The organism is Segniliparus sp., from assembly GCF_051660745.1.
Taxonomy (GTDB): Bacteria; Actinomycetota; Actinomycetes; order Mycobacteriales; family Mycobacteriaceae; genus Segniliparus.
This window is the reverse complement of sequence record NZ_JBOFQF010000035.1, coordinates 1-55530: the sequence shown is the minus strand read 5'-3', so window position 1 is coordinate 55530 and position 55530 is coordinate 1. Positions and strand designations below refer to the sequence as shown.

Annotated in this window: 54 protein-coding genes, 5 tRNA genes and 1 pseudogene (1 of these 60 only partly in view); 39 read left to right on the top strand and 21 right to left on the bottom strand. The window is 68.1% G+C overall.

What is annotated here, in order from left to right; all coding sequences use genetic code 11:
• The 3 genes in view from ACRC20_RS11840 to ACRC20_RS11830 are tightly spaced (each overlapping or abutting the next) and all read right to left on the bottom strand, a layout consistent with a single transcriptional unit that may run on beyond the window.
• On the bottom strand, positions 1-481 hold the 5' end (the start) of the coding sequence (locus tag ACRC20_RS11840) for an ABC transporter permease (RefSeq protein WP_438686574.1). Its footprint begins 1139 nt before the window's first position; only the first 481 of its 1620 coding nucleotides appear in the window; the start codon lies at positions 479-481; its stop codon lies beyond the left edge, outside the window.
• Positions 478-1458, bottom strand: a complete 981-nt coding sequence (locus ACRC20_RS11835) for an ABC transporter ATP-binding protein (protein WP_438686573.1) — start codon at positions 1456-1458, stop codon at positions 478-480. Before ACRC20_RS11835 ends, ACRC20_RS11840 begins: the two co-directional genes overlap by 4 nt.
• Positions 1442-2173 carry a TetR family transcriptional regulator gene (locus ACRC20_RS11830; RefSeq protein WP_438686572.1) on the bottom strand — a complete coding sequence of 244 codons (732 nt, stop codon included), beginning with the start codon at positions 2171-2173 and terminating at the stop codon, positions 1442-1444. The genes ACRC20_RS11835 and ACRC20_RS11830 overlap by 17 nt, the downstream gene beginning before the upstream one ends.
• Positions 2174-2265: 92 nt before the next feature.
• Between ACRC20_RS11830 and ACRC20_RS11825 the strand changes: the two genes are divergently transcribed.
• On the top strand, positions 2266-5331 hold the full coding sequence (locus tag ACRC20_RS11825) for a bifunctional [glutamine synthetase] adenylyltransferase/[glutamine synthetase]-adenylyl-L-tyrosine phosphorylase (RefSeq protein WP_438686571.1): 3066 nt from the start codon (positions 2266-2268) through the stop codon (positions 5329-5331).
• Here ACRC20_RS11825 and ACRC20_RS11820 read toward each other — a convergent pair.
• The 3 genes from ACRC20_RS11820 to ACRC20_RS11810 form a co-directional block, all read right to left on the bottom strand.
• Positions 5328-5903: a TetR family transcriptional regulator gene (locus ACRC20_RS11820; protein WP_438686570.1), complete on the bottom strand. Its 576-nt coding sequence runs from the start codon at positions 5901-5903 to the stop codon at positions 5328-5330. The genes ACRC20_RS11825 and ACRC20_RS11820 overlap by 4 nt on opposite strands.
• A gap of 81 nt (positions 5904-5984) precedes the next feature.
• Positions 5985-6962 carry an alpha/beta hydrolase gene (locus ACRC20_RS11815; RefSeq protein ID WP_438686569.1) on the bottom strand — a complete coding sequence of 326 codons (978 nt, stop codon included), beginning with the start codon at positions 6960-6962 and terminating at the stop codon, positions 5985-5987.
• A gap of 159 nt (positions 6963-7121) precedes the next feature.
• Complete coding sequence (locus ACRC20_RS11810; RefSeq protein ID WP_438686568.1) at positions 7122-7880, bottom strand: SDR family oxidoreductase; 759 nt, start codon at positions 7878-7880, stop codon at positions 7122-7124.
• 85 nt (positions 7881-7965) lie between these two features.
• Between ACRC20_RS11810 and ACRC20_RS11805 the strand changes: the two genes are divergently transcribed.
• From ACRC20_RS11805 to ACRC20_RS11795, 3 genes are read left to right on the top strand one after another with little or no spacing between them, the layout of a single operon-like run.
• Complete coding sequence (locus ACRC20_RS11805) at positions 7966-9180, top strand: acyl-CoA dehydrogenase family protein (RefSeq protein WP_438686567.1); 1215 nt, start codon at positions 7966-7968, stop codon at positions 9178-9180.
• A complete protein-coding gene (locus tag ACRC20_RS11800; RefSeq protein WP_438686566.1) occupies positions 9177-10232 on the top strand; it encodes a phosphotransferase family protein in 1056 nt (351 codons plus the stop codon). Before ACRC20_RS11805 ends, ACRC20_RS11800 begins: the two co-directional genes overlap by 4 nt.
• A gap of 20 nt (positions 10233-10252) precedes the next feature.
• Complete coding sequence (locus ACRC20_RS11795) at positions 10253-10915, top strand: histidine phosphatase family protein (protein ID WP_438686565.1); 663 nt, start codon at positions 10253-10255, stop codon at positions 10913-10915.
• A 19-nt stretch (positions 10916-10934) separates the two neighbouring features.
• Here the strand turns inward: ACRC20_RS11795 and ACRC20_RS11790 are convergent, their stop codons facing one another.
• From ACRC20_RS11790 to ACRC20_RS11780, 3 genes are all read right to left on the bottom strand, one after another.
• A complete protein-coding gene (locus ACRC20_RS11790) occupies positions 10935-11849 on the bottom strand; it encodes a 1,4-dihydroxy-2-naphthoyl-CoA synthase (protein ID WP_438686564.1) in 915 nt (304 codons plus the stop codon).
• A 2-nt stretch (positions 11850-11851) separates the two neighbouring features.
• The gene (locus ACRC20_RS11785) at positions 11852-12355 is read right to left on the bottom strand and encodes a hypothetical protein (protein ID WP_438686563.1); all 504 of its coding nucleotides are present in this window, start codon (positions 12353-12355) and stop codon (positions 11852-11854) included.
• An 89-nt stretch (positions 12356-12444) separates the two neighbouring features.
• Positions 12445-12831 carry a DUF2599 domain-containing protein gene (locus ACRC20_RS11780; protein WP_438686562.1) on the bottom strand — a complete coding sequence of 129 codons (387 nt, stop codon included), beginning with the start codon at positions 12829-12831 and terminating at the stop codon, positions 12445-12447.
• Positions 12832-13237: 406 nt separating this feature from the next.
• Here ACRC20_RS11780 and ACRC20_RS11775 point away from each other — a divergent pair, with 406 nt between their 5' ends.
• The 5 genes from ACRC20_RS11775 to ACRC20_RS11755 all read left to right on the top strand — a co-directional run bounded on the left by ACRC20_RS11775 (position 13238) and on the right by ACRC20_RS11755 (position 16128).
• Complete coding sequence (locus ACRC20_RS11775; RefSeq protein ID WP_438686695.1) at positions 13238-13591, top strand: LGFP repeat-containing protein; 354 nt, start codon at positions 13238-13240, stop codon at positions 13589-13591.
• 243 nt (positions 13592-13834) lie between these two features.
• On the top strand, positions 13835-14206 hold the full coding sequence (locus tag ACRC20_RS11770; protein ID WP_438686561.1) for a YidH family protein: 372 nt from the start codon (positions 13835-13837) through the stop codon (positions 14204-14206).
• Entirely contained in the window at positions 14203-14508 is a 306-nt protein-coding gene (locus ACRC20_RS11765; RefSeq protein ID WP_438686560.1) for a DUF202 domain-containing protein, read from the top strand. Before ACRC20_RS11770 ends, ACRC20_RS11765 begins: the two co-directional genes overlap by 4 nt.
• 160 nt (positions 14509-14668) lie before the next feature.
• Entirely contained in the window at positions 14669-15712 is a 1044-nt protein-coding gene (locus ACRC20_RS11760; protein ID WP_438686559.1) for an FAD/NAD(P)-binding protein, read from the top strand.
• Positions 15713-15822: 110 nt separating this feature from the next.
• On the top strand, positions 15823-16128 hold the full coding sequence (locus ACRC20_RS11755) for a hypothetical protein (RefSeq protein WP_438686558.1): 306 nt from the start codon (positions 15823-15825) through the stop codon (positions 16126-16128).
• Positions 16129-16195: 67 nt separating this feature from the next.
• On the opposite strand, the gene ACRC20_RS11750 is transcribed toward ACRC20_RS11755, so the two are convergent.
• Positions 16196-16269: transfer RNA gene (locus ACRC20_RS11750), tRNA-Ile, on the bottom strand.
• 231 nt (positions 16270-16500) lie between these two features.
• Here ACRC20_RS11750 and ACRC20_RS11745 point away from each other — a divergent pair.
• Positions 16501-17388, top strand: coding sequence for a hypothetical protein (locus ACRC20_RS11745; RefSeq protein WP_438686557.1), 888 nt, complete (start codon positions 16501-16503; stop codon positions 17386-17388).
• Positions 17389-17408: 20 nt separating this feature from the next.
• Here ACRC20_RS11745 and ACRC20_RS11740 read toward each other — a convergent pair whose 3' ends face one another.
• Positions 17409-18266: a metallophosphoesterase family protein gene (locus ACRC20_RS11740; protein WP_438686556.1), complete on the bottom strand. Its 858-nt coding sequence runs from the start codon at positions 18264-18266 to the stop codon at positions 17409-17411.
• 89 nt (positions 18267-18355) lie between these two features.
• Between ACRC20_RS11740 and ACRC20_RS11735 the strand changes: the two genes are divergently transcribed.
• The 3 genes from ACRC20_RS11735 to ACRC20_RS11725 all read left to right on the top strand — a co-directional run bounded on the left by ACRC20_RS11735 (position 18356) and on the right by ACRC20_RS11725 (position 20428).
• The gene (locus ACRC20_RS11735; protein WP_438686555.1) at positions 18356-18901 is read left to right on the top strand and encodes a hypothetical protein; all 546 of its coding nucleotides are present in this window, start codon (positions 18356-18358) and stop codon (positions 18899-18901) included.
• A 13-nt stretch (positions 18902-18914) separates the two neighbouring features.
• Positions 18915-19745, top strand: coding sequence for a serine hydrolase domain-containing protein (locus ACRC20_RS11730; protein WP_438686554.1), 831 nt, complete (start codon positions 18915-18917; stop codon positions 19743-19745).
• A gap of 149 nt (positions 19746-19894) precedes the next feature.
• Complete coding sequence (locus ACRC20_RS11725) at positions 19895-20428, top strand: DUF3145 domain-containing protein (RefSeq protein WP_438686553.1); 534 nt, start codon at positions 19895-19897, stop codon at positions 20426-20428.
• On the opposite strand, the gene ACRC20_RS11720 is transcribed toward ACRC20_RS11725, so the two are convergent.
• Complete coding sequence (locus tag ACRC20_RS11720) at positions 20377-21027, bottom strand: TetR/AcrR family transcriptional regulator (RefSeq protein ID WP_438686552.1); 651 nt, start codon at positions 21025-21027, stop codon at positions 20377-20379. The two genes, ACRC20_RS11725 and ACRC20_RS11720, sit on opposite strands and share 52 nt — an antisense overlap.
• A gap of 120 nt (positions 21028-21147) precedes the next feature.
• On the opposite strand from ACRC20_RS11720, the gene ACRC20_RS11715 reads away from it, so the two are divergent.
• Complete coding sequence (locus tag ACRC20_RS11715; protein WP_438686551.1) at positions 21148-21579, top strand: nitroreductase family deazaflavin-dependent oxidoreductase; 432 nt, start codon at positions 21148-21150, stop codon at positions 21577-21579.
• A gap of 73 nt (positions 21580-21652) precedes the next feature.
• On the opposite strand, the gene ACRC20_RS11710 is transcribed toward ACRC20_RS11715, so the two are convergent.
• The 5 genes from ACRC20_RS11710 to aceE all read right to left on the bottom strand — a co-directional run bounded on the left by ACRC20_RS11710 (position 21653) and on the right by aceE (position 28531).
• On the bottom strand, positions 21653-22915 hold the full coding sequence (locus ACRC20_RS11710; protein ID WP_438686550.1) for a KasA/KasB family beta-ketoacyl-ACP synthase: 1263 nt from the start codon (positions 22913-22915) through the stop codon (positions 21653-21655).
• A gap of 7 nt (positions 22916-22922) precedes the next feature.
• The gene (gene acpM, locus ACRC20_RS11705; RefSeq protein WP_438686549.1) at positions 22923-23300 is read right to left on the bottom strand and encodes a meromycolate extension acyl carrier protein AcpM; all 378 of its coding nucleotides are present in this window, start codon (positions 23298-23300) and stop codon (positions 22923-22925) included.
• An 87-nt stretch (positions 23301-23387) separates the two neighbouring features.
• Positions 23388-24299, bottom strand: a complete 912-nt coding sequence (locus ACRC20_RS11700) for an ACP S-malonyltransferase (protein WP_438686548.1) — start codon at positions 24297-24299, stop codon at positions 23388-23390.
• A 122-nt stretch (positions 24300-24421) separates the two neighbouring features.
• Entirely contained in the window at positions 24422-25750 is a 1329-nt protein-coding gene (locus ACRC20_RS11695) for a PucR family transcriptional regulator (protein WP_438686547.1), read from the bottom strand.
• A gap of 24 nt (positions 25751-25774) precedes the next feature.
• Positions 25775-28531, bottom strand: coding sequence for a pyruvate dehydrogenase (acetyl-transferring), homodimeric type (gene aceE, locus ACRC20_RS11690; protein ID WP_438686694.1), 2757 nt, complete (start codon positions 28529-28531; stop codon positions 25775-25777).
• A gap of 69 nt (positions 28532-28600) precedes the next feature.
• Between aceE and ACRC20_RS11685 the strand changes: the two genes are divergently transcribed.
• The 3 genes from ACRC20_RS11685 (at position 28601) to ACRC20_RS11675 (ending at position 31488) form a co-directional block, all read left to right on the top strand.
• Positions 28601-29842, top strand: a complete 1242-nt coding sequence (locus tag ACRC20_RS11685; RefSeq protein ID WP_438686546.1) for an AAA family ATPase — start codon at positions 28601-28603, stop codon at positions 29840-29842.
• Entirely contained in the window at positions 29839-30969 is a 1131-nt protein-coding gene (locus tag ACRC20_RS11680; RefSeq protein WP_438686545.1) for a tetratricopeptide repeat protein, read from the top strand. Before ACRC20_RS11685 ends, ACRC20_RS11680 begins: the two co-directional genes overlap by 4 nt.
• Before the next feature lie 93 nt (positions 30970-31062).
• A complete protein-coding gene (locus ACRC20_RS11675) occupies positions 31063-31488 on the top strand; it encodes a DUF3052 domain-containing protein (RefSeq protein WP_438686544.1) in 426 nt (141 codons plus the stop codon).
• A 25-nt stretch (positions 31489-31513) separates the two neighbouring features.
• Here the strand turns inward: ACRC20_RS11675 and ACRC20_RS11670 are convergent, their stop codons facing one another.
• The gene (locus tag ACRC20_RS11670) at positions 31514-32005 is read right to left on the bottom strand and encodes a YajQ family cyclic di-GMP-binding protein (protein WP_438686543.1); all 492 of its coding nucleotides are present in this window, start codon (positions 32003-32005) and stop codon (positions 31514-31516) included.
• Between the two features lie 114 nt (positions 32006-32119).
• Here ACRC20_RS11670 and ACRC20_RS11665 point away from each other — a divergent pair.
• The 12 genes from ACRC20_RS11665 to rplA all read left to right on the top strand — a co-directional run bounded on the left by ACRC20_RS11665 (position 32120) and on the right by rplA (position 37736).
• Positions 32120-32203: transfer RNA gene (locus ACRC20_RS11665), tRNA-Tyr, on the top strand.
• A gap of 54 nt (positions 32204-32257) precedes the next feature.
• A tRNA-Thr gene (locus ACRC20_RS11660) sits at positions 32258-32329 on the top strand.
• Positions 32330-32364: 35 nt separating this feature from the next.
• Positions 32365-32437: transfer RNA gene (locus tag ACRC20_RS11655), tRNA-Met, on the top strand.
• 229 nt (positions 32438-32666) lie between these two features.
• Positions 32667-33206, top strand: a complete 540-nt coding sequence (locus ACRC20_RS11650; protein WP_438686542.1) for an FAS1-like dehydratase domain-containing protein — start codon at positions 32667-32669, stop codon at positions 33204-33206.
• Positions 33187-33612 carry a MaoC/PaaZ C-terminal domain-containing protein gene (locus ACRC20_RS11645; RefSeq protein WP_438686541.1) on the top strand — a complete coding sequence of 142 codons (426 nt, stop codon included), beginning with the start codon at positions 33187-33189 and terminating at the stop codon, positions 33610-33612. The genes ACRC20_RS11650 and ACRC20_RS11645 overlap by 20 nt, the downstream gene beginning before the upstream one ends.
• 140 nt (positions 33613-33752) lie before the next feature.
• Positions 33753-34304, top strand: coding sequence for a (3R)-hydroxyacyl-ACP dehydratase subunit HadA (gene hadA / locus ACRC20_RS11640; protein ID WP_438686540.1), 552 nt, complete (start codon positions 33753-33755; stop codon positions 34302-34304).
• A complete protein-coding gene (locus ACRC20_RS11635) occupies positions 34285-34710 on the top strand; it encodes a MaoC/PaaZ C-terminal domain-containing protein (protein WP_438686539.1) in 426 nt (141 codons plus the stop codon). Before hadA ends, ACRC20_RS11635 begins: the two co-directional genes overlap by 20 nt.
• A gap of 158 nt (positions 34711-34868) precedes the next feature.
• Positions 34869-34941: transfer RNA gene (locus ACRC20_RS11630), tRNA-Trp, on the top strand.
• Between the two features lie 64 nt (positions 34942-35005).
• A complete protein-coding gene (gene secE / locus ACRC20_RS11625) occupies positions 35006-35488 on the top strand; it encodes a preprotein translocase subunit SecE (RefSeq protein WP_438686538.1) in 483 nt (160 codons plus the stop codon).
• A 34-nt stretch (positions 35489-35522) separates the two neighbouring features.
• Positions 35523-36338, top strand: coding sequence for a transcription termination/antitermination protein NusG (nusG, locus tag ACRC20_RS11620; RefSeq protein WP_438686537.1), 816 nt, complete (start codon positions 35523-35525; stop codon positions 36336-36338).
• 77 nt (positions 36339-36415) lie between these two features.
• Entirely contained in the window at positions 36416-36874 is a 459-nt protein-coding gene (rplK, locus tag ACRC20_RS11615) for a 50S ribosomal protein L11 (protein WP_438686536.1), read from the top strand.
• 154 nt (positions 36875-37028) lie between these two features.
• Positions 37029-37736 (top strand): 50S ribosomal protein L1, encoded by a 708-nt coding sequence (rplA, locus tag ACRC20_RS11610; RefSeq protein ID WP_438686535.1) that lies wholly within the window; start codon positions 37029-37031, stop codon positions 37734-37736.
• Positions 37737-38052: 316 nt separating this feature from the next.
• On the opposite strand, the gene ACRC20_RS11605 is transcribed toward rplA, so the two are convergent.
• Positions 38053-39537, bottom strand: coding sequence for an amidase (locus ACRC20_RS11605; RefSeq protein ID WP_438686534.1), 1485 nt, complete (start codon positions 39535-39537; stop codon positions 38053-38055).
• A gap of 34 nt (positions 39538-39571) precedes the next feature.
• Positions 39572-40516, bottom strand: coding sequence for an alpha/beta fold hydrolase (locus ACRC20_RS11600; protein WP_438686533.1), 945 nt, complete (start codon positions 40514-40516; stop codon positions 39572-39574).
• 386 nt (positions 40517-40902) lie between these two features.
• Here ACRC20_RS11600 and rplJ point away from each other — a divergent pair, with 386 nt between their 5' ends.
• The 8 genes from rplJ (at position 40903) to ACRC20_RS11560 (ending at position 53089) form a co-directional block, all read left to right on the top strand.
• On the top strand, positions 40903-41427 hold the full coding sequence (gene rplJ, locus ACRC20_RS11595) for a 50S ribosomal protein L10 (RefSeq protein ID WP_438686532.1): 525 nt from the start codon (positions 40903-40905) through the stop codon (positions 41425-41427).
• A gap of 72 nt (positions 41428-41499) precedes the next feature.
• Positions 41500-41892, top strand: coding sequence for a 50S ribosomal protein L7/L12 (rplL, locus tag ACRC20_RS11590; protein ID WP_438686531.1), 393 nt, complete (start codon positions 41500-41502; stop codon positions 41890-41892).
• Between the two features lie 235 nt (positions 41893-42127).
• Complete coding sequence (locus ACRC20_RS11585; RefSeq protein WP_438686530.1) at positions 42128-43213, top strand: ABC transporter ATP-binding protein; 1086 nt, start codon at positions 42128-42130, stop codon at positions 43211-43213.
• Between the two features lie 480 nt (positions 43214-43693).
• Complete coding sequence (gene rpoB, locus ACRC20_RS11580; protein WP_438686693.1) at positions 43694-47215, top strand: DNA-directed RNA polymerase subunit beta; 3522 nt, start codon at positions 43694-43696, stop codon at positions 47213-47215.
• Positions 47216-47244: 29 nt separating this feature from the next.
• Entirely contained in the window at positions 47245-51222 is a 3978-nt protein-coding gene (locus tag ACRC20_RS11575; RefSeq protein ID WP_438686529.1) for a DNA-directed RNA polymerase subunit beta', read from the top strand.
• A 162-nt stretch (positions 51223-51384) separates the two neighbouring features.
• Positions 51385-51906, top strand: a complete 522-nt coding sequence (locus tag ACRC20_RS11570; protein ID WP_438686528.1) for a hypothetical protein — start codon at positions 51385-51387, stop codon at positions 51904-51906.
• A 65-nt stretch (positions 51907-51971) separates the two neighbouring features.
• Positions 51972-52523 carry a DUF3558 domain-containing protein gene (locus tag ACRC20_RS11565; protein WP_438686527.1) on the top strand — a complete coding sequence of 184 codons (552 nt, stop codon included), beginning with the start codon at positions 51972-51974 and terminating at the stop codon, positions 52521-52523.
• Positions 52524-52546: 23 nt separating this feature from the next.
• The gene (locus ACRC20_RS11560; RefSeq protein WP_438686526.1) at positions 52547-53089 is read left to right on the top strand and encodes a DUF3558 domain-containing protein; all 543 of its coding nucleotides are present in this window, start codon (positions 52547-52549) and stop codon (positions 53087-53089) included.
• A gap of 26 nt (positions 53090-53115) precedes the next feature.
• Here the strand turns inward: ACRC20_RS11560 and ACRC20_RS11555 are convergent, their stop codons facing one another.
• On the bottom strand, positions 53116-53877 hold the full coding sequence (locus tag ACRC20_RS11555) for an acyl-[acyl-carrier-protein] thioesterase (protein ID WP_438686525.1): 762 nt from the start codon (positions 53875-53877) through the stop codon (positions 53116-53118).
• Between the two features lie 131 nt (positions 53878-54008).
• Between ACRC20_RS11555 and ACRC20_RS11550 the strand changes: the two genes are divergently transcribed.
• Both ACRC20_RS11550 and ACRC20_RS11545 read left to right on the top strand, forming a co-directional pair.
• Positions 54009-54989 carry an alpha/beta hydrolase gene (locus tag ACRC20_RS11550; RefSeq protein ID WP_438686524.1) on the top strand — a complete coding sequence of 327 codons (981 nt, stop codon included), beginning with the start codon at positions 54009-54011 and terminating at the stop codon, positions 54987-54989.
• 264 nt (positions 54990-55253) lie between these two features.
• A pseudogene (locus tag ACRC20_RS11545) lies at positions 55254-55530 on the top strand (alpha/beta hydrolase); the annotation flags it as partial.

The window sequence follows — 55530 nt, the reverse complement described above, 5'->3', positions numbered from 1 at the left end:
ACCCGGTGGCCGCGAGGCCGAGCGCGATCGCCGCCGCGACTGCGAGGTTCGCGGTCTTCACCACGCCCCAGGCCGCGGCGAGCGGGGCGAGCCTGCCGATGGCTTTGGAGCGCAGCAGCTCCGCCGGGCCGCTCTCCTCGTCGGCTCGGCTGTGGCGCACCGCGAAAAGGATCGACATGAGGCTCGTGGCGATGAGGAGGGTGCTCGACAGCTGGTTCGCGATCATCGCGCCGATGTCGGTCTGGTCGCCGTCGAAGTGCGGCCCCGTCATGAACACGGCCGCAGGCGTGCGCACGAGCGCCACCCTCGCCGCTCGTGCGGCGACGGTCGGGTACATCGTCGCGTACATCGGCCGGATGTACGCCGCGAGGAGCCCGAGGCTCAGCGCCCACACGAGGATCCGGGTCCGGTCCACGCGCAGGTCCGCCCGGAGCAGCGTCAGTGTGGCGGTGAAGGCGTTGCCTTCGGGCTCGGCGCTCATTCGGCCGCCACCGTTTCGCGCGCAGCCGAGGTCTCGTCGCCGCGGTGCTGGTCCAAACGGTCTTGGTCCAAACGGTCTTGGTCCAAACGGTCTTGGTCCAAACGGTATTGGTCCAAGAAGAGCTCCTCCAGCGACGGCGGCGCGCACGCGATCTGCACGATGTGCGCGGCGGCGAGGGCTTCGAGAGCGTTGTTCACCTGGCCGCTGTCGACCCGGAAGCTCGCCGACAGGCCGTCCTGCCGCAGATCTCGGACTCCGGGGAGGCTGGCCAGTCCCGTGGCGGGGCGCGCGGTCGTGGCGGTCACGACGGTGCTGGTCAAGTGGCGCAGCTCGTCGAGCGTCCCCGAGACGACGGCCCGGCCCGCGCGGATGATGGTGATGGCGTCGGCCAGTTTCTCCACCTCGGCCAGGATGTGGCTGGAGAGCAGCACGGTGGCCCCGCGCTCTTTCGCCTCGCCGACGCATTCCTGGAAGACCTGTTCCATCAACGGGTCGAGCCCGGAGGTCGGCTCGTCGAAGACGAGGAGCGGCGCCTCGCTGGCCAGCGCCGCGACCAAGGCCACCTTCTGCCGGTTGCCCTTGGAGTAGGCCCGGGCTTTCTTGCTCGGGTCCAATTCGAACCGCGCGACGAGCTCGTCGCGCAGGCGGGGGTTCCCGGTGCCGTGGAAATGCAGCAGGAGGTCGATGGCCTGGCCGCCGGTGAGGTTCGGCCACAGGCTCACATCGCCGGGGACGTAGGCGAGCCGGTGGTGCAGGACGACCGCATTGGCCCAAGGGTCGGCGTTGAACAGCCGCACCGAGCCCGAGTCGGCCCGCAGGAGGCCGAGCAGGATGCGGATGGTGGTCGACTTCCCGGCGCCGTTGGGGCCGAGGAAGCCCAGCACCTGGCCGTGCTCGAGGCTCAGGTCGAGGCCGTCCAGCGCGGGCGCGGAGCCGAATTTCTTCCGCAAGCCTTGTATCTCAACCACGGGCGCCATGGCCTGCCTCCTTCTCTGTGTCTTCGTTTTCCGTGTCTTCGTTTTCTTTGTCTTTCGCCAGGAACGCCGCATAGAACGAGGGGTCGGCGATCAGGCCCTCGGTGAACACTTCCAGCGCTGGCAGCGTGATCTCCGAGGCGTAGCGCACCAGCGCGTCGCCGAACCTGCCGTCGCCGAGGTCGCCGTCCGCGTCGAGGGCGGGGCGCATCCGCAGCAGCATCCCGCCGAGGCTCTCGATCGCGAGGTAGCGGGCCCTGGCTTTCGGGTCCCGGCTCGGCCGGATCTGGCCGCTGGCCACGCCCGCTTCGAGGATCTGCTCGGTCTCCAGCGCGAATTTCTCGATGACCTCCTCGGCGAGCGGGCCGCCCTCCGCCAGGGCGCGGAGCAGGTACGCCACCATCGGGGCGTGCTCGCGGACCTGCGCGCTGTGCGCCATAAAAGAATGCGCGAACGTGCCCGAGGCTCCGGTCTGCATCGCGTCGGTCTTCGCCTCCCGGTAGCGCCGAAGCACTTCCTCGTCGCAGGCGGCGCGAAGGCCCGCTTTCGAGCCGAAGTGGTGGATGACCAGGCCGGCGCTCGTCCCGGCGGCTTCCGCGATGGCCCGGACGCTCACGCCGAAGCCATGGCGGCCGACGAGGACGATCGCGGCGTCGCGGATGCGCGCGCGGGCGTTGAGGTCTTCGGCCCGCCCGGCGCGCCCATTCTCTAAACGCATGTTCAATATACTAAACATTTGTTCAGCAAAGCGCAAGCGTGCCGCCTCGCACCGCGCAAGCACCGCAGGGCGGCACGAACTAGGCTGTGGGAGTGCCAGAGCGAACCGGTTTGCCAACGCCTGCTCGTCTGGGCCTTGTCGCCGCCACCGCCCAGGCCGACCTCGCGCGCTTGGGCTGGGCGGGCTCCGACAGCGCAGGGCTGCTCTGGTCCCTTTCGCGGGCGGCGAACCCCGACAGCGCGCTGCGGCTCTTGGGCAGGCTCGCGGACGCCCTCGACGAGACGGAGGGCGAGTCCTGGGCCGAGCTGGGCGAAGCGCTCGTCAAAGACACGACATTGCGCGGCAGGCTGTTCGGCGTGCTCGGGGCCTCGCCCGCGCTGGGGGACCACCTGGTCGCCCACCCGTCGCGCTGGCGGCTGCTGCGCCGGACGGACGGCGTGGACGCGGCGGGCAAGCGCAAGCCGGAGCCGCTGCCGACGCAGGAGGCGCTCGCGGCGGAGCTGTTCGCGATTCTGGACAAACCCGGCCTGGACGCGCACAGCCTCGACGCGCACAGCCTCGACGCGCACAGCCTCGACACGCACAGGGACGAGCGCGTGGTCCAAGCCGAACTGCGCGGCGCGTACCGGGACTGGCAATTGCGGCTCGCGAGCTGGGATTTGGCGGCGACGGTCGAGGACGAGCCGGTCCTGCCGTTCGACGACGTCACCGCGCACCTCTCGGACATGGCGGACGCGACGCTCACCGCCGCGTTGGAGTTCGCGAAGCGCAAGATCGTCCCGCAGGAGGAGCAGGCGCCGAGGATCGCGGTGGTCGCGATGGGCAAGCACGGGGCGAGGGAGCTCAACTACGTGAGCGACGTGGACGTCGTCTTCGTCGCGGAGCCTGCGGGCCAAGTGTCCGACCGGATCGCCAGCGAGCTCATGCGGGTCTGCTCGTATGTGAGCTTCGTCGTGGACGCGGGGCTGCGCCCCGAAGGCAGGCACGGCGCGCTCACCCGCACGCTCGAATCCCACCTGAAGTACTACACGACATGGGCGAAGATGTGGGAGTTCCAGGCTTTGCTCAAGGCGCGCCCCGCCGTTGGGGACCTGGCGCTCGGCGAGCGCTGGTTCGCGGAGATCAACCCGCTCGTGTGGAAGGCTGCCGAGCACGAGGACTTCGTCGACGAGGTCCGCACGATGCGCCGCCGGGTGGAGGAGTCGGTGCCCGAGCCGCTGCGCGACCGCGAGATCAAGCTCGGACGGGGGTCGCTGCGGGACGTCGAGTTCGCCGTGCAGCTCCTCCAGCTCGTCCACGGCGGCTCCGACGAGAGCCTGCGGGTGCGGGCGACGGGCGACGCGCTCGCGGCGCTGGCCGCTGGCGGCTACGTCGGCCGCGACGACGCGGCGAACCTCACCGCCTCCTACGAGTTCCTCCGCCTGCTCGAGCACCGGCTGCAGCTGCGGCGGATGCAGCGCACGCACACCTTGCCCGAGGACTCGGACGAGGAGCAGATGCGGTGGCTCGCCAGGGCGGCGCACCTGCGCCCGGACGGGGAGCACGACGCGCTCGGCGTGCTGCGCGAGACGCTGCGCAAGGAGCGCCACCGGGTGCTGCGCCTGCACAGCAAGTTCTTCTACCAGCCGCTGCTCGACGCGGTGTCGCGCAGGACGACGCTCGGCCTCTCGGAGGAGGGCGCGGTCCGGCAGCTGCGCGCGCTCGGCTATGCCCGGCCCGAGGCCGCGTTCACCCACCTCAAGGCGCTCACGGCGGGGCACCGGCGGGCGAACCAGATCCAGGGGCTCCTGCTGCCGACCCTCCTGGACTGGCTGGGGGAGACCCCGGACCCCGACGCGGGCCTTTTGGCTTACCGGAAGATCTCGGAGGCGTTCGCCGACCACCCGTGGTACCTGCGGACACTGCGGGACGAGACGGCCGCCGCGAAACGGCTCATGCAGGTGCTCGGCTCCTCGGCGTACGTGCCGGAGCTGCTGCTGCGCGCGCCCGAGGTGCTGCGCCTGTACGCGGACTCCGCCGACGGGCCGAGGCTGCTCGAACGCACCCCTGAGCTTGTCGCCACGTCGTTGGTCGCCTCCGCCGCGAAGCACCGGGACGCTGCGGCGGCGATCGCCGCCGCCCGCTCCGTGCGCAGGTACGAGCTCGCCAGGGTCGCCTCGGCGGACCTGCTGGGGCTCTTGCCGCTGCCGGAGATCTGCCGCGCGCTGTCGAGCATCAGGGTCGCCGTGATCGAGGCCGCCCTCGCGGCGGTGACCGGGGCGAGCCTCGAGCCGGGGCAGGAGCCGCCCGCGAAGCTCGCGGTGATCGGCATGGGCAGGCTCGGCGGCGGCGAGCTCGGCTACGGCTCGGACGCGGACCTCATGTTCGTCTGCGAGCCGTGCCCCGGCGAGGACGAGCACCAGGCGCTGAAATGGGCGACCGGGATCGTCGAGCGCCTCCGCTCCGGCCTCGAGGCCCCGAGCCCGGACCCGCCGCTGCACGTGGACGTCGACCTGCGCCCGGAGGGCAAGGGCGGGCCGTTGGTCTCGACCCTCGCCGCCTACGCCAGGTACTACGAGCACCGGGCGCAGCCGTGGGAGGCGCAGGCGCTCCTCCGCGCGCACCAGGTCGCGGGCGACCAGGAGCTCGGCGTGCGGTTCTTGCACCTCATCGACCCGGTGCGCTACCCGCCGGGCGGGATCGGCGAGGAGGCGGAGCGCGAGATCCGGCGGATCAAAGTCCGGGTGGACACCGAGCGCCTGCCGCGCGGCGCGGACCCGAACACGCACACCAAGCTGGGCCGTGGCGGCCTCACGGACGTGGAATGGGCAGTCCAGCTGATCCAGCTGCGCCACGCGGGGTCGAAGCCGTCGCTGCACAACACCTCCACCCTGCAGACGCTCGACGCGATCGAGGCGGAGGGGCTCTTGGCCGCCGAGGACGTCGCGCAGCTGCGCGAGGCGTGGCTCACCGCGACCAATGCCCGCAACGCGTTGGTGCTCGTCAAGGGCAAGCCCGCCGACCAGCTGCCGGGGCCCGGCCCGGTGCTCGCGGCGGTCGCGTATGCGGCTGGCTGGGAGGACTGGGAGGACTCCGGCGCGTTCCTCGACCACTACCTCCGGGTGACCCGCCGCGCGCACAACGTGGTCGTGCGGGTGCTGGAGGGCCAGGCGGGCTAGCGCGGGCGGACGAGCGCCTCGACGGCGGCGACCAGTGCGATGCGATGCGCGGCCAGGCGTTCCGCCGAGAACGGGTCTTCGCTCGCGAGCTCGCGCAGCGCGGGGGACGCGCCCAGCCACGCGGTGGCCAGGCCGAGCACGAGGGCGAGGACGTCCGCCGGGTGCGTGGCCGCCCCTGCCGCGTCTGGCGTGCGGCTCGCGGCGATCGCGGCGACTTTTGCCTGGTAGGACTGTTTCTCGAAGGGCACGGACACCGGGCGCTCCAGCCCGGCCCAGATCGAGAGCCGCAAGTGCTCGGGATGGACGATCATGTAGTCGAACAAAGCTCCCGCGTATCCGGGCAGGTCGGCGGGCGTGAACGGGACAGCCTCGACGAGCAGGGCGATGGAGTGCGCGATCACGGTCTCGAACAGTGTCTCCTTGTTGGTGAAGTACACGTAGATCAAGCGCTTGTTCGCCGAGGCGGCCTCGCTGATGCGGTCGACCCGGGCTCCGGCGAGGCCGTGCTCGGCGAACTCTGCGAGGGCGGCGTCCAACAAACGCTTCTTCGTTGCAGAGGCGTCGGGCGGCATGGGCACCAGCTTACGGGGGCGCCCATGCCGCCCGATCAGGCCAGGGCGGGGCGGGCCTGCGGCGAAACCGGAGTCCCGGCCTCAGGCGCCGTGCTCGTGGAACCAGTCGGCGGCAAGCCCCGCGGTGCGGTCCACGACGTCCGGCTGGTCGTAGTACTGGAAGTGGTTGACCTCGTTGTCCCAGACCAGCTTCTTGTCCGAGGCCGGGATCGACTCGAAGTGCCGTTTCGCGGCTCGCGGGTTCATGCAGGAGTCGCCGTGGACGACGAGCGCGGGCTTGTCCAGCTTCGCCGCGCCCGGCACGGTGGTGTAGTCGAAGTGGTCGAGGTCGCTCATGATCGCGTAGCGGTTCTCCCAGCCTTTGAGCGTCCACGATCCGTACCAGCTCCACACCAGCGGCCCGGGCAGGCCCGCGTTCGAACCTGTCTCGACATCGCCGAGCTCGGGGTCGACCAGCGGCTGGTAGAGGACTTCGCCGGTGGTCTCGTAGAGCTCTTTGGCCTCGCTGGCGCGTTTGAGGCGCGCCGCGAGGAGCGCCTCGAGCTGCGCTTTCGTCGGGGCCGTCGCCTCGTCGAACGGGTTCAGGGCGACGCCTGCCGAGATCATGAACAGGTCGGTCTCATGGTCGCGGTAGTAGCCGGTGACACAGGCGACAGCCTTGATCCGGTCCTCGTACGAGGCGATGTCGAGCAGTTCGGGGCCGCCCTGGCAGACGCCGAGCGCGAAGATCCGTTCCGGGTCGACGTCCGGGCGCGAGGCCAGGTAGTCGATGGCCGAGACCGCGTCCTCGTTCTTCATCTTCGGGTTCTCCAGCCTGCGCGGCTCGCCGCTGGACTCGCCGACCGTGCGGGGGTCGAAGGCGAGCGCGACGAACCCCTCGTCGGCCAGCCGGGTGGCGTAGTGGGTCGGGGCCTGCTCTTTGTCGAAGGAGTACGGCCCGAGGGTGACGGCGGCGGGGAACGGGCCGTCTCCGGCGGGGCGGAACAGATTGCCCGCCAGGGTCTCGCCGTGCGAGGGGAAGCGGACTTTCTCCGATGTGTAGTTGCCGTGTTTGGCCATGGTGGTCTCTCCGAATCTCGTGCTTGGGAATACTCGACCTGAAAAGTATATATCTAGTTAGTTACTAGTAGCCCCACGGGGAACGGCGGCGGGGTGTTTTCTCGGCGAACGCGCCGTGGCCCGTCGCCGAAACTGCAGGCCACAACGTCCGCGACCGTGCTACAGGGAGCCGTTCGAGGCGAGCAGGCCGCCGTCGATCCGCACGATCTCGCCGGTGATCCACGAGGCCTCGTCGGAGACGAGGAAGCCGACGAGGCGGGCGACGTCCTCGGGCGAGCCCAGGCGGCCCAGCGGGTAGCGTGCCGTCACCTCCGCCTCGTCCTCGTACAGCACGGTGGAGAAGCTGGTCTTGATCACGGCCGGGGCCACCGCATTCACCCGGATGCTCGGCCCGAGCTGCGCCGCGAGCTCCTCGGTGAGGTGGATCAGCGCGGCCTTGGAGGCGCCGTAGACGGCGGCGGGGCCCGAGGAGCGCAGCCCCGCGACGCTGGCCACGTTCACGATGACCCCGCCGTGCTCGCCGAGCCACGCCTTGTGCGCCTCTTGGACGAGGCCGAGGTTCGCGACGACGTTGGTGTCGAAGACTTTGCGCACCGCGCCGAGGTCGTTCTCCAAGAGCGGCCCGTAGACCAGGTTCGTCGCGGCGTTGTTGACGAGGATGTCCAGCGAGCCGAGCTCGGCCACGGTCTCCCGCACGGCCTTGGCGCGGTCCTCGTCGCGGCCCGCGTTGGCGACGACGGCGTGCACCTTCGAGCCGGGGAACGCGTCGCGCAGCTCCGTCGCGGCCTGGTCCAGCCCTTCCGGCTTGCGGGCGGTGATCGCCACACCGGCCCCTCGGCGGAGCAATTCTTCGGCGATGGCTTTGCCGATGCCCCGGCTGCCGCCGGTGATGAGCGCGTTTCTTCCAGACAGGTCCATGTCACGCATATTACTGCAGCCCTGTTAGGGTGATGTAGGCAATGCTGACATCAAGACATGACCGGCAAAACATCTCGGAGGCAGGATGGACTTCAATCACTCGGCGCAGGCGGAGCGGTATATCGCAGAGGTCGGGGCATTCGTCCGCGAGGAGGTCGAGCCTCGCGAGCACGAGTTCCTCGCCGCAGTCGCGAAGGACCCGTGGGCCGTCCCGCCGATGATCGACGAGCTGAAGGCGAAGGCGAAATCGGCCGGTCTGTGGAACCTGTTCATCCCGAAGGAGATCGGGCGCGGGCCGGGGCTCACCAACCTGGAGTACGCGCCGCTCGCCGAGATCATGGGCCGGTTGAACTGGGCTTCGGAGGTCTTCAACTGCAACGCCCCGGACACCGGCAACATGGAGGTGCTGCTGCGCTACGGCAGCCCCGAGCAGCAGGAGCGCTGGCTCGAACCGCTCCTGGAGGGCGAGATCCGCTCCGCGTTCGGCATGACCGAGCCGCAGGTCGCCTCGTCGGACGCGACCAACATGGAGGCGACCGCCGTGGTGGACGGCGACGAGATCGTGCTCAACGGCCGCAAGTGGTGGAGCACCGGGATCGGGCACCCCGACTGCGAGGTCATCATCTTCATGGGCCTGACGGACCCGGACGCGGACGCGCACCGGCGGCATTCGATGGTGCTCGTCCCGGTCGACGCGCCGGGGGTGAAGGTGGAGCGCATGCTCACCGTCTTCGGGTACGACGAGGCCCCGTACGGGCACGCCGAGGTGAGCTACACCGACGTGCGCGTGCCGCTGGAGAACGTGATCGCGGGCCCAGGGCGCGGCTTCGAGATCGCGCAGGGCCGTCTCGGCCCCGGCCGGATCCACCACTGCATGCGCACGATCGGCCTCGCCGAGCGCGCCCTGGAGTTCGGCTGCAGGCGCGGGCTGGAGCGCAGCGCGTTCGGCAAACCGCTCGTCGACCTCGGCGGCAACCGGGAGCGGGTCGCCGAGGCGCGCCTCGCGCTCGAACAGGCGAGGCTCTTGGTGCTGCGCGCTGCCTGGCTCATCGACACGAAGGGCGTCAAGGGCGCGCGGACCGAGGTCTCGGCGATCAAGGCGGTGGTGCCGAAGATGGCGCTGTCCGTCATCGACACCGCCATGCAGCTGCACGGCGCGGCGGGCCTGTCCGGGGACTTCCCGCTCGCCGAGTCGTACGCGTGGTGCCGGGCGCTGCGGTTCATCGACGGCCCGGACGAGGTGCACCTCGGCGTCGTCGCCCGCCACGAGCTCAAACGGCACGAGGGGAGCCGGGCATGAGCGCCGAGGACGAGCCGGAAGCGCTGCGCGCGGAGGACGGCTTCGACGTCGCCGTGCTCGCCGGGTGGCTCGCGGACCGGGTGCCGAGGCTCAACGGGCTCCCCGAGGTGCGGCAGTACCCCGGCGGCGCGTCGAACCTCACGTACTTGCTGAGCTACCCGGACCGCGAGCTCATCCTGCGCCGCCCGCCCGCAGGGCACAAGGCTGCCTCCGCACACGACATGAAGCGCGAGTTCTTCGTCCAGAAGCAGCTCAAGCCCGTGTACCGCTACGTGCCCGAGGTGTTCGCGTTCTGCGAGGACGAGGCCGTCCTCGGCTCGGACTTCTACGTGATGGAGCGGCTGCGCGGCGTCATCCTGCGCCGGGACCTCCCCGAAGGCGCCTCGCTCTCCGAAGAGCAGGCCCGTTTGCTGTCGCAGCGGGCGGTCGACAGCCTGGTCGAGCTGCACAAGGTCGACCCCGAGGCGGCCGGGCTCACGAGCCTGGGCAAGGGGGCCGGGTACGTCGCCCGCCAGGTGGGGGGCTGGTCCAAGCGCTACCAGGCGGCCCGCACCGAGAACGTCGGCGACTTCGAGAAGGTCATGGAGTGGCTCGACCGCAACCAGTCGCAGGACGTCGCGACGGTGGTGATCCACAACGACTTCCGGCTGGACAACGTGGTCGTCGACGACCTGCGCTCGCTCGAAGTGATCGGCGTCCTCGACTGGGAGATGGCGACGCTCGGCGACCCGCTCATGGACTTGGGCTCGGCGCTCGCGTACTGGTCCGAGGCGGGCGACGACGAGACGCTGATGCGGTTCCGCCGCCAGCCGACGCATGTGCCGGGCATGCTGACCAGGGACGAAGTGGTGGACTACTACCGCGAGCGGACCGGCTTCCCGGTGCAGAACTGGGCGTTCTACGAGGTGTTCGGGTTCTTCCGACTGGCAGCGATCATGCAGCAGATCTACTACCGCTACCACCACGGGCAGACGACGAACCCCGCGTTCCAGGATTTCTGGGTCTTCGTGAACTACTTAGAGGGCCGCTGCAAGGAACTCATCGGACTCTGAGCGGCAGATAGGGTTTTTCTATGGGAGTCGTCTACCTCGTGCGCCACGGCCAGGCCTCGTTCGGAGCCGCCGACTACGACCAGCTCTCCGTGCTCGGCGCGCGGCAGGCCCAAGCCGTCGGCGACGAGCTGCGCCGCCGTGGCGCGGGCTCCGTCACGGCGTGGTGCGGGAAAATGGCCCGCCAGCTCGGCACGGCGGAGGCGGCGGGGTTCTCGCCGCGACAGGACTCGCGCTGGGACGAGTACGACTTCCACGACGTGCTCGCGGGCCACGGCGCCGGCTCCTCCGGCGAGTTCGGCGGCGACCCCCGGTTGTTCCAGCGCTCCTTGGACGTCGCGCTCGCGGGCTGGGTCGAAGCGGGCGCGTCGAGCCCGTGCGCCGAGAGCTGGACCGCGTTCGCCGAGCGGACGCGGGCCGCGTTCGACGAGCTCGTCGCAGGGCTGGGCAAAGGCGAGGACGCGCTGGTGTTCACCTCGGGCGGGGTGATCGGCGCGTTGGCCGCGTTGACGTTGACCTGGGGCGCGGAGCCGGATTGGGGCAGGAGCTTCCTGCCGCTGCACCGGGTGGTCTGCAACGCGGGCGTCACGAAGTTCATCGTCGGGCGCTCCGGGGTGAGCATGGTGTCCTTCAACGAGCACGGCCACTTCGAAGGTGGGGACGAAAGCCTGCTCACCTACCGCTAGCCGCTCGCCCGAGGTCGTGTCAGTAGTGCCAGGGGTAGGGGGACCAGTCCGGTTCCCGCTTTTGGAGGAACTGGTCCCGGCCCTCGACGGCCTCGTCGGTCTGGTAGGCCAGGCGGGTGGCCTCGCCCGCGAAGAGCTGCTGGCCGACCAGCCCGTCGTCGGCGAGGTTGAAGGCGTACTTGAGCATGCGCACCGCTTGCGGCGACTTGCCGAGGATCTCCCGCGCCCACTGGATCCCCTCGGCTTCGAGCTGGTCGTGGGGGACGACGGCGTTCACCGCGCCCATCGCGTGCATCTCGTCGGCGGTGTAGGGGCGGGCGAGGAAGAAGATCTCGCGGGCGAACTTCTGGCCGACCTGTTTGGCCAGGTACGCGCTGCCGTATCCGCCGTCGAAGCTGCCGACGTCCGCGTCGGTCTGCTTGAACCTGGCGTGCTCCCGGCTCGCGAGCGTGAGGTCGCAGACCACGTGCAGGCTGTGCCCGCCGCCTGCCGCCCACCCGTTCACCAATGCGATCACGACCTTCGGCATGAACCGGATCAGCCGCTGCGCCTCAAGGATGTGCAGCCTGCCCGCCCGGCCCTTCTCCACGGTGGAGGCGTCTTCCCCGCTCGCGTACTGGTACCCCGTGCGCCCCCGGATCCGCTGGTCGCCGCCGCTGCAGAACGCCCACCCGCCGTCCTTCGGGCTGGGGCCGTTGCCGGTCAGGAGCACGGCTCCGACGTCCGGGCTGGTGCGGGCGTGGTCGAGCACGGCGATCAGCTCGTCCACCGTGTGCGGGCGGAACGCGTTGCGCACCTCGGGCCGGTCGAACGCGATGCGCACCGCGCCGAGCTCGACGTGCCGGTGGTAGGTGATGTCGGTGAGGTCCGCGAAACCGGCGACGCTCTGCCATTGCGTCGGGTCGAAGGGCGTCGGTTGGGTCGAGTCGGCCATGCTCAGACTGTAGTGGGGACGCGTCCCCCGGCCGTCTGCGGCCATCGGGGACGCGCGCCCGGCGCGACGGGCAGCTGGTGCAGCGAGAGCAGCCGCCAGCCCTCGGAGCCGCGCCGGATCCGCCCGAAGAGCACCCGCATCGGTCCGTGCGCGCAGTCGAACCTGCAGACGAAGTCGTGGACGTCGCCCCGCCCTTCCAACGCGAACGAGCTCGCGGCGGCTTCGACGATGAGCTGACGGGCGTCGAGCGAGCGGATCAGCGTCGCCACGTCGGCCTGGGCCGGCCCGGCGCACAGCCGCAGCAGCTGGCTGCGAGGCCGGGCTTGGTTGACTGTCTCACGCAGGCGGCGCATCAGGAAGACGACGAACGCGTCTGCCTCTTTCTTCGAGCCCGGCGCCGCGCAGCGCAGCGCCACGCTGCGCGGGCCCGGCGAAGACGGCTCCGGCCGTCCTGGCGCTGCGGCTCGTCCTGCTCCTGCTGTTCGGCTCGACGGTGAGCGGATCATGCGGTTCCCCTTCGTCCAATCCGCTGGCTGCAACGCTGCTGCCAGCGAGTTTCCCCAGTGTTGGCATTATACCGGCAAAGTGGGACAGATCACGTTTGGGGTCGTTCCTGCTTGCCGGGGTTGCAGGCGCTGGCCAGCATCGTCACCATGTCGACCGGCGGCCGCCACGGTTCGAGGTTCCAGCTCGCTTTGTTCTTGGCGAAGCCTTGGTGGCAGTCGAACTGCTCGCGCATCCCGGGGGTGTCGGCTTCCGGGGCCAGCCGCAGCACCTCGGCCCATGCCGCGCTTTGCTCGTCGACGGGCGCGTCCCGTCCGGCTTGCGCGGGGAAGACATGCAGGCTCGGCCCGTCCGGCGTGTCGACCCATGCGACGTGGTCGATGAAGAAAAGGCCTGGATCGGCGGCGGCGTCCGGGCAGGCGGCAAACGGGAGGCACAGGCCCGGAAGGCTGAGGCACAGGGCCGCGAAGGCGCGCATCGCCACATTTTCGCACGGGCTCTGTTCGCACGATCCCATCCGGATGCGGCAGGTGAACATCCGGAGGCTTTCCGTTGATGTGTTGAGAAAGAATTCAATTCGTTCGGGGAGGGTCTTCCGAAGTTGATGGATCGGCGCTATGGTGGGTTCCATGCAGAGATCACATGCAACCAAACGTGAAGTGTTCATCCGTGCGTTCGGCGCGTTCGCGGCGCTGGCCGCGGCCACGGCCGTGGTCGTCGGATGCTCGGAGACGAAAGAAGCCGCCGACAAGGCGAAAGGCGCGGTGACGAGCGCGGCCAACGCGGCCTCGGCGGCTGGCGGCTCCGTGTCGAGCGCGGTGTCCTCCGCTCTTGCCTCCCCGACTCCCACCACTGTCGAAGCCCCCGGCGTCGGGCAGGTCGTGCTGGAGGGGCACATCGCCGACGTGTACGCCAAGGCAGGCGGCCAGGCGAAGCTCGGGCTCCCGACCGCGCAGCCGGAAAAGGTGGGCGACGGCGTCGCGCAGGCTTTCGCCAACGACGCCGTCTACTGGTCGCCCTCGACCGGCGCGCACCTCATCCAGGGCGAGATCTTGCGGGTGTACAAGGCTGACGGCGGGCCTGCGGGCGCGCTGGGCTTCCCCACCGCCGACGAGGCCGAGACCGCGGGCGGCCCCGGCGCGGCCCACGGCGGCTGGACCAGCGAGTTCCAGCACGGCACGATCACCTGGCTCAACCAGGGCGACGGCACGTTCAAAGAGACCGTCACCAAGAAATAGCCGTTCTCACCACAAGGCGACCGCCCCGGCCCCAAGCCGGGGCGGTCGCCTTTTGCATGTGACGCGACGAAGGCACAACCACGGCTTGTGGCATCACAAAGACAAGCCGTCTACCAGGCGCCCCCCATGTGTCCGAGACTGGGACCGGCGGCGTTTCGGCCGAGCAGCCAAGCGCCGCGCGACCCTTCCGTCGGATGAAAGGCACAAGCATGGGATCGATCGGGCTCGCGTCCAGGACTGGCCGTGGCGGACGGGGCTGAGGGCGGTGGCTCTTCTGCCGCAGAGGAGCCCGACTGCCGGTTCGTGCTGGCGAACGAGCGGACGTTTCTGGCGTGGCAGCGCACGGCGCTCGGCCTGTTGGCGCTCTCGGTCGCGGTCGTGCAGCTACCATCGCGACCGCTCGCGGGTGGATCGGCGCAGGCGTTCGGGCTCGCGTTGAACGCTTTGGCGATCTTGGCGGCGGGGATGGGCGTCCGCCGATGGGCCCAGTCGGAGCGCGCCATCCGCCGGGGCGAGCCGCTGCCCAAGCAGCCCCCGCCGTGGTACCTGGGGGCGGGCGTCGTCCTGGTCTGCGTCATCGCGCTCGTGGCGACAGCCGCGTCGGCGGCGCAATGACCGCCGCGAACGGGCTGGCGGCGGAGCGCGTCGTGCTCGCCTGGTCCCGCACCTCCCTCGCCGTCTTCGCGACCGCCGGGCTCCTCGCGCTGCGCGAGGCTGCAGGCAGGCCTGGTCTGGCCGGGGCGCTCGCCGCCTGCCTCGCGGTCGTGTCCGCGGCCGTCGTCTCCTGCGCGAGCCTGCGTCGTGGGCGCGCCCTGCGCCGCGCGCTGCCTTCCCGGTCGGTCTCGCCGCTCTGGGAGGTGCGCCTTGTCGGCGGATGCGTGCTCGCCCTGTCGGCAGCCTGCGCCTTCGCCGTATAGCGCCCAGGGCACAGGCACAGGGCACAAGCCGAGTTTGTGTCCCCACAAAAACGAGACCTCTACCAGCGGCAACGCTTCCGGGCGACACTGGGAACCAGCGGCGCTCCGGCTGAAAACTTCGAAGCGGCGCGCGACTCCGAACCCGATGAAAGGCACCAGCATGACAACGACGCAATACAAGTGGACCGTGATCGGCGCCGGGCCCGCGGGCATCGCGGCGACGGGCAGGCTGCTCGACCACGGCGTCGCGCCGCATCAGATCGCCTGGATCGACCCGGAGTTCGCCGCAGGGGACCTTGGCGGGAAATGGCGGGCGGTGCCCGGCAACACGCCGGTCTCGCTGTTCAACGAGTACCTGGAGGCCTCCCCGGCCTTCCGCTACCGCGAGGCGCCCCGGTTCGAGCTCGCGGAGATCGACCCCCGCGACACCTGCCCCCTCGGCCTGGTCGCGGACCCGCTGGTGTGGATCACCGAGCACCTGGCCCGCCGGGTGGCGGCCGTGCGGGGCACCGCCGTCGAGCTGACGCTGCGCGCCCGCCGCTGGACGGTGGCAACCGACCAGGGGCCGATCTCCTCCGAGAAAGTGATCCTCGCCGTCGGATCGACCCCCAAATCGCTCGCACACCCCGGTCTGCGGGAAATCCCGCTCGACATCGCCCTCAACCCTGAAAAGCTCGCGGCGCAACCGCTCGACGGCGCCGTGGTCGCCGTGTTCGGGTCGTCGCACTCCAGCATGATCGCCCTGCCGAACCTCTTGGACCGGCCGGTGGCCAAGGTGGTCAACTTCTATCGCAGCCCGCTGCGCTACGCCCTGTCGATGGACGGGTGGACCCTCTTCGACGACACCGGGCTGAAAGGCAAAGCCGCCCACTGGGCGCAGGAGAACATCGACGGCGCGCTCCCGTCGCGCCTCGAACGCGTCCACATGGGCAGTCCAGATTTCTCCTCGCGCCTCGACGAGTGCGACCACGTCGTGCACACCGTCGGGTTCGAGCGCAGACGCAAGCCCAGCACGCCGCAATGGGGCACGCTCGAGCACAATCCCTCCAACGGCATCCTCGCCCCCGGGCTGTTCGGGCTCGGCATCGCGTACCCGAACTGTGCCGCCGATCCGCTCGGCGGCGCCCAGTTCCGAGTCGGGCTGCAGAAATTCATGAGCCACCTCGACGCGGTCCTGCCGATCTGGACCCGCTACGGCCTCTGAGGAAGGAGCGGCGTTTCTCAGCAATTCGAACGACAATCAACTGGAAGAACGCGCGGACAGGGGCGAGGCCGCCCCGCCGCACGACACAACACGAACGAGAGGACAACATTATGAAACTCGCCCTGATCGGCATGTTTTTCGCGCTCGCGAGCACATTCGCAGCCCCGGCCGTTGCTGCCGCCCCGCGCATGCCCGCCCCGACCGCCGTCGCCCCCGACGATGACGACACGGACAACGCCCCCGCGGACGTGCCGGACGACGACTCCATGGACGCCCCGTCGCGTCCGGGCGGCAACACTCATTTCTCCCGAGGCGGCATAGTGCTGCACAAAGACGACACCGACGAGGACGGCCCCGGCGCGCAAGCCCTGGACGACGCGCTCGACGCGGCAGGCGGGCAGCACCCCGGCCACTGACTTCGTCCGCCGATGCCAAGGGGCCCGGAGGAATCACTCCTCGGGCCCCTTTTTGGCGGTCCGAGTGTGGGGCCGGCGGGGCTCGAACCCGCGACCAGAGGATTATGAGTCCCCGGCTCTAACCGACTGAGCTACAGCCCCATGGGCAGGCGGCTTTCCGGGCCGCCAGCATTCCAGGCTAGGAGTTTACAGGCTTGGGGGAGCGGTTTCCGTCGGCGCAGACGGCTCCCGGCGGGGGATTGGCCTAAGCTGGGATGTCTGGGCGGCCTTCGAAAAGGGGAGGAGCGAAGCCCTGCACGCAGTGGGCGTTGTCAGAAAGGGAGCGGGTCGATGGGGTTTTGGCGGAAGAAACATGCCGAGGCGGAGCCCGCCGTGCCCGATCCCGAATATCCGGGCCTCTCGGCGGAGGGGGCCGCCGAGGTGCGCAGGACCGCGATGCGGGTTTTGGCGGGGCTCGGGGTCGAGACGGTCGTGAACGAGAACGGCACGATGCTGCGGGGGACGGACGGGGAGACGTTCGGCCTCGACAACCTCATGGCCCGCTGCGGCTACCTGCCCCAAGGCGAGTGGGCGGGCGCGATCGCCGAGCACTACGGGCGGATGATCGAGGCGCGGCGCGAGCCGTCCAGCGCCGAACTGGGCCTTCCCGAGCTGCTGGCGCGGGTCCGGTCGCGGCTGATGCCGCAGTCCCAAGTGGACGATTCTCCGAGGTATTTCGCCTACTCGTGGCCGGTCGCGGACGGCCTGGCCGAAGTCCTCTGCCTCGATTTCCCGACCACTGTGCGGTTCTTCGGCAGCGATATCCTTGAGAAACACCCTGGCGAGGACTGGCGGGCGGCGGGCAGGCGCAACACCGCCGCCGAGCCGGTCGAGGGGTCGCGGATGTTCGGCGAGGGCGCGGGGGCGTTCCACCTGGTGTACGGCGGGTCGCCGTTCCTGGCCTCCAAGCTCCTCGACCTCGGCGCGCTCGTCCCCGGCCATTTGCCGCCCGCGCCGCTCGGCTACGTGGTCGGCGTCCCGTCGCGGCATTACCTCGCGGCGCACCCGCTCCGCGACAAGGCGACGTTCTTGGAGGTGGTCCAAAAGATGGGCGCGTATTGCCAGCACGCCTCGGTGAACCACCAAGGCCCCATCTCCGGGGAGCTGTACCACTGGCGCGGCGGGAGCCTCCAACAGATCACCCGCGTCGACCCGGAGACCAAGGAGGGCTCGATCCGCATCGAGGGCGCATTCGCCGCGGCCTGGTCGGAAATGGTCTGAGCGCCTCGGCGGCGTGGAGGTCAGACGCGCCCGGTGCGCAGGGCTTGCGCGACATCGGGCCGCCCGTTGCGCTCGGCGAGGGCGGCGGCCTCCTCGACGTCGTACTCGATGGCGCGCTCCTCGGCCAGCCATCCGGACGCCGTTTTCCTGACGACGCTGTACCGGGCGTGCGGGGTGCCTGCCTCGACCTTGTGGGGGTGGGGCTGCTCGTCCCGGTAGGCGGGCCAGCCGACGCTGCCCGGATTGACGACGAGCGCCCCGCCCGGCAGAACGCGGGCGCGTTGCAGGTGGGTGTGCCCGCACAGGTACAGCGTGTGGCGCCTCGTGCCGGGCCCGAGGCGTTCGAGGACCTCCTCGTCGGCGGCCTCGCGAAGTTCTTCCTCGGTCACGGTGTGCAGCAGATAGGCCACGTCGTGGTGCGGGGAGCCGTGGAAGGCGAGCACCCCTGGCGATGGCTCGGCCAGCGCGGGCAGCGCTGCGAGCCAGGCGCGGTCGTCGTGTGTGAGCGTGCCCGCGGCCAGCCGGTCGGACGGGCCCATCGCCGAGGCGGGGAGGTCGAGCAGCTGCCGCTCGTGGTTGCCCCGGACCGTGACGATATCGGGCCGCCCGCGGAGCAGGTCGAGCGTTCCGCGAGGGTCGACGCCCCCGGACGCGATATCGCCGAGGTTCATGACGATATCCGCGTCCTCGTCGGCGATTGCCGCAAGGACTGCGCGCAGCGCGGGGGTGTTGCCGTGGACGTCGGAGAAGACGGCGAGCGCGGTCATCTGCCGATAGTAGCTGTGCGGGGCGGCGGGGGAGCGGCTCTTTTCGGCCGTCCCTGGCGGCCCGCCCGCGCGCGACGCGGAAACGGCCCCTCCTGTGGCAGAGACGATCATGCGGGGCTAGGATACTCAGGAACCGCGTTCGTCCGTGCTCATACGGGGATGTAGCGGTCAGCATAAAGGATGAAAGGCGAGGTGTTGGGGTGATCAAACCTGATCCAGAGGCGACGACGAAGTCGATCTCGAAACTGACGATGAAGGCAGTCGCTGCTGCGGCGTTCGCGGGGGTGGCCGTGCTCGGCTGCTCCACGGATGACAACAAGGCGCCGGAGACTCCTGCGTCCGAGGCCCCTGCCGCGCCGTCTGTCGAAGGCTCTGAGCTGCCTGTGCCGTCGGACGAGTCGGAGCTGCCTCCGCCTCCGGAGGCCTCGTCGCCCGCCGAGACCACGCCGCCCGCCCCGGAGGCCCCGACCCCGGTGCCGCCGCCCGCCGAGACTGCGCCGCCCGCTCCGGAGGCCCCCACGCCTCCGCCGCCGGTGTACACGCCGCCCCCGGCTCCGCCCGCGCCCCCCGCTCCGCCCCGGACGACGAGCGCCCCGCGCCCGCAGTCTCCGGCGACGACCGCGCCCGCGCACCCGAGCTCGCCGAGCTCGAGCGCCGCGCCGAGCCCGACCGCCGCTCCTGCTCCGACGACGCAGAACGGACCGGCCTTCCCGCCGCCGATCGAGGACATCCCGCCGCCGAACTGAGCGGACGGACGTCATGGGCGCCCTTTCGTTGATCGACTCGTGGCCGGTCGACCATGCCGCTGCGGTCGTGGTCGGACCTGCCGGAGTGATCAGCGAGCACGGCGAGGTCGAGCGTGGTTTCCCGCTGGCCTCGGTGACGAAGGTCCTCAGCGCGTCTGCTGCCCTGTTGGCGATACAGGAGGGCGCGTTCGGATTGGACGATCCGGCGGGCCCGCCTGGGGCCACGGTCCGGCATTTGTTCGCGCACGCCTCCGGCCTCCCGTTCGACAGCCGGGTGCCGTTCGCCCAGCCGGGAGCGCGCAGGATGTATTCGAACGCGGGGATCGAGGCTTTGGCGGAGCATGTCGCGCTGGAGACCGGCATCGGGTTCCACGAGTACGCGGCCGAGGCCGTGCTCGCCCCGCTCGGCATGGCAGGTGCGGTCTTCGACGGCTCGCCCGCGTGGGGGGCGAGCGCCAGTTGCCGCGACCTCGCCCGGTTTGCCCAGGAGCTGCTTTCCCCGCGCCTCCTCGCGCCGGAGCTGCTCGCCGAGGCGACGACGACGCAATTCCCCGGCCTCGACGGCGTCCTCGTGGGGTACGGCAATATGAAGCCGAACGACTGGGGCTTGGGCTTCGAAGTGCGGTCGGGGAAGAGCCCGCATTGGACGGGGACGAGGAACTCGCCGGAGACTTTCGGCCATTTCGGGGCCTCCGGGACATTCCTCTGGGTCGACCCCGTCGCGCGGATCGCCTGTGCCGCGCTCACCGACCGCGCCTTCCAGGACGGCGGGTGGGCGAAGCCGCTTTGGCCTGAGTTCTCGGACGCGGTCCTCGTCGAGTTCGCCCCCGGCGCGGTCGCGTAGGGCGCATCCGTCGCGCAGCCGCGCCCTACGGTCTGATAACGATTCTGGCGCGCCTTCGCGTTTCGTGTCATACTGGAATCGCACGCATGGCATTTACCGCTGCGGAGCTCGTTGGGGAAGACGAAGCTCGTCGACGCAGGAGGTAGAAAGTGCGCAATCAATTTCATAACGAAGCGCCCAATACATCCGCCCGGTCGGCAGGTGGAGTCGTGTACGTCCACTATGCGCCGACGGCGGTGTGCTCACATGTGGAGTGGGCGTTGACGACTGCGCTTGGCGCGCCAGCGGACCTTGTCTGGCGAGAGCAAGCCGCAGCCCCCGGAGCGCAGCGCGCCGTCGTGGACTGGCATGGGCCGGTCGGCACCGGAGCGCGGCTGGTCAATGCGCTGCGCCAGTGGCCGATGCTTCGTTTTGAAGTCACCGAGGACCCCAGCCTCGGCGTCAACGGGGAACGGTTCAGCTATGTTCCCGGCCTCGGGCTGTGGCATGGCGAGACCGGGGCGAACGGGGATGTCATCCTCGGCGAGTCGCACCTGCGGGCGCTCATGGAGCGCGGCAGGCGGGACGGCGGGTGGTTCGCGGCCCAGCTCGACGAGGCCTTGGGCAGCGCATGGGACGAGGCGCTCGAGCCTTACCGCGAAGGGGCGGCCGTGTCTTCGGAACGGACGCGTTCGGCGGTCTGAGCCGACGCGCCTTCGCGGAGCGGGCGCAAGCTCTCGGCCAGGCGGGCGATCGTTTCCCCGGCGACTGCGGTCGCCGTCTCATCGCCGATGAAGCCGGAGTTCACGAACGCGGCCAGCCCTTGCATCGCGGCCATGGCGGACAGGCCGATGCGTGTGGGATCGCCTTGGCGCGCCTCGCCCCGCTCCTGTGCCTTCGCGATCACGTCGAGCGGCGCCCGGAACGCGTGGTTCGCCGCGTCCGCGACAGACGTGTTCGCCGACTGGCAGTGCTTTCGGGAGAACATCACCGCGAGGAGCGCCGGATTCTCGATCGCGAACGCGAGGTAGCGGCGGGCGAGCTCTTGCACGCGTTCCACCACGGAGCCGGCGCTCGCCGATGCGAATTCCTCGCCGAGACGGGAGAACCCGCGCACGGCCAACGCGTCGAGCAAGGCCTGTTTGTCTTTGAAATGCCTGCTCGGCGCGGCATGGCTGACTCCGAGGTCCCGTGCGAGTTTGCGCAGCGACAGTCCTTCGGCCCCGGTCTCGCGGAGCGCGGCCTCAGCGCGGGCGAGCACGGCCTCGCGCAGATCCCCGTGGTGGTAGCGCGGTGTCGTCATGCCTGTAGTGAGATGCCCATAGTTGAGACAAGAGTCTAGTGGACGAACACCTGCCAGTGGTCATTGACAACAATGTTGTCAATGACTACTGTGTGACGCGGGCAACGAGAAAGGCATACCATGGCGAGCACGTTTCAGCGCATTCTCCAAGCGCACCAATGGTTGTACGAGAAAACGGACGGCTTGGTCGGCCACCGCCTGCTGTTCGGGATGCCGACGCTGTTGTTGCGCACGACCGGCCGCAAAACCGGGCTCGCAAGGACCAATGCGCTGTCGTATTTCACGGACGGCGAGGCGCGTCTCGTCGTGGCGTCCAACGGGGGATCCCCCCGCGCCCCCGGCTGGCTGGCGAACTTGCGTGCCGCGCCAGAGACTGAGATCCAGGTCGGCAGGCGCAGGCAGAAGGCGATCGCGCGGGTGACGCTCCCGGACGACCCCGACTACGCCCGCCGTTGGGCGTTGGCCAACGCGGGCAACGCCGACCGGTACGACGCGTACCAGAAGAAGACGAGCCGCCCCATCCCGATCGTGGAGTTGCGCCCGGCCCCCTGAGGCGAGAAACACGCAGCGTGAAAACGTGAAAGGCCCCGGCCGAAGCCGGGGCCTTTCACGTTTCTCGAAGCGATCAGGCTTTCCCGAACACGAGCGCGGCGTTGTGGCCGCCGAACCCGAAGGAGTTGTTGATCGCGTATTGGAAGTCGCCCTTGCGGCTCTCGCCGTGGACGACGTCCAGCTTGATCTCGGGGTCCTGGTTGTCGAGGTTCAGCGTGGGCGGGGAGATCCCGTCCTCGAGAGCCTTGATCGTCAGGATCGACTCGAGAGCGCCGACGGCGCCGATGGAGTGGCCGAGCGCGGACTTCGGAGCGTACACCGCCGCGTGGTCGCCGATGGCCCGGTTGATGGCCATCGCCTCGGCCGGGTCGCCGACATCCGTGCCGGTCGCGTGCGCGTTGACATAGGTGATGTCCGAAGCGGAGATCCCGGCACGCTCGATCGCGCGCCGCATGGCCCGCTCGGCGCCCTTGCCCTCAAGGTCGGGGGCGACCATGTGGAAGGCGTCCGAGGTGAGGCCGACGCCCATGAGCCGGGCGTAGATCTTCGCGCCGCGAGCTTTCGCGTGCTCTTCGCGCTCGAGGATGAGCAATGCCCCGCCCTCGCCGAAGACGAAGCCCTTGCGGTCCCGGTCGAACGGACGAGAAGCCGATTTCGGATCCTCGTTCTGGGTGGACAGCGCGCGCATCATCGAGAAGCACGCGATCGGAATCGCGTCGATGACGCCCTCGATGCCGCCCGCGACCACCATGTCGGCGTCGCCCATGACAATCATCTGCCATGCGTGCACGAGCGCCTCGGTGCCGGTCGCGCACGCCGAGATCGGCGTGATCACGCCTGCGCGTGCGCCGAGCTCGAGGCCGATCACCGCGGCAGTGCCGTTCGGCATGATCATCTGCACGGAAAGCGGGGACACTTTCTTGTACCCGCCCTCGCGCATCCGGTCGATGGTGTCGAGCATCGCGTCGCCGCCGCCGAGACCAGTGCCGATGACGACGCCGAGACGGTCGCCGTCGACCTCGGGCTTGCCGGAGTCTTCCCAGAGCTGACGGGCCACGACCACGCCGAGCTGCTGGGTGTAGCTCATCCGGCGCTTCTCGACCCGGCTGAGGGACTCGGTCGGGTCGAACTTGAGCTGGGCGCCGATCTGCGCGGGCAGCCCGTCGAGCGGGAGGCCGGTGATACGACCGGTCTCCAGCTTCTCGACACCGCTCTTGCCTTCGAGCAGGTTCGCCCACGTGGTGTCGATGTCGGGGCCGAGCCCGGACACGGCGTGCATGCCGGTGACGACCACACTCGGGAACCCTCCGTTGAGGGTGCTAGGAGCAGAGCTCATTTTGACCTCACTTAGCCTCGGCGGCCTTCTTGGCCTCGATCTCGGCCGCAGCCTGGCGGATGGCTTCCTTGGCCTCGTCGGAGTCCTTGCCGCCGTCGGCGACGGAAGCGCGGATCTTCTCGGCGACCTCGGGGTTCTCTTCTTCCAGCTTCTGGATGTAGGCAACCACGTCGCCGACAGTGCGCAGGGAGGTCAGGTCCTCGTCAGGAATGGTCACACCGTACTTGTCCTCGGTCTGCACCGCGATCTCGACCATGGAGAGGGAGTCGATGTCGAGGTCGTCGATGAAGGACTTCTCCGGGGTGATCTCCGAGGGCTCGATGCCGGTGACCTCTTCGATGATGTCGGCGATTCCGGCGATGATTTCGGCTTCACTGGTAGGCACTTGGCCGTCTCCTTTTTTCTACTGTCGTGGCAGGTGTTGTTGAGCTTTTGCTCGCTGCCGCTGTGGGTCAGGGGTGGCGCGAGCGCGTCACCCGAGTTCGGCGACGAGCGCCAAGTCTTCAAATTTCTTCACTGCGTGCGTGTTCACTTCGGGCAATTCCCGCTTCGCGATCGCGGAGAGCGTACCGGCTGGCGGCAGCTCGGTCATGGTTTCCACGCCGAGTTCGCGCATCGTGACCTGGCAGAGATCCCAGCGCACCGGGGAGGTGACCTGCGTGACGATCCGTGCGAGGACTTCGGCTCCGGTGCGCACGGCCTTGCCGTCGGTGTTGGAGAGCAGCGTCGCGACCGGATCGGCCGGGGCCAGCCCGGCGACCGCTTCCGCGACGGCTTCGCGCGCCGTGGCCATGTGCTCGGTGTGGAACGCCCCGGCGACCGAGAGGGGGCGGATCCGGGCGCCTGCGGGCGCGTTGGCTTTGAGCTCCTCAAGGGCTTCGAGCGAGCCTGCGGCGACGATCTGGCCCTTGGCGTTGCGGTTCGCCGGGACCAGGCCCAGCTCGTCCAGCCGGGCGAGCACGGCTTCCTCGTCGCCGCCGAGGAGGGCGGACATCCCGGTCGGCGAGATCGCGCAGGCCTTCGCCATGGCCCCGCCCCGAATGGCGGCGAGCTTCACCGCGTCGTCCGAGCTGATGACTCCGGCCACGGCAGCGGCGGTCAGCTCGCCGATGGAGTGCCCGGCGACGACGGCGTCGTCGCCGACGGCGAACCCGTCCTGGCTCAGCTTCTCCCACGCGAGGAGGCCGACTGCGACGATGAGGGGCTGGGCCACCGCGGTGTCGGTGACTTCCTCGGCGGAGGCGGCGGTGCCAAGGTGTTCAAGGTCGAGACCAGTCAATCCGGACCAGGTTGCGACACGCTCGGCGGCGCCGGGAACGGCGAGCCATGGCGTGAGCATCCCGGCAGACTGGGACCCTTGCCCGGGGGCAACTATTGAACGCATGAATTTAAGAAAACACTAAAGCTGGCTTCGTAGGCGGTGTGCGACATGACGAATTTACAGACGCTTATTTGTAGAGAACTACAAAGGACGTTATCAAAATGCGATAAAAAGTTATAGGTTTGCTATAAATCTTGCGCTGTCCCTGGTGGGAAGGCCGCGAGGCCGCTCCGCGTGTCGGCATTCAGCGTGTCGTTGTGGACGGCTGCCCACGTCGACGTGAAGCCGACGTCCTTGGGGCCGGGCGTCGCGCTGATCCTCGCGATGATGCTCGCCACGCGGAGCACGAACCCGTCTCTCGGGTCGGTGGGGTCGAGCCCGGTGACCGTCGCGATGCGGCGCAGGCGGTAGCGGACGGTGTTCGGATGGACGAAGAGCTCCTTCGCGCAGGAGTCGACCCCGCCGCCGGAGTCCAAATACGCCTCGAGCGTGTTCAGCAAGTTCGTCCCTGCGGCGAGCAGCGGGGCCACCACCTGGTCGGTGAGCGCCCTGGCTGCCGAGAGGTCGCCGTTGAGCACGCGCTCGGGCAGCAGCTCGTCCGAATGCGCGGGGCGGGGGGCGCCCCGCCACCCCGCGACGGCTTCGAGCGCGGCGAGGGCCTCGGTCGCAGATATCCTGGCCTCGGCGAGCGACGGCGCGGTCGGGCCGATGACCACCGGGGCCTCGTCGAAGAGCTGGAGCAGCTCGGCGAGGAACGCCTGGTTGGCAGGCAGCGAGCCGGAGATGACCGTGATGAGCTTGCGCCCGTGCACCGCCGAGAGCGCCGCCCCGGAATGGCGTTGGGCGATGTTGTGGATAAGGACGGGGATGCTCGTGGGGGAGTCGGCCCGCGCCGCGCCGACGATGACGGTCGCGGGCGCGTTCGCGTCCCAGTTCAGCGTCGCGGCCCTGGACTGCAGCTCGCCGCTCGCGTCGCCGCGCAGCACGGCGTCGACGAGGACCGCTTCGAGACGGTTGTCCCACGAGCCCCGCGCCTCCGCGGCCTCCGCGTACGCCGAGGCCGCGGCGAAGCCGATCTCCCGCCCGTAGCGCAGCACCGACTCGGTGAGGTTGATGAGCTGCTGCTCGTCTTTGGCGAGGGCGGGCAGGTAATGCTCGAAGTGCTCCAACGCGACCCGGATCATCTCGACGGTCTGCGACAACGTGATGTGCCGTGCGAGGTCCTGCGGGACGACTTCGAACGGCTGCAGGGCGAGCCGCGCCTCGGTGGCGGGGTTTTCGAGCCAATCCACGAAGTTCACCACGGCGGTCTGCACCACGAGCTGCACGTTCGCCCGCTGGTTCGTGTCCAGCTCGACGAAATACGGCAGCTGGTCGGCCATCGACCGGACCGCGTCGGTGGCCAAATGCCCGGAGAAGTGCTTGATCCTGCGCAGCAGGTTCTCTGGGAGCGGCTCGCGGTTCCGTTTTTTCGCCCGCCTCGGGCGCACGGAATCGCCCGGACTCGGGCTCACGGTAAATCCCTCACGGCTCAAAGGTTAGTGCTCATCGGCGACCACTGCCAACACGTCGTCGATGTGGTAGCGCTCGGCGGCCTGGACCGCGACCGAGCGGTCAAGGTTCCCGTCCTCGGCCAACGAGAGCAGCACGGCGACCACGATGGACTCGGCGTCGATGTTGAACACCCGCCGGGCGGCTTTGCGTGTGTCGGAGAAGCCGAACCCGTCCGCGCCGAGCGCGGTGAACCGGTTCTGCACCCACGGGCGGATGAGGTTCGGGACGGCCCTGGCCCAGTCCGAGACCGCGACCACCGGGCCGACGGCGGACTTCAGCGCCGAGGTGACGTGCGGGGTCCGGCGCGGCTGGTCCGGGTGCCGCAGCGCGGCCCGGTCGCTGCGCTCGCCGTCGTGGGCGAGCTCGCCCCAGCTCGTCACCGACCAGACCGTGGCGCCAACCTGCCAATGCTCGCGGAGCAGCTGCTGCGCGCGCAACGCCTCCGGCACGATGACGCCGGAGGCGAGGATGTTCGCCTGCAGGCCGGTGTCCGACTCGGGCTGGCGGAACAGGTACATCCCCTTGAGCAGGCCGTCGACGTCGAGGTCGGCGGGCTCGGCGGGCTGCGAGATGGGCTCGTTGTAGAGGGTGATGTAGTAGATCAGGTCCTCGCCGTTCGGGCCGTACATGCGCTCGAGCCCGCTCTTGACGATGTGCGCGACCTCGTACGCGAAGGCAGGGTCGTACGCGACGACCGCCGGGTTGGTGTGCGCGAGGAGCAGCGAGTGGCCGTCGGCGTGCTGCAGGCCCTCGCCGGTGAGCGTGGTGCGCCCTGCCGTCGCGCCGAGCAGGAAGCCCCTGGCCATTTGGTCGGAGGCGGCCCAGATGCTGTCGGCGGTGCGCTGGAACCCGAACATCGAGTAGAAGATGTAGATCGGGATCATCGGCTCGTCGTGCGTCGCGTACGAGGTGCCGACGGCGGTGAACGACGAGGTCGAGCCGCACTCGTTGATGCCCTCGTGCAGGATCTGGCCCGTCGAGCTCTCCTTGTACGCGAGCATGAGCTCCGCGTCCACCGAGGTGTAGAGCTGCCCGAGCCGGTTGTAGATCTTGAGCGAGGGGAACCAGGAGTCCATGCCGAAGGTGCGGGCCTCGTCCGGGATGATCGGGACGATACGGGGGCCGACCTCTTTGTCCTTGAGCAGCTCGCGGAACAGGCGCACCAAGGCCATGGTCGTCGCGACTTGCTGCTTGCCGGAGCCGGTCTTCAGCGCCGCGTACGTCTTGTCGTCCGGCAGGGCGAGCGGTTTGACGGTGGTGCGCCGTTGCGGCAGGAACCCGCCGAGCTCGCGGCGGCGCTCGACGAGGTACTGGATCTCCGGGGAGTTCGCGCCGGGGTGGTAGTACGGCGGCAGGTACGGGTCGCGCTCGAGGTCCGCGTCGGAGACCGGGATGCGCAGGGAGTCCCGGAAGTTCTTGAGGTCGTCGAGGGTCAGCTTCTTCATCTGGTGCGTGGCGTTGCGGCCCGCGAAGTTCGAGCCGAGGCCGTAGCCCTTGATGGTGTGGGCGAGGATGACGGTGGGCTGGCCCTTGTGGGCGAGGGCGCGCTGGTACGCGGCGAAGATCTTGCGGTAGTCGTGCCCGCCGCGCTTGAGGTTCCACACCTGCGCGTCGGTGTAGTCCTGCACGAGCGCCTTCGTGCGGGGGTCCTTGCCGAAGAAGTGCTCGCGCACGTAGGCGCCGTCGTTGGCCTTGTAGGTCTGGTAGTCCCCGTCCGGGGTCTCGTTCATGATCTTGACCAGCGCGCCGTCCTGGTCCGAGCGCAGGAGGGCGTCCCACTCGCGGCCCCAGATCACCTTGATGACGTTCCAGCCCGCCCCCCGGAAGAAGGACTCCAGCTCCTGGATGATCTTCCCGTTGCCGCGCACCGGCCCGTCGAGGCGTTGGAGGTTGCAGTTGACGACGAAGGTGAGGTTGTCGAGCGCCTCGGTCGCCGCGATCTGCAACAGGCCGCGGGACTCCGGCTCGTCCATCTCGCCGTCGCCGAGGAAGGCCCAGACGTGCTGGTCGGACGTGTCTTTGATCCCCCGGTCGTTCAGATAGTGGTTGAACCTGGCCTGGGCGATGGCGTTCGCGGGGCCGAGGCCCATGGACACCGTCGGGAACTCCCAGAAGCTGGGGAGCAGCCTCGGGTGCGGGTAGGAGGGCAGGCCGCCGCCCCGCGCCTGGTGGCTGTGCTCCTGTCGGAAGCCGTCGAGCTGGGCGGAAGGGATGCGGCCTTCGAGGAAGGCCCGGGCGTACACGCCGGGGGACGCGTGGCCCTGGATGAAGACCTGGTCGCCGCCCGAGGGGTGCGACTTGCCGCGGAAGAACCAGTTGAACCCGACCTCGTAGAGCGAGGCCGAGGAGGCGTAGGTGGAGATGTGCCCGCCGACCCCGATCCCGGGGGCTTGGGCGCGGTGCACCATGACGGCGGCGTTCCACCGGATCCAGGCGCGGTAGCGCCGCTCGATCTCCTCGTCGCCGGGGAACTCCGGCTCCCGCTGGGTGGGGATGGTGTTGACGAAGTCGGTGGAGGTGAGCGAGGGGACCGCCACGCCCTGTTCCTGGGCGCGCTCCAAAAGCCGAAGAAGCACGAACCGGGCGCGCTCGCGCCCTTCCTTGTCGACAAGTGTGTCGAGGGACTCAATCCATTCTTCGGTCTCTTGCAGGTCGTTGTCGACGAGGTACGAGGCGACGCCTTCGCGGATGACATGGTGGTTCTCGGTCACAGATGACCAGTCTAGTGGCTTGCCTATCAGCGTGCGCCGGGGACGAGCGGATCGGTAGACTCGGGAGCGTTGTTCGGCGGAAACCGACGAGGAGGAATTTTGGGGCACGAGGCGGTGATCGCCGAGCTTCTCGCGGCTGTGGCGGAAAATCCAGACGTGGTCGGGCTGCGCGTGCGGGCCGCAGGGCTTTTGGCTCAGGCTGGGCGGTTGCCGGAGGCGCTGCAGCAGTGCGTCGCGGCGGTGGGCCTCGACCCGGCGAATGAGAGCGCGCTGCAGATGCTGCAAGAGGTGTCCGCCAAACTCTCGGCCCCTGCGCCGCAAGACGGCCATGCGCCGAACGGCGGATTCGATTGGGCGGCCGCGGAGGAGCAGGTCAAAGAGATCGTGGAGCCCGCGTTCGTCTCGGACCCGCCTGGCTCGGCCGCCCTCCCCGAAACAGCTGCTTTGTCTCAATCGCCGACGGGCTGGCTTGAGCGCCCCGGTCTCACGCTGGACGACGTCGCGGGCATGGCCGAGGTGAAGGAGCGGCTCGAAGCGGCCTTCCTCGCCCCCATGCGCAATCCCGCGCTGGCGAAGGCGTTCGGGCTCAGCCTCAAGGGCGGGCTCTTGCTCTACGGCCCGCCCGGCTGCGGGAAGACGTTCATCGCCAAGGCGCTCGCGGGCGAGTTGGGCGCGAACTTCTACCAGGTCGGCATTGCCGAGGTGCTCGACATGTACATCGGGCAGAGCGAGCGCAACCTCAAAGACATTTTCGAGATGGCGCGGCGCAACACCCCGTGCGTGCTGTTCTTCGACGAGGTGGACGCGCTCGGGCAGAAGCGCTCCCACCTGCGGGGCGCCAGTTCGATGCGGTCGACGGTCAACCAGCTGCTCAGCGAGCTCGACTCGGCGCAGAACGACAACGACGGCGTGTTCGTCCTCGCAGCCACCAACGCGCCGTGGGATGTGGACGCCGCGCTCAAACGCCCCGGCCGGTTCGACCGCACCCTGCTCGTGCTGCCCCCGGACGCGGAAGCGAGGGAGGGCGTGATCCGGCTGCATCTGCGGGACCGGCCGCTCGCGGGCGTCAACCTCGACGCGCTGGTGCGGGCGACGGAGGACTTCTCCGGGGCCGACCTCGCGCACCTCTGCCTCACCGCGACCCAGCGGGCGCTCACGGACTCGTTGCGCGCCGGGGAAGTCCGGCCGATCGCCCAGAAAGACTTCGAGGCCGCGCTCAAAGAGGTCAAGCCCTCCACGGGCGAGTGGTTCGCCGTCGCGCGCAACGTTGCGACGCACGGCAATGTCGACGGGGCGTACGACGAGCTGGCGAAGTATTTCAAGCGGCGCAAAGGCCGATGAGCGCGATCATGGCGGGCGGCGGCGCGGCCCAGCGCGCGGCGGCGTTGTTGGGCCTCGGCCGCCATGCGCAGGCGGAGGCGGTGGTGCGCCAGGGGCTGGCGCAGGACCCGCACGACTTCCTGCTGCTCTCGCAGCTTGCCAGGAGCCTGATCGGCCAGGACAAGGCGAAGGAGGCGCTCGTGGCGGCGCAGGGGCTCGTCGCGCAGCGGCCGGACTCCGATGTGGCGCACCGGCTGGTCGCGATCGCCTACGTCAAGCTCCACCGGGGGCGGCTGGCCGAGGAATCGGCGCGCCAAGCGGTGGAGCTCGACCCAGAGGACGGGTGGAACCACTACGCGCTCGCGGCCGCGCTCATGGCGGGCCTTCGCCTTGGGCGGGCGAGGGCCTGCGCCCGGCGCGCTGTGGAGCTCGACCCCGAGGAGGCGGACTTCCATCTGCTGGTGGGCAAGCTCCACCGGTTCGGCTTCGCCAGGCGTGGAAGAGGGGCGGCGCGCGAGGCGTACGCCGAGGCGCTGCGCCTCGAGCCGGAGAACGCGGAGGCATTGCGCGGGGCGGCCGAGGCGGGCGCGACCGCGACCGGGTTCGCCCGGACGGTCGTCGGGCTGCGCCAGTCGTTGGAGCTGGACCCGACCGACCCGAAGCCCGCGTACGACGTGCTGGCAGGCGAGCTGCGCCGCGTGTTGTTCTGGCTGCGCGTGCTCGCGGTCGCCGTGTTCCTCGCACTGGTCTTCACCGAGGGGGGCCATGGGATCGATCCCGTCCTCGGCCGCCTCGGGGTGCTCGCGCTGCTCGCGGCCGGGTCTGGCTTCCTCTTCCGGACCGGCTCGCAGCTGTCGGCTCCGGACGGGCGGCTCGTCTGGCGGGCGCTGCGCCGCAAACCGGGGCTCATGGCCATTGCCGCGAGCGTCACGCTGTTCTTCGCCGCGAGCTTGCTTTGGGCCCTGACCGGGGCGGATTGGATGGAAAAACCAGTGATCTGGAGCTGGATCCCGGTGTTCGCGGGCATCGTGTTCCGCTATTACTGGAATCTGCTCCGACTGCCGTTCGTGCTGCTGTGGCTCCTCGCGCTCAAGCTCCGGGCGTGGTCGCCGGTTTGGCGGAATTCCGCGCCGCGCCCCAAAATTTGACGTACGTCACTTTTGTCCCCAGTTGACCGCTGGGCAAGGATAGAGCACGATCAAGTGAGACTTCGACATTCGACCATAAGGAGACAGACTGCCGTGAGCGCGGCCCAAACGAACGAGAACGCCGCCCAGAAGCTGGGCGTCGCCGCAGACATGGTGGTCCAAGAGTTCGGTTGGGACGAGGATGTCGACGAGGAGATCCGGTCGGACGTCCAGGACGCGTTGGGCGCGGACCTCTTGGACGAGGACGCGGGGGAGGTCGTCGACGTCGTGCTCCTGTGGTGGCGAGACGGGGACGGCGACCTGGTGGACGCGCTCGTCGACGCGATCGAGCTGTTGGCGGAGGACGGCTTCATCTGGGTCCTCTCGCCCAAGACCGGGCAGCCGGGCTACGTCGAGCAGAGCGAGATCTCCGAGGCCGCGCCGACCGCAGGGCTCGCGACGACCAAGGTGATCGGCCTCGGCGACTGGTCGGGCACCCGGATCGTGCAGCTCAAAGCCAAGGGCAACCCCAAGAAGTAGCCCGGCGGCCCCAGGCGGCGCCGAATTACCGGTAGTTGGTGAACTGCAGGGCCACGTCGAAGTCGCCGCCTTTGACCAGCGTGATGACCGCCTGCAGGTCGTCGCGCTTCTTGCTGAAGACTCGCAGCTCGTCGCCCTGGACCTGCACCCGGATGCCCTTGGGCCCCTCGTCCCGGATCTTCTTGCCGATCTTCTTGGCGTGCTCCTGGTCGATCCCCTGCTTGAGGGCGGCTTTGACCTGGTAGATCTTGCCGGACGGCGCAGGGTCGTCGAACTTCACGGCCTTGAGGGACAGGCCTCGCTTGATCAGTTTCTCCTTGAACACCTCGACGGCAGCCTTCACGCGCTCCTCGGTCTGCGCGGAGAGCAGCAGCGTCTCGTCTCCGGTCCACGCGACGGTCGCGTCGACTCCCCGGAAATCGAATCGGGTCGCGAGCTCTTTCGCGGCCTGGTTCACGGCGTTGTCGGCCTCTTGGCGGTCGACTTTGCTCACGATGTCGAAGGACGAGTCGGCCATAAGATATCTCCTGTCGGTCGTTTTGTGCAGGTCACAGGCTACTGCATGGATCAAGTGGCGTTCGGCCTGCCGCTCCTGCTAGTATCCTCTGCGCACCAGCGATGGTGCGAACCTGGCAGATTGCCCGAGCGGCCAATGGGAGCGGACTGTAAATCCGTCGCGCAAGCTACGTAGGTTCGAATCCTACATCTGCCACCAGCCTGGGCCTTGCGGCCCAGCGGATGTCAACTAAAAACTGCTAACTAAAGACTTGCCCCCGTAGCTCAGTGGTAGAGCACTTTCTTGGTAAGAAAGAGGTCGTCGGTTCGATTCCGCTCGGGGGCTCACCCGCGGGGCGTCGAGCGTCCGGCGCGGGGCAAGGCGGTGTAGCTCAGTTGGTAGAGCAAGCGGCTCATAATCGCTGTGTCGCCGGTTCAAGTCCGGCCATCGCTACGAGGGGCCCGCAGCCTTGGCTCAGGGCAGGCGGGCAAGCCCAAACCGGGGAACGCGCGCTCAGCGCGGATGACCGGTATCACGCGTTCATGTTGTAGGCTGTGCGAACCGGAGCCCCGACCGACACCAGCGATCGAGGCTCGGCGCAGGGCCTGCGACAAGACGCGAAAGCCCTACAGCCATAGAAATCCTCGCCATTGCGGCGACCCCGAGTAGATAGATTGGGCGAATGTCAGACACATTGGCGCGCGACGCCGCGCCGGTTCGCGATCTGTCCCAGTATGTGGGGCAGACCTACGTGTATCCGGATTACTACGAGATCAGCCGTGAGGCGATCCGGGACTTCGCCCGCGCCACCCAGAACTACCATCCGTTCCACTGGGACGAGGAGGCGGCGAAAGCCGCAGGCCATCCGAACATCATGGCTCCGCTCACCTTCGGCTCGGCGTTCGGCATCAAGATCCACGAGCGCATGTACCAATCCTTCGGCATCGTGCCGGGGCCGATGGTGCAGGCGGAGCAACGGTTCTCCTACCAGCGTCCGCTCTACGCCGGGGACCGCGTCCACTGCGAGGTGGAGATCCTCAGTTTCCGCAGCAGCCTTGGCGCGGACATCAGCGAGACCAAGAACATCCTGTCGGTCTGGGAGACGGGCGAGCCGATCCTGATCGGATGGACCAAGCTCGCCGGGCGGACCGGCTCTGTGCTTGGCGAAGAAATCGAGACGCTTGTGGATGAGGTGATGATGCATGGCCTCCCCACGGTTTGAGGACGTGTCGGTCGGGCTCGAGCTCGAGCCGAAGGCCTATCGGGTGTCCCGAGGGGACCTGGTGAACTACGCGGGCGTGTCAGGGGATCGGAATCCGATCCACTGGCACGAGAAAGTGGCGAATGCCGCTGGCTTCGACGATGTGCTCGCCCACGGCATGCTGACCATGGCCTACGGCGCGGAATACATCACGGGCTGGGTGGGCGACCCGTCGGCCGTCCGGGGGTACGAGGTGCGGTTCGTGAGCCCGTTGCTGGTCCCCGCGGACACGTCGACCACGCTGGAATTCGCCGGCCGGGTCAAGTCCCTCGACCCGGAGACGAAGACCGGAGTGGTGGCGCTCACCGCCATTGCGAATGAGAAAAAGATTTTCGGCAAAGCTGTGGCGACCGTCCAGTTCGCCTAGGGCGAAACGGCGCGATACCGCCCAGGTTCGGCGTTTGCCCAGCTTGGTCGTTTTTTCGTTGATCGAATGCGCGCCGCCCACGGCAATGTTAGGTGAGCCTTACTAGTAGATCGGGCCGTTTTGGGGGTACATTGCCCGACGTGCCAGAGACGAGTGAGAAGCCACGAGCCACGGAGAAAACGGTTCCCTACCCGGACTTCATCGGCAAGACGTACGTGCTGCCGGACTACTACGAGATCGGCAGAGAGCAGATTCGGGCCTTCGCCAAGGCGGTGCGGAACTTCGATCCCATCCACCACGACGAAGAGGCGGCTCGGGCGGCGGGGTACCCGTCGCTCGTCGCCCCGCCGACGTTCGCCTCGATCATCGGCCTGCTCATGCAGGAGGCACTGTTCGAGTACATCGTCACGGACTACGACTTGAGCCAGACCGTGCAGGCGGAGCAGCGCTTCAGCTTCAAGCGCCCCATCTGCGCGGGCGAGCGGCTCGAATGTTCGGTGACGATGCTGAACATGCGCCAGGCCGTCGGCGTCGACATCGTCGAGACCGAGAACATCGGCAGGATCTGGGGCACGGAAGAAGTAGTGTTGATCGGCTACACCAAGGTCGCGGGTTACACCGGGGCTGTGATGGAGGAGTCGCTCAAAGGTCTTGTGAGGGATGTGATGATGCATGGCCGTTCGATCTTTTGATGACGTCCAGGTCGGAGAAGAGCTGCCGGTCGAGCTGTACCGGGTCACGCGAGGCGATTTGGTGAACTACGCCGGAGTCGTCGGCGACGCCAACCCGATCCACTTCCACGAGGAGATCGCCCAGGCGGGCGGGTTCGAGACGGTCATCGCGCACGGCATGCTCACGATGGGGTACGCGTCCAGCTTCGTCTCGGCCTGGCTGGGCAGCAGCGCGGCCCTCATGGAGTTCGACGTCCGGTTCGTGAGCCCGGTCCTGGTCCACTCGACCAAGCCCGCCGAGCTGGAGCTCTCCGGCAAGGTCAAGTCCCTCGACCCCGAGACCCGCCGGGGCATCGTCCAGATTTCCGCCACCAGCGGCGGCAAGAAGGTCTTCGGGAAGTCCCTCGCCACGGTTCAGTTTGCCTGAGCCGTCCGGGTTCCTCGAAAGCCGATTGGTGTCAGAGGGGCTTTTCCGCTAGAATTACTGCCTTGGTGTTGAAGACGGTTTCGTGCTGGGCGCAAGTCGACGCGCGGAAGCGGACTCGATGCTGGCGGCTATCTGCGGCTGGCGTTTAGCCGGCTCAGAGGGGTGTAGCTCAGTTGGTAGAGCAGCGGTCTCCAAAACCGCAGGTCGCAGGTTCGAATCCTGTCGCCCCTGCATCTGGTCGCCTCGCCGGTCAACCGGCGGTCGAGCAAGCGTAGAACCTGATCGAGAGGAAAAAGTGAGCGAGCAAAGCCGAGCCTCCGTCGAAGACGGCGAGGTCGAAGCTGCTTCGGAGCCTGCTGATTCGTCGCACGACGAGCCGCAGGCCGCTTCTCGTGTTCCCGCGCGCCGGTCAGGTTCCGACGAGGACAACGACGACTTCGAGGACGAAGGCTCCGCCGCGCGGCCGACAGGCAAGCGGGGCAGGCGCAGGGCCTCTGCCGAGAATCGCGCGGAAGACGGCGAGCGCCGTCCCGCGAAGGACTCCAAAGAGGGGAAGAAGGCGAAGCGCTCGTCCGGCGAGCGCTCGCGCAACCCGTTCGTGGCTCTGGTGCAGTTCCTCCGCGAGGTCGTCTCCGAGCTTTCGAAGGTGATCTGGCCGCAGCGGCGGCAGATGGTCTCCTACACGCTCATCGTCATCATTTTCGTGGCTGTGGTCGTCTCCTTCGTCGCCGGTCTCGACATCGGCTTCGCGAAGCTGACGCTGTGGTTGCTCGGATAGGGCTGGCGCGGAGATCATGGAAAGGATTGAGTTTGTGACTGAGCAGAACGAGCAGGCGGAGCAGGAAGAGACCGTGGCCGTGGCCGACCAAACTGCGTCTGACCAAGAGGAATCGGTCGACGTGGCTGACGAAGCCGTTGCTGCCGAGGCTGTCGAAACCGAGGCTGTCGAAACCGAGGCTGTCGAAACCGAGGCCGTCGAAGCTGTGGCCGAGGACTCCGAGGAAGAGGACGAGGACCCGGCTGCCGCGCTGAAGGCGAAGCTGCGCCGCGCCCCCGGCAAGTGGTACGTCGTGCACTCCTACGCGGGGTACGAGAACAAGGTGAAGCTCAACCTGGAGAACCGGGTGCACAACCTCGACGTCGCGGACTACATCTTCCAGATCGAAGTGCCGACCGAAGAGGTCACCGAAGTCAAAAACGGCCAGCGCAAACTGGTGAACCGCAAGATCCTCCCCGGCTACATCCTTGTGCGCATGGACCTCAACGACGAGTCGTGGAGCACGGTGCGCAACACCCCCGGCGTGACGGGCTTCGTCGGGACGTCGCGCCCGACCCCGCTCACCCTGGACGACGTGGTGAAGTTCCTGCTGCCGCGCCAGGAGCCGAAGAAGGCCGCTTCCGCCGCGAAGGCGAAGCAGGGCGACAGTTTCGCGGCCGCTATCGCGAACGTCGCCGTGGTGGACTACCAGGTCGGCGAGTCGGTCACCGTCAACGACGGCCCCTTCGCCAACTTGGCGGCCTCGATCAGCGAGATCAACGCCGAGCAGCAGAAAGTCAAGGTCTTGGTCTCGATCTTCGGTCGGGAGACTCCGGTGGAGCTCTCCTTCAACCAGGTCACCAAGATCTAAGAGCAGGCCGCAGAGCACAGTTCAGGCATCACAGTTCAGACATAACGAGCAGTCAGTAACAACAAGGAGACAACAACATGCCACCCGCACCCGCCTCCGGCGGCAAGAAGAAGAAAGTCGCCGGCCTCATCAAGCTGCAGATCCAGGCAGGCCAGGCCGACCCCAAGCCCCCGATCGGCCCCGCGCTCGGCCAGCACGGCGTGAACATCATGGAGTTCTGCCGCGCCTACAACGCCGCGACCGAGGCCCAGAAGGGCACCGTCGTGCCGGTGGAGATCACCGTGTACGAGGACCGCTCCTTCGACTTCATCCTCAAGACCCCGCCCGCCGCGAAGCTGATCCTCAAGGCCGCGGGCGTCCCGAAGGGCTCCGGCGTCCCGCACCGCACCAAGGTCGGCCACCTGAGCTGGGACCAGGTCAAGGAGATCGCCAAGGTGAAGCTCCCCGACCTCAACGCCTACGACGTGGACCACGGCGCCCTGATCATCGCGGGCACCGCCCGGTCGATGGGCATCACGGTCGACCAGCCCGCGTAACGCCCCTGCCTGGACCAAGACAGCAGGGCAACTATGTGCCCGGTTGATGGGCATCACGCTCGACCAGGCAACATGGCAATCCAAGCAAACCAGTGGGAGAGCCCGCTTCGGCTCGTATGACCACACAACCTCCAACAAGTCAGGAAGTTCCACAATGAGCAAGCAGTCCAAGGCGTACCGCGCCTCCGTCGAGCTCGTCACCAAGGACGAGTTGTACAGCCCGGTCGCGGCGTTCGACCTCGCGAAGCAGACCAGCAAGGTGAAGTTCGACGCCACTGTCGAGGTCGCCTTCCGCCTCGGCGTCGACCCCCGCAAGGCGGACCAGATGGTCCGCGGCACGGTGAACCTGCCGCACGGCACGGGCAAGACCGCCCGCGTCATCGTCTTCGCGGTCGGCGAGAAGGCCATCCAGGCGGAGCAGGCGGGCGCGGACGCGGTCGGCTCTGACGAGCTGATCGAGCGCATCCAGGGCGGCTGGGTCGACTTCGACGCGGCCATCGCCACCCCGGACCAGATGGCGAAGGTCGGGCGTGTCGCCCGCATCCTCGGCCCGCGCGGCCTCATGCCGAACCCGAAGACCGGCACCGTGACCGCTGATGTCTCCAAGGCGGTCGCCGACATCAAGGGCGGCAAGATCACCTTCCGCGTGGACAAGCACTCGAACCTGCACGTGGTGGTCGGCAAGGCCTCCTTCTCCAAGGAGCAGCTGGTCGAGAACTACGGCGCGATCCTCGACGAGGTGACCCGCGCGAAGCCTGCTGCCGCGAAGGGCCGCTACCTCAAGAAGATCGCAGTGACCACGACGATGGGCCCGGCCATCCTGGTCGACCCGACCCGGACCCGCGCTCTGCTCGAAGCCTGAGTCCCGACGCTTAGCCCCGGCCGTTGGCCGGGGCTTTCGTCGTTTTCGCCTGTGGACAGCCGCACGCAGCTCGCTACTGGGCGAAGACGAGCAGGCGATTCTTGCGGAAGCGGGCGACCGGAGGAGGGAACGGGCAATGGCGCTTGGCCACGTGCCGATCCGGATGGAGATTCTCAGCGCCCGCCTTCTCCAGGAAGCCTTGACGCGGCAGGGCAAGCCCGGTGCCGGAAAAGGTCCGATACGACGCAGCGTGGGATTTGGATGACGCGCTCGACAGTCCGCGCCGCCAGAAGGCCCGCGCCGCAGCACAGGCCAGTTAGACGGGAGGCCTGCGGTCTTTCCATGGCTGGGCTTCTTCCAGCTGTGCCGCGAGACGGATCAGGAGCGGCTCGGAGCCGAGCGGCCCGACGAATTGGGAGCCGATCGGCAGCCCGTCTGCGGTCCAATGCAGCGGCACGCTCATCGCCGGCCGCCCGGTGACATTCGCGAGCTGCGTGTAGGGCACGGTCCGGTAGTTCGTCATGATGACTTTCCGGGGGACTCCGGTGGCGGCGAGCACCCGGCCGCCGCGCAGGTCGAGGACGCGGGCGGAGAGCGCGGCCAGGGGCGCGGGGGTGTCGAGCGAGCCGATCTTCGGCGGGGCCTCGGCGGCGGTCGGAGTCAGGAAGAGGTCGTAGCGGTCGAAGAACTTGGTGAGCGCCACGGTCTGCTCGTGCCAGCGCTGGCGCGCCCGGTGCAGGTCGACAGCCTTGATGCCCGCCCCCAGCGCGGCGAGGATCCGGTTGTCGACCTCCACTTGGGAGACGTCGAAGCCGAGCCGGGAGAGCTCGGCGAGGTTGAACGCGGCGTTGGAGAACCAGAGCGTCAGAAAGTCCTCGGCAAGCTCGGTCCAGTCGATGTCCGGCTCAGCCTCTTCGACATGGTGGCCGAGGGAGGCGGCGAGCTTCGCCGTCGCCGCAACGGCCGCGACCGCCTCCGGGCTCGCGCCTTCGGGGCGAAGCGGCGACCGGTGGCCGAAGCCGATCCGGAGTTTGCCGGGGTCTGCGCCGACCTCCTGCAGCAGGGGGCGCTGCGGCGTCGCGGAGAGGTAGGACCCCGACGGCTCGGCGGCGATGACAGCGTCCAGAAGGGCCGCGCTGTCGCGCACGCTGCGGGAGAGCACGCCCTGCGTTGCGTAGCCGTGGAACGTCTCCGCGGCCAAGGGGGCCTCGGGGACGAGGCCCCTGCCCGGTTTGAGTCCGAACAGTCCTGCCCACGAGGCCGGGATGCGGATCGAGCCGCCGCCGTCGCTCGCCCCGGCCGCGGGCACGATCCCGGCGGCGACCGCGGCGGCCGACCCGCCGGAGGACCCGCCGGGGGAGCGGTCCAGGTCCCACGGGTTGCGCGTCGGGCCGTGCAGTTGGGGCTCGGTGACGCCTTTGGAGCCGAATTCGGGGCTGTTGGTCTGGCCGAATGGCACGAGGCCCGCATCGAGCCAACGCGCGACCACCGGCGAGGTGGCCGGGGCGATGTGGCCCCGCAAGGCTCGGCTGCCGGAGTCGTCCGGCCAGCCCGCGATCGGTTGGTGCAGGTTCTTCAGGAGGAACGGCACGCCCGCGAACGGCCCGCTGAGCGTTGCCGCCGCGCGTTTGCTCGCCCACTCCTCATGCCGGTGGACCACCGAGTTGATCGTGCCGTCGACCTCGGCGAGCCTCGCGAGCGCGGCTTCGAGCAGCTCTGCGGCGGTGGTTTGTCCGGTCCTGACGAGCTCGGCGAGGCCGAGCGCGTCGTGCGAGGAGTACTCGTCGAAAGTAAGAGCCATACGCCCACTGTACTGAGCGCAGGGCGATGAGCGGCTAGACCAGAGCCCCGGCCCGCTCGAAGTTCGCGAACAGCGTCCGAGCGATGTCCGGCAAGAGCGCGGGCGGCAAGGAGTGGCCCATGCCCTCGAAGACGGTGAGCGTCGCGCCGGGGATCCACTTCGCCAGGGAGCGGCCGTTGCGGCAGGGGATGAGCGGGTCGGCGCTGCCGTGGATCACCGTGACCGGGGCGGTGATCCCGCTGTGGTAGCGGCGCAGGTCCCCGGTGCCGCAGATCGCGTCGAGCTGGCGCAAGAGGCCGGTCGAGTCGTCGCAGCGCCGGAACGAGGTCGCGATGGCCTCGCGCAGCTCGTCCTCCGGGTAGGGGTAGCAGGGGCCCGCGGAGTGCGCCATGGTGCGGACCTTGAAGTCGATCCGCTCCTCCAGCGTCGCGTCAGGATTGGGGGCCTCGCGCAGTTTCGCGAGCGTGGCGGGGGTCGGCGGCGCGAAGAAGCGCTGCACGGCGGTGGTGAACAACAGGCTGAGGCTCGCCGTCCGCTCGGGCCTGGTGCCCGCGAAGACCTGCGCGATCATGCCGCCCATCGAAGCCCCGACGATGTGCGCGCGGTCGATCTCCAGCGTGTCGAGGACGCCCTCCGCGTCGCTCGCCATGTCTTCGAGCGTGTAGGGGGCCCGGCTCACCAGGCCGAGCTGGCAGCGCAGCAGGCGCATCCAGCGCGGGCCGGGGGCCTCCTTGTCGCTCAGCTTCGTCGACAGGCCGACATCGCGGTTGTCGAACCGGACGACGCGGCAGCCTGCGTCGACCAGCATTTCGCAGAACACGTCCGGCCAGAACGTCAGCTGGGCGCCGAGCCCCATGATGAGCAGCACGGCCTCGCCAGCCGGGTCGCCCCAGTCCTCGTAGGCGAGCCGGACGTCGTTCACCTCGGCGAAGCCACGCCGCACTACGTAGGTGCGGGGCTCCTCGATCGTGGTTTGCATTATCGGACAGTCCTCACTATCATAAGCGGGTCGATCGGCGCAGCTGCTGAGCAGCCTGAACTGGTCGGCGAATCCGAAGAAGTTCAACCGAAGACCGCTAGGTCATCTGCGAGACAGCTTAAGTTAAGATTCCGTTCACCGTCAACGCGAGCGGAGTCACAACTTTGTTTCGAGGATCGAAGGGGCGTGTTGGGGCAAAAGCCCAACGTGCTGGCCAGCGCAGGGAAAACAAGCGTCGGACGTCCTCCTCGCGGGCGGTTTTGCCCGCTGAGAGCTGACGGCTGCCCCTTCCCCCGCGCCTCAGCCAGACATCTCCTCCAACCTCCTCCTCGCAGCGTGGCCGCGCGTTCCCGGTTGTCCGCTTGACATGAGAAAGGAGGCGACCTGTGGTCAAAGTTGAAAAGGTCGAAAAGGTCGCTGATATCGCCAAGCGGTTCGAGGAGGCGAATGCTGCCATCGTCACCGAATACCGGGGTCTGACGATGAGCTCGCTCACCAAGCTGCGCACCGACCTCGGCCGGGACACGACCTACCTGGTCGCGAAGAACACCCTGGTCAAACGTGCCGCTGCGAATGCAGGCGTCACTGGTGTCGACGAGCTGTTCTCCGGACCCACCGCGGTGGCGTTCGTGAACGGCGACATCGTCGAGGCCGCGAAGGTGATCAAGGGCTTCGCCAAGGAGAACCAGGCCCTTGTGGTCAAGGGCGGCTACTTGGACGGCGCGGTTCTGACCGAGAAAGAGGTCATCAAGCTTGCCGACCTGGAGAGCCGCGAAGTGCTGCTCGCCAAAGTGGCCGGCGCCATCAAGGGCGCGCTCGGCTCCGCGCTGGGCCTGCTCAGCGCTCCGCTGTCGCAGGTGGCACGCCTCTCGCAGGCGCTTGCCGACCAGAAGCAGCAAGCTGGCGAATAGCAACAGCATCGTTTTCATCCAACATCCGCAAGACCAGGGGCGTCGGGCCCCGATATAGAAAGGAAGGCCATCATGGCCAAACTCAGCACTGACGAGCTCATCGACGCGTTCAAGGAGCTCACCCTCATCGAGCTGTCCGAGTTCGTGAAGCAGTTCGAGGACGTCTTCGGCGTCACCGCCGCCGCTCCGGTCGCGGTCGCCGCCGCCCCGGGCGCCGCTGCCGCCGCCGGTGGCGAGGCCGCTGCCGAGCAGGACGAGTTCGACGTCATCCTCGACTCCGCCGGCGACAAGAAGATCCAGGTCATCAAGGTCGTCCGCGAGGTCGTCCCGGCCCTGGGCCTCAAGGAGGCGAAGGACCTCGTCGAGGCCGCCCCGAAGCCGGTTCTGGAGAAGGTTTCCAAGGAGGCCGCCGAGGCCGCCAAGGCGAAGCTGGAAGAGGCTGGAGCGACGATCTCCCTCAAGTGAGACGACGCTGGCCGAACGGCGCGCCCCGCAGTCGCGGGGCGCGCCGTTCGCGTTTCCGCCCCGCTTTGGCCGCCGAGACAAAAGCGTGTATTGTGCATCACACGCAGAGGCGTATGAGCATTGGCCAATAGGAGAAGCAGGGAACGTGGTAGGCTTGTGACCCGCCGGTCAGACGGCGTGTTGCGAGCCGCTGCACGGGTCTTCACCAGCGGAAAAGAAAGCATGAGGCGGTAGTTTGGGCGTCGAGGTGGTCGTCAAGGACCTGACTAAGTCCTTCGGTTCTCAGAACATTTGGCAGGATGTCACGCTCACGCTCCCCCCCGGCGAGGTGAGCGTGCTGCTCGGCCCTTCTGGCACGGGCAAGTCGGTCTTCCTGAAGTCGCTCATCGGGCTCTTGCGCCCGGAGCACGGCGAGATCATCATCGACGGCACCGACATCATGCGGTGCTCGACGAAGCGGTTGTACGACATCCGCAAGATGTTCGGCGTGCTGTTCCAGGACGGCGCGCTGTTCGGCTCGATGAACATCTTCGACAACACCGCGTTCCCGCTGCGCGAGCACACGAAGAAAAAAGAGGACGAGATCAAGCGGATCGTCCTTGAGAAGCTCGAGCTGGTCGGGCTCTCCGGCGCGGAGAACAAGCTGCCGGGCGAGATCTCCGGCGGTATGCGCAAGCGCGCAGGCTTGGCCAGGGCGCTGGTGCTGGACCCGGAGATCATCTTGATCGACGAGCCGGACTCCGGCCTCGACCCGGTCCGAACGACCTACATCAGCCAGTTGTTCCTGGACATCAACGCCGAGATCGACGCGACGATCCTCATCGTCACCCACAACATCAACCTCGCTCGCACGGTGCCGGACAACATCGGGATGCTCTACCGGCGCAACCTCGTCATGTTCGGCCCCCGGGAGGTGCTGCTCACCAGCGAAGAGCCTGCCGTCAAGCAGTTCCTCAACGGCCGCATGATCGGACCGATCGGCATGTCCGAGGAGAAGGACGAAGCGCAGATGGCCCAGGAGCAGGCCTTGGTCGACGCGGGCATGCACCATGGCGGCGCGGAGGAGATCGAGGGCATCATCCCGCAGATGCACGCGACCCCGGGCATGCCGTTCCGGCAGGCTGTCGCCCGCCGCAAGCAGCGGCTGCAGGGCATGCTCCCCTCGTTGCCCGCGAACGCGCAGGCCGCCATCCAGCGGAGCTGGATCGAGGCGGACGCCGCCGAGATCGAGGCGAACTCGATCGACGCCACCGTGCAGGCCGCCAAAGCCCAGTCGGTCGCGGACCAGGCGGTCGTGGCGCAGCAGGGCCAGGCTTACTGAGCCTGTCCGGGCCCTTGCGCGGCGCGCGGGATCGGGCCGTGTGCGCGGCACTTCGATTTCCGCGACCCCTTGCCCATGCCCGACCTCGCCCAACCCGGGCCGCGCCCTGAAAAAATGTGACACAGGCTATTCGCCGTGTCGCTTGACGCGGGACCGATCACCGTGCAAGCTAGACGGTACGCGGGGTGCCGGACCTGGTTTCATCGGGATTCGGGCGCTGACGCAAATCACACCAAGGGGGGTGCGGAGTGCCGCAATCTGTGGTACTCTGAAGCCTTGCGCTCGATGATGCACGTCCATTCACCGTTTTCCCTGTTGGGCTATCCCCAGGCCGCGCCGATGTTCGGCTCGGCGGCTCAAACAGGTCCGGAAGGCGGTCGCGTGGGAGGGGCAACGAGGAGCGCGCCGGAAACTGATTCAGCGGTCATAGCTGAGTGAATGAAGCGACGGCGACGGGCTCTGGGGCCTGCCGCCACAATAGTGCTGGAAGGACGCATTTTGGCAGTCTCTCGCCAAACGAAAGCTAGCCACCCGGGAGCCCCTCGTCGAGTCTCGTTCGCGAAGATCCGCGAGCCCCTTGAGGTTCCAGGCCTGCTGGATGTTCAGACCGACTCGTTCGCTTGGTTGATCGGCGCGCCGTGGTGGCGCGAGCGGTCCCTGGAGCGGGGCGAGCACCTCAACGGGCAGGGCAAGCCGACCTCCGGTCTTGAGGACGTGCTGAACGAGATCTCCCCGATCGAGGACTTCTCCGGCTCCATGTCCCTCTCCTTCTCCGAGCCCCGCTTCGACGAGGTGAAAGCCTCCGAGGCGGAGTGCAAGGACAAGGACATGACCTACGCGGCCCCGCTGTTCGTCACCGCCGAGTTCATCAACAACAACACCGGCGAGATCAAGAGCCAGACGGTGTTCATGGGCGACTTCCCGATGATGACCGAGAAGGGCACCTTCATCATCAACGGCACCGAGCGTGTCGTGGTGTCCCAGGTCGTCCGCAGCCCCGGCGTGTACTTCGACGACACCATCGACAAGTCCACCGAGAAGACCCTGCACTCGGTCAAGGTCATCCCGAGCCGTGGCGCGTGGCTGGAGTTCGACGTCGACAAGCGCGACACCGTCGGCGTGCGTGTCGACCGCAAGCGCCGCCAGCCCGTCACCGTGCTGCTCAAGGCCCTCGGCTGGACCAACGAGCAGATCGTGGAGCGGTTCGGCTTCTCCGAGATCGTCATGACGACGCTGGAGAAGGACAACATCGCGGGCACCGACGAGGCCCTGCTCGACATCTTCCGCAAGCTGCGTCCGGGCGAGCCCCCCACCCGCGAGGGCGCGCAGGCGCTCTTGGACAACCTCCTCTTCCAGGAGAAGCGTTACGACCTCGCCCGCGTCGGCCGGTACAAGCTGAACAAGAAGCTCGGCCTCACCGACGTCGTCGCCTCGCACGTCACCACGCTGAGCGTCGAGGACATCGCGGCCACCATCGAGTACCTGGTGCGCCTGCACGAGGCCACCCCGGGCATTCCGGAGACGATGACCCCGCCCGGCGGCGTCGAGGTCCCGGTCGAGGTCGACGACATCGACCACTTCGGCAACCGCCGCCTGCGCACGGTCGGCGAGCTGATCCAGAACCAGATCCGCGTGGGCCTCTCCCGTATGGAGCGCGTGGTCCGCGAGCGGATGACGACTCAGGACGTGGAGGCCATCACCCCGCAGACCCTGATCAACATCCGCCCGGTGGTCGCCGCGATCAAGGAGTTCTTCGGCACCAGCCAGCTCTCCCAGTTCATGGACCAGAACAACCCGCTGTCGGGCCTGACCCACAAGCGGCGCATCTCCGCGCTCGGCCCCGGCGGCCTCTCCCGCGAGCGCGCGGGCCTCGAGGTCCGCGACGTGCACCCGTCCCACTACGGCCGGATGTGCCCGATCGAGACCCCGGAAGGCCCGAACATCGGCCTGATCGGCTCGTTGTCGGTCTTCGCGCGGGTGAACCCGTTCGGCTTCATCGAGACCCCGTACCGCAAGGTCGTCGAGGGCAAGGTCACCGATGACATCCACTACCTCACCGCCGACGAGGAGGACCGCTACGTCGTGGCGCAGGCCAACTCGCCGCTCGACGACAACGGCAAGTTCCTCGAAGAGCGCGTCCTGGTCCGCCGGAAGGGCGGCGAGGTCGAGTTCGTCGCCTCCGAGCAGGTCGACTACATGGACGTCTCGCCCCGGCAGATGGTGTCCGTCGCGACCGCGATGATCCCGTTCCTGGAGCACGACGACGCGAACCGCGCGCTCATGGGCGCGAACATGCAGCGCCAGGCCGTGCCGCTGATCCGGAGCGAGTCTCCGTTCGTCGGCACCGGCATGGAGCTGCGCGCGGCGATCGACGCGGGCGACGTGATCGTCACCCAGAAGTCGGGCGTGGTCGAGGAGGTCTCCGCCGACTACATCACGGTGATGGCAGACGACGGCTCCCGCAAGACCCACCGCCTGCGCAAATTCGCCCGGTCCAACCACGGCACCTGCGCGAACCAGCGTCCCATCGTGGACGAGGGCCAGCGGGTCGAGAAGGGCCAGGTCCTCGCGGACGGGCACTGCACCGAGAACGGCGAGATGGCGCTCGGCAAGAACCTGCTGGTCGCGGTCATGCCGTGGGAAGGCCACAACTACGAGGACGCGATCATCCTGTCGCAGCGCCTCGTGGAGGAGGACGTGCTCACCTCGATCCACATCGAGGAGTACGAGATCGACGCCCGTGACACCAAGCTCGGCGCCGAGGAGATCACCCGCGACATCCCGAACGTCTCCGACGAGGTCCTCGCGGACCTCGACGAGCGCGGCATCATCCGCATCGGCGCGGAGGTCCGCGACGGCGACGTGCTGGTCGGCAAGGTCACCCCGAAGGGCGAGACCGAGCTGACCCCGGAGGAGCGCCTGCTGCGCGCCATCTTCGGCGAGAAGGCCCGCGAGGTCCGCGACACGTCCCTCAAGGTCCCGCACGGCGAGTCCGGCAAGGTCATCGGCATCCGGGTCTTCAGCCGCGAGGACGACGACGAGCTGCCTCCGGGCGTGAACGAGCTGGTCCGGGTCTACGTCGCGCAGAAGCGCAAGATCCAGGACGGCGACAAGCTCGCGGGCCGCCACGGCAACAAGGGCGTCATCGGCAAGATCCTGCCGATCGAGGACATGCCGTTCATGCCGGACGGCACCCCGGTCGACATCATCCTGAACAGCCACGGCGTGCCGCGTCGTATGAACATCGGCCAGATCCTCGAGGCGCACCTCGGCTGGGTCGCCAAGACCGGCTGGAAGGTGGACGACGCCAACGGCCTCCCGGAATGGGCGAAGAACCTGCCCGAGGACGCGCTGTCGGCGCCGCCGAACTCCCGCGCGGCGACCCCGGTCTTCGACGGCGCTCGGGAAGAGGAGCTGCAAGGCATCCTCTCGTCCACGATCCCGAACCGGGACGGCGAAGTGCTCGTCGGCCCGGACGGCAAGGCGACCCTGTTCGACGGCCGCTCCGGCGAGCCGTTCCCGCACCCGGTCGCGATCGGCTACATGTACATCTTGAAGCTGCACCACTTGGTGGACGACAAGATCCACGCCCGTTCCACCGGCCCGTACTCGATGATCACCCAGCAGCCGCTGGGCGGCAAGGCGCAGTTCGGCGGCCAGCGGTTCGGCGAGATGGAGTGCTGGGCCATGCAGGCCTACGGCGCGGCCTACACGCTGCAGGAGCTGCTCACCATCAAGTCGGACGACGTGGTCGGCCGCGTGAAGGTGTACGAGGCCATCGTCAAGGGCGAGAACATCCCCGAGCCGGGCATCCCCGAGTCCTTCAAGGTGCTCCTCAAAGAGCTGCAGTCGCTGTGCCTGAATGTCGAGGTGCTGTCCAAGGACGGCGCCGCGATCGAGATGCGCGACACCGACGACGACGATTTGGACCGGGCGGCCGCGTCCCTCGGCATCAACCTCTCCCGCCGGGAGCAGGCCACTGTCGACGACCTTGCCCGCTAACTCAAGAGCTGATAGATAGGAATACACGAGTGATCGACGTTAATTACTTCGACGAGCTCCGCATCAGCCTTGCGGGAGCCGACGACATCCGACGCTGGTCCTTCGGCGAGGTGAAGAAGCCGGAGACCATCAACTACCGCACCCTCAAGCCTGAGAAGGACGGACTCTTCTGCGAGAAGATCTTCGGTCCGACCAGGGACTGGGAGTGCTACTGCGGCAAGTACAAGCGCGTGCGCTTCAAGGGCATCATCTGCGAGCGCTGCGGCGTCGAGGTCACCAAGGCCAAGGTCCGCCGCGAGCGGATGGGCCACATCGAGCTCGCCGCCCCGGTGACCCACATCTGGTACTTCAAGGGCGTGCCCTCGCGCCTCGGGTACCTGCTCGACCTCGCCCCGAAGGATCTTGAGAAGATCATCTACTTCGCGGCGTACGTGATCACCTCGGTGGACTCCGAGATGCGCCACAACGAGCTCTCCACCCTCGAGGCGGAGATGGTCGTCGAGAAGAAGTCCGTCACCGACCAGCGCGACGTCGACCTCGAAGAGCGCGCGCAGAAGCTTGAGGCCGACCTCGCCGAGCTGGAAGGCGAAGGCGCGAAGGCCGAGGCGAAGCGCAAGGTCCGCGACGCGGGCGAGCGCGAGATGCGCCACATCCGCGAGCGGGCGCAGCGCGAGCTCGACCGTCTCGACGAGATCTGGACCACCTTCGTGAAGCTCGCCCCGCGCGACATGATCGTGGACGAGACCCTCTACAACGAGATCATCGACCGCTACGGCGAGTACTTCGCCGGAGCCATGGGCGCCGAGGCGATCAAGACTTTGATCGAGAACCTCGACATCGAAGCCGAGGCGGACATCCTCCGCGAGACCATCCGCTCGGGCAAGGGGCAGAAGAAGCTCCGCGCGCTCAAGCGGCTCAAGGTCATCGCGGCGTTCCAGGCCACGGGCAAGAGCCCGCTCGGCATGGTGCTCGACGCGGTGCCGGTGATCCCGCCGGAGCTGCGCCCGATGGTGCAGCTCGACGGCGGCCGGTTCGCGACCTCCGACCTCAACGACCTGTACCGCCGCGTGATCAACCGGAACAACCGCCTCAAGCGGCTCATCGAGCTCGGCGCCCCGGAGATCATCGTCAACAACGAGAAGCGCATGCTGCAGGAGTCGGTGGACGCGCTGTTCGACAACGGCAGGCGCGGCCGTCCGGTCACCGGGCCGGGCAACCGTCCGCTCAAGTCGCTGTCCGACTTGCTCAAGGGCAAGCAGGGCCGTTTCCGCCAGAACCTGCTCGGCAAGCGCGTCGACTACTCGGGCCGTTCGGTCATCGTGGTCGGCCCGCAGCTCAAGCTGCACCAGTGCGGCCTGCCGAAGCTCATGGCGCTCGAGCTCTTCAAGCCGTTCGTCATGAAGCGGCTCGTCGACCTCTCCCACGCGCAGAACGTGAAGTCCGCGAAGCGGATGGTCGAGCGGCAGCGCCCGCAGGTGTGGGACGTCCTCGAAGAGGTCATCGCCGGTCACCCGGTGCTCCTCAACCGCGCGCCGACGCTGCACCGCCTCGGTATCCAGGCCTTCGAGCCGCAGCTTGTGGAAGGCAAGGCCATCCAGCTGCACCCGCTGGTCTGCGAGGCGTTCAACGCGGACTTCGACGGCGACCAGATGGCCGTGCACCTTCCGCTGTCGGCGGAGGCGCAGGCCGAGGCCCGCATCCTCATGCTGTCCTCGAACAACATCCTCTCCCCGGGTTCGGGCCGTCCGCTCGCCATGCCCCGTCTGGACATGGTCACCGGGCTCTACACCCTGACCCTCAGGAAGGAGACCGCGCTGGGCGCCTACAAGGCGGCGGCGAAGGACCAGCCGGAGGAGGGCGTGTACTCGAGCCCGGCCGAGGCCATCATGGCCCTCGACCGCGGCGTCCTGTCGGTGCAGGCCCCGATCAAGATCCGGCTCAGCGAGCAGCGTCCGGAGGCGAAGCTCGAGGCCGAGCTGTTCCCCGAGGGCTGGACCCGAGGCCAGACGTGGACCGCTGAGACCACGCTCGGCCGGGTGATGTTCAACGAGCTCCTGCCGTCGGACTACCCGTTCGTGGACGAGCTCATGCTCAAGAAGCGCCAGGCGGTCATCATCAACGACCTCGCCGAGCGGTACCCGATGATCGTGGTCGCGCAGACCGTGGACAAGCTCAAGGACGCGGGCTTCTACTGGGCGACCCGTTCCGGCGTCACCGTGTCGATGGCCGACGTGCTCGTGCCGCCGAACAAGCGGGAGATCCTCGACACCTACGAGGCCCGCGCCGACAGCCTGGAGCGCAAGTTCCAGCGCGGCGCGCTCACCTCGGAGGAGCGTCGCGACGGCCTGGTCGAGATCTGGAAGCAGGCCACCGAAGAGGTCGGCGCCGCGCTTGAGGCGTACTACCCCGAGGACAACCCGATCATCACGATCGTGAAGTCCGGCGCGACGGGCAACATGACCCAGACCCGTACCCTCGCGGGTATGAAGGGCCTGGTGACCAACCCGAAGGGCGAGTTCATCCCGCGTCCGATCAAGTCCTCCTTCCGCGAGGGCCTGACGGTGTTGGAGTACTTCATCAACACCCACGGCGCCCGCAAGGGCCTCGCGGACACGGCGCTCCGCACCGCCGACTCGGGCTACCTGACCCGTCGTCTGGTGGACGTGTCGCAGGACGTGATCGTGGTCGAGTCCGACTGCGGCACCGAGCGCGGCATCAACGTCACCATCGCGACCAAGGGCCACGACGGCAAGCTCATCCGTGAGCCGCACGTCGAGACCAGCGCCTACGCCCGGACTCTGGCCACGGACGCCATCGACGAGAAGGGCGCCGTTGTCGCCGAGCGCGGCTCGGACGTCCGCGACGCCACCATCGACGAGCTGATCGAGGCAGGCGTCTCGCAGATCAAGGTGCGCTCGGTGCTGACCTGCACCACGAGCAACGGCGTCTGCGCGAAGTGCTACGGCCGCTCCATGGCGACCGGCAAGCTGGTGGACATCGGCGAGGCCGTCGGCATCGTCGCCGCGCAGTCCATCGGCGAGCCCGGCACCCAGCTGACCATGCGTACCATCCACCAGGGTGGTGTCGGTGAGGACATCACCGGCGGTCTGCCCCGGGTCCAGGAGCTCTTCGAGGCCCGCGTGCCCAAGGCGAAGGCCCCGATCGCGGAGGTCTCCGGCCGGATCCGCCTGGAGGACGAGGACCGGTTCTACCGGATCACGATCACCCCGGACGACGGCGGCGAGGAGGTCGTGTACGACAAGCTCTCGAAGCGCCAGCGGTTGAAGGTGCTCCGCGGCGCGGACGGCTCGGAGAGCGTCCTGCACGACGGCTCGCACGTCGAGGTCGGCCAGCAGCTCCTCGAGGGCTCGTCCGACCCGCACGAGGTGCTCCGGATCATGGGCCCGCGCCAGGTGCAGATCCACTTGGTCCACGAGGTCCAAGAGGTCTACCGCAGCCAGGGCGTGTCGATCCACGACAAGCACATCGAGGTCATCGTGCGGCAGATGCTGCGCCGGGTCACGATCATCGACTCGGGCTCCTCGGAGTTCCTGCCGGGCTCGTTGACCGAGCGCGGCGAGTTCGAGGCCGCGAACCGCGGCATCGTCGCCGAGGGCGGCGAGCCCGCGGCGGGCCGTCCGGTGCTCATGGGCATCACGAAGGCCTCGCTCGCGACCGACTCGTGGCTGTCGGCGGCCTCCTTCCAGGAGACCACCCGCGTGCTCACGGACGCCGCGATCAACACCCGCTCCGACAAGCTCATCGGCCTGAAGGAGAACGTGATCATCGGCAAGCTGATCCCGGCTGGCACGGGCGTCGCCCGCTACCGCCAGATCGAGGTCCAGCCGACCGAGGCCGCGAAGGCGGCGGCGTACTCGCTGCCGAGCTTCGCGGAGGGCTACTACGGCTCGGACGCGGACTACGGCGTGGACTACAGCTCCGCCCGTTACAGCCACTCCGGCCCCGCGGTGCCGCTGGACGACTACGACTTCAGCGAATACCAGTGACGATCTGATCCGATCGACGGAAAGGCCCCCGGTCCGCAAGACTCGCTCTGTGCCGGGGGCTTTTCCGTTTTCGAGGCGTCGCGGAAGACCGCCGCGCGCCGCCTCGTTCTTGTTTTGATCTTGGAACTGGCCAGTGGCGCATGAGTACGTTACGCTGCGTACATGGCAGGGTTCTTGGGTTTGGGCAACAAGCGATTCGTGGGGCTGTGCGTGTCGGCAGGGTTGTTGCTCGCAAGCTGCACGCAGGTGGTCAAAGGCAAGGGAGCGGCGGACGAGGTCGCGCTCACCTCGTACCTTGCGGCTTCTTCGTCCAGCGCGGCCTCAGTCTCGTCGAGCAAGGCGGCGGCCGCCCAGAAGGCGGTGTGCTCGCAGCTCATCATCGGCTATGTCCGGTTCTTGGTCGCCTGGAACGCCTTCGTCGACGCGCTGAACAAAGCGGGCACGGCGGAGAAGAACCAGATGGACGACCTCTTTGGCGCGATCGGGGACGCCTCGTCGCAGATGAAATCGGCGAACGCGGACTCCAGCACGGACATCGGCGGGGCGGCGAGCGTCTACACGGATGCGCTGGACAAACTGGCGGGCCTGCTCAAAAAGGGAAACGGGACCATTGAGTCGTTGAACGACGCCAGCCACCAGGTCACCTCTGCGAAGCAGAAGCTTCTGGACCTCTGCCCCAACTGACGGGCAGTCGCGCAAGGGCGTCGCATAAGGCCCTTCTCAGCCAAGCCGGGTACCATGCGGGGGACATGATTTTCGACCAGTCCGAACCTCAGCGGCGCCGTCTGCGCGCGATCCCGGTGATCTTCGCGGGAGTGGTTCTCGCGGCGGGCTGCACGGGCGGCGGGGCCAAGTCTCCTTCCGGGCACGACGGGCAAACAGGGCAGGCGAAGCCGGACGGCCCGATGTTCGCCGAATGCGCGGGCCTCACAACGCAAGAGGTCGCGGAGAAGCTCGGAGCCGGGAACTCCCGAGTCGAGTTCCGCAACTCGGTGACCTGCCAGTGGATCGTCGGGAGCTCGGTGCAAGCCTCGTTCACCTGGTACCGGGGCAGCCCGATCGGGCGAGAGGAGTCGTGGGAGGGGAAGACGCGAGACGACGTCCAGCACATCGCGATCCGCGGCTATCCGGGGTTCTTGATCTATCAGCCGGATCAGAACCTGTGCGAGCTGGGAGCGGATTTCGGCAACGACTTCATCGAGTGGTCCATTGAGCTGGGCGTGCAGCGCAGCGGCGCGCAGCAGCCTTGCGAGGGGACGCGCCAGCTCGCGGAGCTGAGCATCGACCGGGCGAAGAAATAACGGTGTCTATGAGAATGAAAGGCATGGCCTCGGCGGTCCGTCGCGGCAAGTTCGCCGGGGCGCTCGCGCTCGCGGCGGCGTTGGCCTCGGGCTGCGGCGGCGCCGGGGGCGGCGGGGGCCCGACCAACACCACAGTGCGCCAGCAGGACACGGACCCCTACGACAACCTCATGCACGAGTGCGAGCTGCTCAACCAGCAGGAGATGCTCGACGCGCTCGGCATGAAAAGCCGTGTCTCGGTGTTCAACGGCGCCGTGTGCCGGTGGAACGTGATCGGCGGCGGCGACCCGTTGGAGGTCACCTTCTACTGGTTCGAGACGGGCACGCTCGACCGTGAGAAGGAAACGCTGGAATTCCTGAAGTACGACAGCCAGTGGCGCGATTTCGACGGGCAAAAAGGCATCATCGCCCACCCGGCGAACGACACGTCGGTGTGCGGCACCGTCGCGAAATCGCAGAGCAAAGGCGTGATCGGCTGGTGGGTGCAACCCGCCTTCTCCACCGGCGGCGACAGCTGCGACAAGGCCGTGAAGTTAATGGAGAAGTCCCTCAACACTCGGGTTTAGCGGGGTCCACGCGGCGCCACACGGCGTTAGAGGCTGATCACTTTCACGGCGGCTTTGGCCTTGCCGTCCACGATGAACCAGATGTCTGCCTCTTTGTCGGAGACCACCGAGCTCAACGTCACTTTCTCGGTCGGCTGGACCGGAGAGATGTATTCGATGATCGCGCGATAACGCCCGGTGAGCAGGTCGCTCCCTTGGAGCAGGTGTTCGACGGCCTCCCAGTACGCGGCGTTGTTGACGTGCTGGAACTGGTCGATGTCGGTGGAGCGGAGCAGCCAGGGCGATGTCTCCGCGTCAGCCGACGGCTCCGACGAGAGGACGGGCTTCCACCGCAGGCGGTGGTTCTGCGTCGCCTGCCCGAACTTCTCCACGAAGTCGTCCGAGATGCGCGCAGGCCCCTTGGTGTCCTTGTTGAAGTTGATCCAGAAGGCCTCGGTCTCGAAATGCGTCCCCTTGTCCCCGACGACCTGGATGCGCACGTTGCACCAGAATTTCGCGATGCCCGAGCACCAGCGGCGCAATGTCAACGTCTCGCGCAGCGAGTCGACGGCGGGGGTCTGCGCCTCGATCACCGTCCGCTGCACCACCCAGTACGGGTGGATCTCGTCGAATCCGGCCGCGATCAGGTGGTCGAAGCCCAAGTCCTGCAGGTAGCGGGCCACCGAGTCGAGTCGCGCGCGCCGGTAGACGTCCACATCGCCGAGGCCTGCCTGCCAGGACTCTTCGAAATACAGCCGAGGGTCCTCGGGCAGCGGAGCCAGTGGTTCAGTCAGGTTTTGTTCGGTCAACGTCGACTCGCTCATAAGTGTTGGACGCGGCTTACGGAAAAGACGCGGTGGGGTCACGACGTGGAAAGCATACCTTGTCCCCGTGCGGCAGCTCCGGTGAGACATGTGCCCGGGCGGTAGTATCTCCACCTGTGGAGCAGGTCGACAGTCTCCGGCTCCGATGGAGCCGGCTCGCCGGATCGGGGCCCCGGACTGGCTTGGCGCTGATCATGCTGGCGGCCTCGATGTTCGGGGCTGTCGTGCTGCCCCAGCTCTCCGCCCCCGCGGCCAGGGCCGAGCCCGTGGAATACATGGTGCCGACTCCGGAAATGCCTGATGTCAAGGTCCGCGTCTGGCGGGCGGCGGGCGGCTCGAAGAAGTCCTTGATCCTCCTCGACGACTTGCGGGCCTCGTCGGACCGCAGCGGGTGGGAGCAGAACACCGACGCGGAGAACATCGCGCTGAGCGGCATCAGCATCGTCGAGCCCGTCGGCGGGCAGGCGAGCTTCTACACCGACTGGGATTCGAGGAGCAATCTCAACGGCCAGCAGTACCGCTATCTCTGGGAGACCTTCCTCGCGGTCACGCTGCCGAAGTTCCTCGCCTCGATCGGCCTCGACTCGAAGAACAACGCCATCGCGGGCGCGTCGATGGGCGGTGGCGCGGCCCTCGTCCTCGCGGCGAACCACCGGGACCTCTTCGCGTTCGCCGGGTCTTTCTCCGGTTTCGTGAACGTGGGCGCCCCCGGGGCGCGCGAGTCGATCCGCGCGATCATGCTGGGGGACGGCGGCTACAACAGCGACAGCATGTGGGGCCCGCCGTGGAGCCCGCGCTGGCTCCAGAACGACGTGGTCGCGCGGGCCGAAGACCTCCGAGGGGTGTCGATGTACATCTCCGCCGGGGGCGGCGGCACGACTTCGTTGGACTCGTCCAATTCGGGCATCGACACGCTCAACGCGCAGATGCTCGAAGGGATGGCCAACTCCGAGGCCCTGGCGCTGCAGCGCCGGTTCGACGAGCTCGGCGTCAAAGCGTCCTTCGACTTCACCTCGGAGGGCACGCACACGTGGCCGTACTGGAAGGCCGAATTGTGGAAGGCCCTGCCCAAGATCAGGCTCGCCCTCGGCGTTTGAGGCCCTGGTGTCTGAAACGTCACGGTTCTCTGTGACTCTCCTGGGAATCGTGCTCTGTTCCACGGATTCACCGTTTATACTGACTAACTTGTAACCTGTCGCGCGACACCAAGATCGCAGATCAAGCAGCTTCCGGTATACATCCGGACTCGATAACCGACATAGGTTCGTTGAATTTGCCGTTCGGCGGTCATGGCTGGCAGTATGGCCGGCGACCGCGAAAAGGTTTGAGACATTTCGCGAAAGCGTGTGGAAAGGAAGAGCATGGAACATCGCACCGGTGTGCTGAGACTGTTCGCGGGGGTGATGGCCGTTGCTTCTGGGTTCAGCCTCGCCTACGCGCCGCAAGCGAGCGCTATGGAGGACCCGGGCCCCATTCCCTCCGTCCAGTCCGCGCCCAACGACCCGGGCCCGCTCGCGGGCGTCCAGGAGTACTACGTCCCGACCCCGTCGATGCCGGATGTGAAGATCCGCGTGTGGAAGGCGTCCAACGGCTCGAAGAAGTCCGTCGTCCTGCTCGACGGCCTGCGCGCCACGAGCG

Bases quoted from the DNA above. Each gene is read 5' to 3' on its own strand.
- ACRC20_RS11835 (WP_438686573.1), bottom strand. From the start codon at position 1,458: ATGGCGCCCGTGGTTGAGATACAAGGCTTGCGGAAGAAATTCGGCTCC.
- ACRC20_RS11830 (WP_438686572.1), bottom strand. From the start codon at position 2,173: ATGCGTTTAGAGAATGGGCGCGCCGGGCGGGCCGAAGACCTCAACGCC.
- ACRC20_RS11820 (WP_438686570.1), bottom strand. From the start codon at position 5,903: ATGCCGCCCGACGCCTCTGCAACGAAGAAGCGTTTGTTGGACGCCGCC.
- ACRC20_RS11815 (WP_438686569.1), bottom strand. From the start codon at position 6,962: ATGGCCAAACACGGCAACTACACATCGGAGAAAGTCCGCTTCCCCTCG.
- ACRC20_RS11810 (WP_438686568.1), bottom strand. From the start codon at position 7,880: ATGGACCTGTCTGGAAGAAACGCGCTCATCACCGGCGGCAGCCGGGGC.
- ACRC20_RS11805 (WP_438686567.1), top strand. From the start codon at position 7,966: ATGGACTTCAATCACTCGGCGCAGGCGGAGCGGTATATCGCAGAGGTC.
- ACRC20_RS11800 (WP_438686566.1), top strand. From the start codon at position 9,177: ATGAGCGCCGAGGACGAGCCGGAAGCGCTGCGCGCGGAGGACGGCTTC.
- ACRC20_RS11795 (WP_438686565.1), top strand. From the start codon at position 10,253: ATGGGAGTCGTCTACCTCGTGCGCCACGGCCAGGCCTCGTTCGGAGCC.
- ACRC20_RS11790 (WP_438686564.1), bottom strand. From the start codon at position 11,849: ATGGCCGACTCGACCCAACCGACGCCCTTCGACCCGACGCAATGGCAG.
- ACRC20_RS11785 (WP_438686563.1), bottom strand. From the start codon at position 12,355: ATGATCCGCTCACCGTCGAGCCGAACAGCAGGAGCAGGACGAGCCGCA.
- ACRC20_RS11780 (WP_438686562.1), bottom strand. From the start codon at position 12,831: ATGCGCGCCTTCGCGGCCCTGTGCCTCAGCCTTCCGGGCCTGTGCCTC.
- ACRC20_RS11765 (WP_438686560.1), top strand. From the start codon at position 14,203: ATGACCGCCGCGAACGGGCTGGCGGCGGAGCGCGTCGTGCTCGCCTGG.
- ACRC20_RS11760 (WP_438686559.1), top strand. From the start codon at position 14,669: ATGACAACGACGCAATACAAGTGGACCGTGATCGGCGCCGGGCCCGCG.
- ACRC20_RS11755 (WP_438686558.1), top strand. From the start codon at position 15,823: ATGAAACTCGCCCTGATCGGCATGTTTTTCGCGCTCGCGAGCACATTC.
- ACRC20_RS11740 (WP_438686556.1), bottom strand. From the start codon at position 18,266: ATGATCGTCTCTGCCACAGGAGGGGCCGTTTCCGCGTCGCGCGCGGGC.
- ACRC20_RS11730 (WP_438686554.1), top strand. From the start codon at position 18,915: ATGGGCGCCCTTTCGTTGATCGACTCGTGGCCGGTCGACCATGCCGCT.
- ACRC20_RS11720 (WP_438686552.1), bottom strand. From the start codon at position 21,027: ATGACGACACCGCGCTACCACCACGGGGATCTGCGCGAGGCCGTGCTC.
- ACRC20_RS11715 (WP_438686551.1), top strand. From the start codon at position 21,148: ATGGCGAGCACGTTTCAGCGCATTCTCCAAGCGCACCAATGGTTGTAC.
- ACRC20_RS11710 (WP_438686550.1), bottom strand. From the start codon at position 22,915: ATGAGCTCTGCTCCTAGCACCCTCAACGGAGGGTTCCCGAGTGTGGTC.
- ACRC20_RS11700 (WP_438686548.1), bottom strand. From the start codon at position 24,299: ATGCGTTCAATAGTTGCCCCCGGGCAAGGGTCCCAGTCTGCCGGGATG.
- ACRC20_RS11680 (WP_438686545.1), top strand. From the start codon at position 29,839: ATGAGCGCGATCATGGCGGGCGGCGGCGCGGCCCAGCGCGCGGCGGCG.
- ACRC20_RS11670 (WP_438686543.1), bottom strand. From the start codon at position 32,005: ATGGCCGACTCGTCCTTCGACATCGTGAGCAAAGTCGACCGCCAAGAG.
- ACRC20_RS11650 (WP_438686542.1), top strand. From the start codon at position 32,667: ATGTCAGACACATTGGCGCGCGACGCCGCGCCGGTTCGCGATCTGTCC.
- ACRC20_RS11645 (WP_438686541.1), top strand. From the start codon at position 33,187: ATGGCCTCCCCACGGTTTGAGGACGTGTCGGTCGGGCTCGAGCTCGAG.
- ACRC20_RS11635 (WP_438686539.1), top strand. From the start codon at position 34,285: ATGGCCGTTCGATCTTTTGATGACGTCCAGGTCGGAGAAGAGCTGCCG.
- rplK (WP_438686536.1), top strand. From the start codon at position 36,416: ATGCCACCCGCACCCGCCTCCGGCGGCAAGAAGAAGAAAGTCGCCGGC.
- rplA (WP_438686535.1), top strand. From the start codon at position 37,029: ATGAGCAAGCAGTCCAAGGCGTACCGCGCCTCCGTCGAGCTCGTCACC.
- ACRC20_RS11605 (WP_438686534.1), bottom strand. From the start codon at position 39,537: ATGGCTCTTACTTTCGACGAGTACTCCTCGCACGACGCGCTCGGCCTC.
- ACRC20_RS11600 (WP_438686533.1), bottom strand. From the start codon at position 40,516: ATGCAAACCACGATCGAGGAGCCCCGCACCTACGTAGTGCGGCGTGGC.
- rplL (WP_438686531.1), top strand. From the start codon at position 41,500: ATGGCCAAACTCAGCACTGACGAGCTCATCGACGCGTTCAAGGAGCTC.
- ACRC20_RS11570 (WP_438686528.1), top strand. From the start codon at position 51,385: ATGGCAGGGTTCTTGGGTTTGGGCAACAAGCGATTCGTGGGGCTGTGC.
- ACRC20_RS11565 (WP_438686527.1), top strand. From the start codon at position 51,972: ATGATTTTCGACCAGTCCGAACCTCAGCGGCGCCGTCTGCGCGCGATC.
- ACRC20_RS11560 (WP_438686526.1), top strand. From the start codon at position 52,547: ATGGCCTCGGCGGTCCGTCGCGGCAAGTTCGCCGGGGCGCTCGCGCTC.